This window comes from Arenibacter sp. P308M17 (assembly GCF_003426735.1).
In the GTDB taxonomy this organism is placed as follows: Bacteria; Bacteroidota; Bacteroidia; order Flavobacteriales; family Flavobacteriaceae; genus Arenibacter.
On record NZ_QVON01000006.1, the window covers coordinates 57,672 to 115,342 of the forward strand.

Sequence of the window (57,671 nt, forward strand, 5' to 3'; positions counted from 1 at the left end):
CAGCTCGTTGAACTCCAGAATTCCACTTTTCTCCAAAGGAATGGGGGTATCGGAAGAAAGGGAAAAAGTTTTCATGGCCTCTAGATTACGAAAGAACGGATCCCAGAGTTTTTTGTTCTTCGCCCTGTTAAAATAGAACTGGATCAGAAAGACCAATAGGATGATGAACATATAGGAAAGAATAATGGCAATAAGGATATCCTCTGACTCTACTATTAGGTTGCGCACGGTGATACGGTAATAATTACCGTTAATGCTCTTATATGAGATTAGCTCCCTGAACTCCTCCATTTCATCTTGCGAGGGATCATAAATAATGGTGTCCTTGACTTTTTCGTTACCCAATTGTGCTACCTGTTCGACCTCGAAAACGGGCGGTAACGAATAAGGAGGTTTGTTTATACGCAAGGAGCTTTCGACCCTAGCCCGTGTGGAATACAGTTCTTCTTCTACCTCCCTCTGCATCAACTGCTTAACGTAAAAGTAAAGGGCTACGGTACTAATTACCATTAAAAAGGCACTCGTAAGCAAAAAGCCTTGAGAGGCCTTTCGGATTAATCGTACTTCTTTCGTATTTTTTTTCAATGTTAGTCCGCTATGAATTTATATCCGCTTCCGTAGGCCGTTTTGATATATTTCGCCCCCTGCGCGGTTATCTTTTTTCTCAGGTTGTTGATGTGTACGTAAATAAAGTCAAAATTATCGGCAAGATCACTATTATCACCCCATAAATGTTCAGCAATTATTTCCTTGGACAGCACCCTTCCTTGATTGGTCATAAAAAAGACCAACAGATCGTACTCTTTTCGGGTCAAAGACAATGCCCTTCCTTCAATGTACGCGGTCCTAGATTTGGTATCTACCTTGATCTCGTTGAAGGTAATGGTATCGTCCCCACCATATTTGCCTCGCCGTAGTACGGCCTTGATTCGCGAGTTGAGTTCCGCCAAATGAAAAGGTTTGGTTATGTAATCATCGGCACCGAGATCCAAGCCGTCAAGTTTGTCGTCAAGGGAGTTGTTGGCTGAAATTATTATGACCCCTGTCTCTTTTTTGTCTTTCTTAAGTTGTTTTAGTACATCCAGCCCGCTACCGGTTACCAAATTGATATCCAATAAGATCAAGTCGTAATCGTAGAGATCTACTTTATATGCCGCGTCGCCATAATCAGATGCGACCTCGCACACGTTGCCGTCCCGCTCCAGGTACGTGACTATGGACTGTTGCAAGGCAATCTCGTCTTCAGCTATTAAAATTTTCATTTCTTCGAATTTAGTACCATAAAGATAACCCTGTAATCTAAGTAAATTCTAAAGAAATTATTTTGGTCGATATTTATTTAGATTCCAACTGATCTATAATCTGTAAAAAAGTTTCCTTCCAGTAATTAGGATGATAGGAAGTATCGGTGTTACCAAAGCGAACGATTATAATATTCTTTTCGGGATACAAATAGAGAAACTGGCCGTAAAGACCAACGGCAAAATAGCTGCCATATTTCATGGGACCCAGACCCCAATTGTTATTGTAGTAATGTTTGTTGCCGCCACTGGGATCAGATGTGGTGGAATATGCGATCCACTTTTTGGGAACAATCTGCTGGCCGTTCCAATTTCCGTCATTTAAGTATAGCCGACCGAATTTAGCAAAATCGATCGCGCGTGCCTGAAGGCAACAGAATACTTTTTCCATGGCCTTTTCGTCTTTTCTGTCCAAGCTCCATGAGGCGGGTGCCTCCATACCCAAAGGTTTCCAAAGTTTCGCTTCCAAATATTCGGAGACCGTACCTTCAGTCACCTCCTCGATGATACGGCCCAAAAGTTGCGTATTGACACTGCTGTATTTGAATTTGATATCGGGCGTCGTCTCCAGAGTGGCATTACTTAATTCATCCCTTAGTCCGTTTCCCCAATAGTATTTTGCGTTGTCCGAGGTCAAACTGAATTTCCCGTCCGTGAACTTTATGCCCGAAGTATGGTGCAGGAGGTGGCGGACCTTAATCTTGCCCCATCCGGATCTATTTCGGTATTCGGGCAGATAATCAACGATACGATCTTCCACACTCCTTACTCGTCCTTCTTCAATCGCAATACCGATCAAGGTAGAGATCATGGGTTTTACCATTGAAAAACTGGATAACAGTGCGATATCCGAATAGGGTTCTTGGTAATACTCGTATAAAATGGTGTCATTTCGGATAATCAGAAAGGAAAGGGTTTTATGTAATTGTACGAGGCTATCCAAACTAACATTTGTGGAATTCAAATCCCTGTTGGTCAATCCAATGGTACTTCCGAGCTTATACTCCTTTTCTCCATAGGAAAAACAAAAAGGGGCACCGTTATTGTCTATTTGACGTTGAGCGAAATGCTTATAGTCGTTTTGATTGGGTAAGGCTCCATAACGAACGGATCTATAAATGGTACATGAATATGTACTTCCCAAAACCATTAATAATACTAAAACCCCTACTATAGTACTACTCTTTGGAAAGTAAAAATTGATGCAAAAGTAAGAATTAAACATTTTTTTTGCCGTTAATATCAACGGTAAGGTACTTCGTGAAACTAAAGTAATTCTAAAGAACTCTATCCCTCCAAAAACGTTTCTATAAATTGAGGATCGTGGAGGTCGGATTGTTGAAAACCCTTTTGTCTTATTCGATGAAAAACTTTGATCTATACAAGTATCCGATGATATAATTATCATCCAAAGTGCATAGATTGATTTCGCTTTCGGTTTTTAGCAATTCGTGGGCAATATTCCCAATTGCCAATCGTTAGCATCTTAAAATAGTAGGTTTTTTTGAAACATAATTGTTTGCCTACAAGATTAATTAATTTAAAAATTTTATTCATGAAAACCTCAGATCTATTTAAAACATTCATTGCAGGAGTTATGATGTTGACCGTTGTTTCCTGCAGTAAAGATGATGACCCAACAGCAAGAATCACCGTAAACGGTACCGTTTTGGTCGGTGATGTTTCCGATTTCAATGGTGATATCGATGCGAGTTTCACGGGTAACGGCGGGTCGCTTACGCGATCGTTTGTGTGGAACAACAGTCTCACCACAGCCGATTACAATGCCGATATTACGGCAACTGCAGAAGGTACCTTCCGAATGGTGGTCGAAGATTCTACTGGAGAAGTAGTTTTGGACAGAAGCTTAAACGGTGCCGTTGAGCCGGATTCATATAGTGGAGTCACTTCTAGCGGGGCTTCAGGTGTATGGACGACTACCATTACCGTAACAGATTTCAATGGTGATGGCAGCTTTTCGCTCAGTGAGGGCAACTAGCTCTTAAGTAACTAGAACTTAAAAAATTAGAAAACCCTGCCTGTTGCGGGGTTTCTTTTTTGGACATATTCTTGAATTTTTTAAAGAAAGTAACAAAAGAGGCTAGAGTATGTTCCGGTTCAAAAAGCTACGCTTGTTCTCTGATGGGTTACTTTTATGTTCGAATCTTAAAAGGATATTTATGCAAATGATGATTGTTCCTTTAAAATTTCTTAAGAATTATTTAGTAATTTTAAGTGATGTCAAAAAAACTAAATCAACTAGAAGCCACTGCCGTATGTGGTAACGATATTAGTTCTTCTTGTCTCTACGTTTCAGCTCTTGCCATTGTGTATTCGGGACAATATGCGTGGATAGCTTTACTGATGGTGGCAGGAGTCCTTTTTTTCTTCAGAAGAATTTACGGCGAGGTGGTTGGAGCGTTACCGTTGAACGGGGGAGCGTACAATGCATTATTGAATACAACTAAAAAATCCACCGCTTCGCTTGCGGCATCTTTGACCGTTTTGTCGTATATGGCAACGGCCGTGATTTCTGCAAGTGAAGCTGTGAAATACATGCATAGCATTTGGGTGGTAATACCAATTATACCAATGACAATAGCATTGTTATTGATTTTTATGGGTTTGGTCATTCTGGGAATCGGCGAATCGTCAAAGGTGGCCATTGCCATATTTGTTTTTCATTTGTTTTCCCTTTCGTTATTGTGCGGTTTCAGTATCTATTATTTTGCACATAACGGTTTTGATGTATTAGTTGCGAACTTTAATACCCCGGTCAAAGGTGGAATCATGTCAGCTCTTTTTTTAGGTTTCTCTGCCGCGATGTTGGGCATTAGTGGTTTTGAGAGTTCTGCTAACTACGTAGAGGAACAAAAGGCCGGTGTATTTCCAAAGACTTTGCGTAATATGTGGATTGTGGTAACGGTTTTTAATCCATTAATAGCCTTTTTGGCCTTGGCCATTATTCCCATGCCGACCGTACTTGAAAAACAGGATGCCCTGCTTTCATATTTGGGTAGTACTTCCGGTGGCAATTGGTTATCTCTTTTAATTGGAATTGACGCTGCATTGGTCTTAAGTGGAGCGGTATTGACCTCATTTGTTGGAGTAGGTGGCCTAATGAAACGTATGGCATTGGATAGGATTCTACCCAAAATAATGTTGAAAACAAACCGTCGGGGAAGTTCATACATCATCTTCATTTTATTCTTTGCGCTATGTTCATCCATACTTCTAGTTACTCGAGGTGATTTGGCTAAATTGGCAGGGGTTTATACCATCGCTTTTTTATCCGTTATGATCCTGTTCGGAGTAGGAAATTTATTGTTGAAAATAAATCGATCCCGATTACCACGGCCTGAACGCTCTACGTGGTTAGGCCTCATTATAGCTATTATATCGGTTATTGCTGCTATTTTAGGTAATATCGTTCTGAACCCACAATACTTGGCCATATTTATAGAATATTTGATCCCTACATTACTGGTCGTTTTTTTTATGCTTTATAGGGTTTCGATTTTCAAAATCTTCCTGCTTATTCTTGAGCACCTTTTTCCAGATAAAGGAATCCTTTTTCAAAAACTCAATGCCAAAACAAAATCCTTATTGCATAGGATCAACGATCAGCAATTCGTATACTTTACGAATCATGATGATGTGGCCACGCTAAATAAAGTGATGTTGTACATTAAAGAAAATGAGCCAACAAAGAGGGTAAAGATCGTTGCCGTTCTTGGTAAAAACGAAAGCGTCGCAAAAAACCTTTTAAAAGATGTGGATGTTTTGAACCGTGCCTATCCGAAAATTCAAATGGATTTTATCGAGGAACCGGGAAGTTTTACCCCGGAAAAAATAAGGGAATTATCGCAACGGTGGCGAATACCTACCAATTTTATGTTCATAGGATCGCCCGGGGATAAATTTCCTTATAAGATACAGGAATTGGGAGAAGTAAGATTAATAATTTAAAATAAATAACAGTAATTATGAGTCTGATATCTGAAAATATAATACCAGGAAATCATGGAAAGGTATTTGGCACAGATGCCAAGGAAATTTCCGATTTATTAAAAATTGAAAAAGCTATATTGGGAATTGACGGCATTAAAGATGTTATAATCAACAAAGAAGTCTTTCCTAGAGAGTTTACCATACATACATCAAAACTTATTACCGTAGAATATATCGCAAATGAAGTTAAAAAGCTGGGTTTTCATATTATTCCGAAGGGCATATTTGAACTGTGATCATGGCGAAATCCGATACGATCAAACTAAAGGATGCAGTTGCCATTGGTATAGGCGGCATGGTCGGAGGGGGTATCTTCGCCGTACTGGGACTAGCTGTATCACTAGGTAAAGGTGGAACGCCGATTGCTTTTTTAATGGCCGGGATAATAGCCCTGTTTACCTCCTACTCCTATTCTAGGCTGTCTTTGGCCTACCCGGACCGTGGTGGAACCGTTAGGTTCGTGAACGAAGGTTTTGGAAAAGGGGTTTTTAGCGGAGGCATGAACAATATTCTATGGATCAGTTACGTCATTATGCTTTCGCTCTATGCCAGCGCATTCGGTTCCTATGCCCCAAATCTGATAGCTATCACGGGAGCTAAAACAACGGATGTTCATATTTTTATAAGCGCGGTGATTTTGTTGGCTACCTTAATAAATTATTATAGCCTTAAGGTCGTGGGAAATATAGAAAGTCTAGCGGTAATTATAAAACTGTTTATTCTGTTGGCGTTCGTCGTGTTTGGAACGTATGGTCTGTTCGGAAACCCAAATATATCACAATTGAATCCTACAAATTGGGAAAGCCCCATTAAACTTCTAACGGGAGGCATGGTCATTTTTGTTGCCTATGAAGGTTTTGAACTCATTGCAAACGCTGTCCCCGACATTGAGAACCCTAAGCGTAATGTTCCTAGGGCTTATTTCATTTCCGTTGGTTTTGTTGTTCTTCTGTATATAGCGATTGCCACCATTACCGTTGGTTCCTTAAATTTTGATGTGATCGCAAAAGCGAACGACTATGTCCTTGCGGAAGCAACAAAACCATTGATCGGGCAGTTCGGTTTTTCAATTATGACAGGCGCGGCCCTGATTTCTACTTTTTCAGCTATCAATGCAACAGTTTATGGAGGAAGTCGGGTCAGTTATGAGTTAGCCCAGGATGATGAACTGCCCCACGAGTTTACCTATCAATTGTGGAACAAACCTGTTGGGCTGTTGATTACGGTAATCTTGACGCTGCTTACGGCGAATTTTATCAATCTTGAAAGTATCTCCACTTCAGGTAGCGCAGGTTTTTTGCTCATTTTTTCTACTGTTAATTTGGTCGCTTTCAGAAAAGCCGAAAAAATCAAGGCCAATAAATACATTGCACTAGCAGGTGCTTTATTGTGCTTTGGAGCCTTTATAATTTTGATCATTCAACAATACGCATCAAATAAAAAAGGTATTCTAATTTCACTTGGCATAATTCTAACCTGCTATTTGGTTGAATGGATTTATAAAAATTCGAAAAAATAAAAGCTCTTCCATATGTTTAACAGATTATTTACGGAATTTAGGACCCTTACTTTGATAGCGGTGATTATAGTTATCACTATTTTGATTGTCTTGGTGTTCAACTGGTTCATGAACCGTTTCGTCAAAATAACGCTGGTCAAGCACCATAAAGATTTGACTGGCTATTTATTTATCAAACACATAGCCTCCGCCATTATTTATCTCATCGGGCTTGCTGCAGCTCTTGTGCAGATCCCCGCGCTTAAGGTGGTAGGACATTCGCTTTTGGCAGGGGCAGGCGTATTATCGTTGATTGCCGGTCTCGCTTCCCAACAGGCATTGAGCAATATTATGAGCGGTATTCTAATTGTCATTTTCAAACCATTTCGAATCAATGATAAAATTACTTTGAGGGGAACTTTCACGGGAATTGTGGAAGACATCAATTTACGTCAAGTGGTCATCCGGGATTTTGAGAATAACAGAATTATCATACCCAACTCGGTAATCAGCACTGATCTTATTGTAAACGCCCATCTCGGTGATAATAGATGCTGTAAAATAATAGATATCGGGATAGGCTACTCATCAAATGTCGAACTGGCGTTGGAAATCATGAAAGAGGAAGTAGAACAACATCCCTTGCATATTGACAACAGAACCCAGGAGGATGTCGAAAATGGGGTTCCCGCTGTAGTAGCTAGGGTTACGGCTTTGGGAGATTCATCCGTGAATTTGCGGGTATGGGCATGGGCAAAGGACGCGAGTGACGGATATGTACTTAATTGTGACCTTCTACAAAGTATTAAACGTCGATTTGATGACGTAGACATTGAAATACCATTTCCGCAACGTGCCATAAGCTATACAGATAAAACTAATAAAACTAATCGACATGGAAATTAAAAACACCAATCACCTCTTCAAAAATGACCTAAAACCATCGGAACTTTTTGCCATTTGGATTACCGATAGAATAGGCACCATCGGATTTTTTCTAATAATCTTTATTTGGACGGTCTTATGGCTAGGCTGGAACATGATTGCTCCAAAAGACGTGAGATTTGATCCGTACCCTGCTTTTGTACTATGGCTATTTATTTCCAATATGATTCAAATATTCTTGATGCCTCTGTTGATGGTAGGGCAGAATCTTCAGGCTAAGCGCGCCGAAATACGTGCCGAAAATGATTTTAATGTAAATATTAAAGCAGAAAAGGAAGTAGCTTTATTGATTAAGGAATTATCAGAGTTGAAGAAAATGGTTTCACAACTTTCTTCAAAATGATTGGTATTCCTTTTTTGATCATCTGTTTAATTTACTTTTTATTTCGGACATCCGATCCATGGTGGTCTCGTAACCAATGGCAAATAGCTCGTCGGATTTTTTAAGGTCAAACATACTAAAAGGATAGCTTTTCTCTATTTCCAGGGCAACATTGCACAGCTTAAGTCGGGGCCGAACAGTATTCCAAATGGCGAGCTGAAGGCAGCGCGACCCTATATTCCTCATGCCCTTTAGCTCCATTCGTTCTTCATGGGGACTGACACTGGAACCAAGGATCTTTTCGCATAACGTTAACAATGGTTCAACTGGTAGGTTGTTGAGTAGACCGCCATCCACATAAATATTGCCGTTTATTATTACAGGTTTAAATAAAAGGGGAAGTGCACAGGAAGCTAAAAGGGGTTCAATAAAATTACCGTCCGATATAATTTCAAATCTCCCCGAATTGATGTTGGAAACACAAACGTGTAATTTAATTTTTGGTTGATTAAGACCGTTAAAATCGATATGGCTTTTTAAAAAGTCCCTTAAATACGTTAAATCGGTTAGCCCTTTGTTGAGAAAGCCTATTTTAAAAATCTTTAGGAACGCTTTTTTGTGTGACAATTCCAAAATTTCCTTAGGAGTATATCCATAGCAATATAGGGCGGCTATGATACTTCCCGCGCTTGAACCGGAAACGTGATCGGGATAGATACCGTTTTCGTTCAGGGCATGAAGTACACCGATGTGGGCAATTCCTCTTGCACCTCCTCCTGACATTGCGATTCCTATACTCATTTATAGCATTACATTAGGTTGATTCGTTGCTTCATTTTTGATGAACACCTTATTTTAATGATAAGGTATTTCATAGCCTTGGATAGGCCTTAAATTACCCAGTCATACAGACTGTTGGGTTTCGTGGTCACTTTCATGACCCTACCAATAACGTTGGACAAAACTTGTTGGGGGACGAAACCGATGACCGCTACAATTATACCGGCTACGGCCAATACCTTGGTAGCAATATGCCTTAAACTGGAAAAAACAAAAATGATAAAGCTTAGATCGATTGACCAAATGAATATACTGAATCCCTGGTTGATGCATGGGTAGTTGGTCTCACCAAAATACTCTATGTGCAGCTGATTGTTTATGAATCGGTTAACAAAACGATTGACAAAAATATAGAGTATCAAACTGGCCACCGCCATGACCGCAATGTGAATCAAATTTCCAGTGTCTTTGTTGTAGAAAGATTCGGCATTGTCAATCATTTGATTTCAGGTCTTTTATAGGGTCGGATTATCAATCCCAAAGGACGATCAAAACTGAAGTAGTTGCTTAGCCAATCAACGAAGGTTACCACTTTGTTACGAAATCCGACCAATGACATTATATGGATCAGCATCCAGACCAACCAAGCAAATGTGCCCTGAAATTTAAAGTTGGGAAGATCCACGACGGCCTTTTTTCTACCTACGGTTGCCATGACCCCTTTGTTCCTATAAATAAAGGGTTTTAATGGTTTTTGATTGATCAAGTTCAGTATATTCTTAGCCAATTGCTTTCCTTGCTGTTGCGCAACTGGTGCCAACATAGGAAGTCCTTTTGGGTTTTCTTGCGATGTATGGGCGGCCACATCGCCAATGGCGAATATATTTTTAGTTTGAAATACTTGATTGAACTCGTTAATTGAAATACGGTTACCCCGTATAATGGATTCCTTCGGAAGTCCCTCGATGGGAGAACCTTTGACTCCAGCGGTCCATATCACGGTATCCGTCAACAGTGTGGTGCCATCGGTCAAGGTAATGGCACTGCCATCATAGGAGGCTACTTTGGCGTTCAGATACACATTGATGCCCAGTTCTTTCAAGTACTGCAAACTTTTTGTGGATGCCTTTTCAGACATGACAGCCAGTACTTTTGGTGAAGCTTCATACAAATTGATACTCATTTTGGAAAAATCAAGTCCCGGAAAATCCTTTGGCAGTACATATTTTTTCATTTCGGAAAGTGCTCCCGCTAGTTCAATTCCAGCTGGACCTCCGCCTACGATGGCGATGTTCATAATTTCTTCCAAAGGCTCTTTGGAATTGTCGACCATCGCCCTTTCCAAATTTTGAATTATAAAACTGCGCATGTTCAATGCATCGGGAATAGATTTTAAGGTCAGCAGCTGATCCTTTATATGTTCAAAATTGAAGAAGTTATTCTCGCTACCCGTTGCAATGACCAGATAATCATAAGGGATTTTTCCAACGCTTGTTTCCAATTGATTTTGCACCAAATCCACACGTGAGACCTCCGTCATCCGGAAGGAAACATTTTTATAGTTCCTGAAAATACGACGTACAGGGTAGGCAATACTACCCGCCTCCAAGCCCCCTGTGGCCACTTGATACATCAAAGGCTGAAAATTGTGGTAGTTGTGCTGGTCGATCAGTAATACATCCACTGGCTGGTTACGAAGGGCTTTTGCCAACTCGATGCCGCCAAATCCTGCACCTATTATTACTATTTTAACATTTTTCTTCATTTTAGGCTTTTATAACCTTTAGTACGATTGGTAGTACAATTAATAACAATGGCAGGGCAAAGGTCAAACCTCCGATTACGGCAATGGCCAAAGGCTGATGAAGTTGCGCACCCGCTCCTATTCCCAGCGCCAGAGGAATTAAGGCCATAACTGCCGCAAATGCGGTCATCAGCTTAGGCCTCAATCGCGCCGCAATGGAATATTCAATTTTTTCAATATGCGATAGCGATACATTACATTCCTGATATTGGCGATAGGTGAAAATAGAATTCTCTCCGATGATACCCACGATCATGATGATGCCGGTATAACTACCAACGTTCAATGCCGTACCGGTCAAATATAGGCTCAAAAGGCAACCCGCAACACCCATTATGGCTATAAATATAATGGCCAGTGCGATCTTGATCTTTCTGAACAGGAATAGTATTACCGTAAAAACTAACAATACCGCAGAAATCAAAATCAGCATGAGTTCTTTAAAGGCTTGCTGTTGCTGTTGGTACTCGCCGCCATATTCTATATGATATCCGGGTGGCAGACTTACTTTTTCCTTTAGCAGGGCCTGTATATCCGTAAGGGTCGAACCTAGGTCCCTATTGTTCAGACGTGCCGTGATGACCCCCATTGATTTTTGGTTTTCCCGATTGATTTCGGCAACACCCTTGCCGATTTCTATGGTGGCTACTTTGTTCAAGGGTACAATGGCCCCATTTGGTAAAAGAAGTGTACTGCTCTTTATATCAGAAACGGAATTCGAGTTCGCATTCGGATACATGATCCGTATGTTAACTATTTGCTCTTTGTCTATCATAGTGCTTACTACTGTTCCCTGTATCTGGGTTTCGAGCTGTAACTGAAAATCCATTGGGGTCAGTCCCATTTGGGCGAGTACGGGCACATTGGGTTGTATCAATATTTCGGGACCTGCGACAATAATACCATCATTCACATCCGCGGTACCTTTTACTTGTTCCACTTCTTGAGCTATTGTTCTTGCGAAATTTTCCAGTTTTGCAATATCATCGCCAAATATCTTGATTTCAATGGGTTGTACCGAACTCATCAGATCGCCCAACATATCGCCGATCACTTGCCCGAAATCCACGGTCAAAGGCGGTACCGCCTTTTCGATTCGCCCCCGGATCTCGTCGGAAACCTCGGTCGTTGTCGCCTTGCGTTTGTCCTTTAATTTTATGAGGTAATCTCCGCGGTTGGGTTCAGTAATAAAAAAGCCCATTTGTGTGCCCAAACGTGCAGAATAGGCCTCAACTTCCGGTTGGGTATCCAATATCCCATTGACCACGGTCAACATACGATCCGTTTCTTCTAAGGTGGTTCCAGGTGGACTGTAATAGTCCAAAACAATGCTGCCCTCATCCATTTCGGGCAAGAATCCTGATGCCAATTTGGAAGGGATAATCCATAGTATCACAAGACATACCACAATAAAACCAATGCCGATAATAGGTTTGGTAAGTACCGTGTGGATCCATTTTGTTCTGGGCTCGTGTTTTTTCTTTGACGATTTGTTTCTGGAAAAAAGTATGGACAGAACGGGCACGATCAACCACGTTACCAAAAATGAACACGCCAAGGCGGCGATCATACTAAAAGCCATTACCTTAAAATAGGCCCCTGCCACACCCGTCATCAAAATAAACGGTATGAAAATTACCAATGTACTTAATGAAGAACCGACCATGGCGGGAAAAAGATGTGAAATTGCCTCTTTCGCACACCAAGCAGAACTTTCCGAAGGATGTTCTTCCTGGATTTTATGGATCTGTTCTATAATAATTACGACATCATCAATCATCAAACCAATGGCCGCAGCTATCGCGCCCAAAGTCATAATGTTAAAAGTATAACCTATGGCATCCAATACTATAAGGGTAAGGGACAGGGAAATAGGGATGGTGAACAGCACTACTAAACTGGCAGAAAACGAACGTAGAAATACAATTACCACGACAAGGGCCAATGCCAGACCGATCCAGAGTACGTCCTTGATACTGCTAATACTTGTGTTTACAAAATCGGCCTGCTTATAGTATGGCAGGAGTTTTACCTCTTTAGGCAGTTTGGAGGCCAATTCCGCTACCTTTTTTTCAATATTATCATTAACATCTATTAGGTTCGCATTGGGTTGCTTTATTACAGCTATTAACGGTACATTCTTGCCATTGGCCAATATTTTTACGTATTCTTTGGCCTCGGTCACTTTTACCTCGGCGATATCTTTTAATCTTACCAATCTATTCGGGGAATTGATAATTACCAAATTCTGTAGATCTTCAAGACCGTCTATGGCATTGTCCGTAAGGGTAAGGTACATGCGGTTATAATCGGTGGAGTAACCATTGGATTGCAGAATGTTCGAGTTGACCACGGCATTTTGAATTGTTGCAATGGAAATGCCCATTGTATTGATGACATAGGGTTTAAGCTCAATCTGATATTCCTTGTCCTTACCACCGATAATCGCAATATCCGATACTCCTGGCGTAGCTGCCAAATATGGCTTTATCTGATATTTGGTGATTTTTTTCAGATCTACTTGTGAGAGATCGCCTTCTAGTGAATATCCCATGACCGGAAGGATCGAAGGGTTCATTTTTTCGACCGAGGTTACCGTATTCGGCAATATGCTTCCCTGGGATTGGTTGATAAAGGATTCTATTTGTGATTTTGCTGTATTGATATCCGTGCTCCAGTCCAAAAAAACGGATATCTCGCAACTGCCACGAGAGGTTGTACTTCGAATATATTGCAACCCTTCAGTGCGCCGAATGATATTTTCTAAAGGAATCGTCACCGTCGTCATCATCTTGTCCACGGGTTGTTGTCCCGCATCGGCAATGACCTTGATCTTTGGAAAGGTAATATCGGGGAACAGTCCCGTTTTTAGGTTCCGATACGAAAAAAAACCACCTGCTAAAAGCATAAATGCGATGGCCAATAGTGGATACTTATATTTGGAAAAAAGTGAATTCATTGTTTTTGGATGCTTACAAGCGTGGAATCCTGCATTTGATAACTTCCTTCCGTAACTACCATATCATTCAATTGTAGATTGGCTGATTGAATCTGGACAAGCGAATCGTTTCGCAGAAGGGGCACCACCTTTTCTTTGATGGCCAAAGTATCGTTTACGACTTTCATCACCCAGAAATCTGTAAGTAGCTCGTTGGTCTGTAAAGCCTCATGTGGAACACTGATGGCATTTTTGTTTTCTTTGTAAATTGTACGTACCTGTACGTTCAGGTTTTCTGGAAGGTCTTCATCGGGCAGTGCTATTAGAAAATTCTGCGATTGTGCAATAGGGTTGATAACAGGTAGAATACCGGTAATATTGGCAAAAATTGCTTTTTCGTTCTGTAGAATGATTTCGCAAGGCGTACCGATATCAATATTATCTTCATATTCGTATGGTATATTTACTTGTACCGTTAAGGTTCTGGGTTGTGCTACCGTGGCCAAAACATCCCCTTCTGCTACATAGTCGTTTTTTACTACGTTCAATACCGTAATTACCCCGGTGGCATTACTATAAATCCGAATCGGGGCGGAAAATTTAGCAAGGGAACTATCTATCTTTATCGCTTCTGTCAAAGCATCCTGTTCTTTGGTACGCACCATCGCAAAGGTCTGGCCTGAACGGATGGTGGAGCCCACTTCAAATGGCATCCATGAGATATAGCCCGTAAGGTTGGCCCTTATGTTCTCCTTTTTTTGGAATTGGGTCACACCATTGAAGGTCAGGTATTCCTTTATATCGTTCTTTTGTACTGTTGTTGCCTTTACTTGAATTGGCACAGGAGCCGTGTTGGCCGTTGCCGATGGGTTCTTACAGGAAGAAACACCAATGGAAAACAGAATTATCATCAGATATTTAATGTAGTTTTTTATCATTCTTTTACCAGTTTGTAAAGTTGAATTGACTGTACAACAACCAAAGGTTGGTCTGTGCCTGCATTTTTGTATAGGCCATGAGCCTGTAATTCTGTATTATATTTAGATAGTCGATTATCGAAACTTGGCCTTGGACCAATTTCCCTTTGTAGATTTCCATAAGATTCTCCTGTTTGCCGAGTTGGATTTCCATATCGGCCAAATTTTTCTCCGCAGTCGTTATTTGGTCCCTTATACTTTCAAGATTGTTTTGCAGCTGTATTTCGGTATTACGTTTATAGGCCTCCAAGTTTTCATACATCAGACGGTTTTGCATAGCATTGATTTTTCTTTGTTTGCCATCGTAAATGGGTATGGTCAAGCGAAGGCCTGCACTTAATCCGACCTTTCGTTCGATATTGGCCAGTTCGACCGCATTCAAACCCGAATTTCCGTAGACCTGTACTTGGGGCTTGTATTGATTTTCGAACACCTCTTGGTTGGCGGTCAACTGAAGACTATCATTTATAAAGCGACGTTCAAAAAAGAAGGTGTCCATTTGGGTCTCCAAGGCGATTTTCGGTTCCGGAAGTACCGGAAATTCGATAACTTCTACCCCACTTAGGTTCCCTAATTGGGTATAGGTATTGATGAAATTGTTGTGCAATTGTTTCAACTCCAATCCTCTGTTTTCCAAATCGACCTGAAGTAACAAATAATCGCTTTCCATCAAAATGCCCCGTTTGACCAAAAGTTCCACAACACTTAGTCTTTTCTCAAGATCCTCGATGATATTCTCAGTAAATTTTTCCTGCAATTGGATTTGATAGGCCAGAATATAGGTGTCGGTAATATTCTTTCCCAAATGATTCTTAATCTCTTCGGAAGTCAGTTGAAGAGCCTCGATTCCCATTTTGTTCTGGAAAAGTAGATTGTCGACAATGGCCTTGTTGAATAGATTTCGTGTGACATTTACCTGTGCCGAATAAAGCCCCCCATTGGTTATGCCCACATCGTAACCGATCGCATTGGCCGAGGGCATGGTGGTGATGTCCAACAACTTGCCATTGTTGTTAAAATAGGGCGCGATCAGAATATCTGAGCTGGCGCCTACCTGAAAGGCATTGTTCTGGGCACGTATCATATCATTTTGAAGCGCTCCTATTTTTTGGAGGTTCTCGTTCTCGAGTAAAATCGGCACATTCTCCTCGGCCTTCGCAATAAAGTATGCCAAATCATTTTCTTGGGCATGCAATGAATTGGCCAGAATAAAAAAAAGTATCCAGAAAGCTAAGTGCCTCATTGATTGAAATTTGATTAAAAGATAGCGAAAATAATCCTCAAATCTAAAGAAGGTCTAAAGCTATTGCACGGTAAAGAAATAGTGCCTGACAAGGGAAGGGGTGCCAGTTAATCAACGAACATGTCATCTACTTTCTCTCTCAGGGCTTAAAAGTATTCTCCTTAAGCTTAAAGATGGGATAAATGTATTGGGCAATTCTAAAGTTGGGTTCAAGAAAATAATGAAAGAAGTGAAAACGATTTTATCTTAAATGAATCAAAAAACTAATTTAGATGGTGGCAAAGATATCCATATTAAGAGGAAAACCGATACCAAGAAATATAATGAAAGGTATCCATAACTTGAACATAGTTTTTGACCATGGTCTTTTTTATTCTTATTAATATCCAGTAGAAAATTCATGGCAGAGTTAGTTGTGATTAAATTCACAGCTAGAGATATAAGATTCATTCCATCTTCTATTTTTGATTTGTTTCTAACTCTGATGCTGTAACTTTCAGAAATTTCATAACAATTTTGTTAACTGCCTTTGAAGTACATTGTTTGCTAATTTGTTAGAATAACACGTAATTAAAACAGATACCATGACGCTTAATACGACGCCTATAAAAACCATTAAAACATCATATGAATTCATATAATCTATTTTGATTTTGACATTGATATTTAGTGCATGTGTATGATTAGACTATAGGTATTAGTTGCCTTTTGTTTTATATGATTGGGGATGAATTGGGCTCGTGAAATAATCATATGTATATAGCTATCTCCACCCAAATTTGTCATCCACTTCATTTCTATATACACCTTGGAATCTATTGACAGTATAAACGAAATTATAAAACTCTAGTATTTGTTCATCATTATATTGGTTCAAGAAATATTCTATTCGAAATTTTCAATATCTTCAAATTTGTGTTTGGAAGAATAAAATATATTCCGGTAATTAAGCCATAGTTCCGTCTAATTCCTAAGTTTTAGGCAATAGGTAAGCTCTTTTATAATAAAGTTTCATTTACCCATGAAACACATATGTAAATTAAAAATTTAACTTCGTTTATTTCATAAATTATATTTACCATTATGTTGTGAAAATCGACTTCCATTATCAATTATTTTAGATTTAATTTAAACATTAATAGGAATTAATATAATGATTGACCAACTTTTTTTGAGATGATATAAATTTTATTTAGACAGTGTTAAGACTTTCATTTACGATTATTTAATAAGAAGATCTATGTAGAAAATGGTAGCTCGCAATGTTTATGAGTTTGGTGGTAGAGTTAAATAGAAATACCTTTAATAGTATTAGGTGAAAAATTTCGCAATGTCTTAAATTTTGATTACCTAAGTTTTGTCGCCATATCCCTATGCCCATTCAACTCTTCCAGTTTCACCATAAGCCTTTCATGGGCTCCCAACGTAAATTTAGGATAAACACATACAAATTGCACCTGCTCTCCTTTTGGAACCACTGTTGGCCTTTGAAACTGATAGACAGGGGAGAGAAGCAATTCCTGATAGGATGACTTACGTTTATTGTTGCCGTTCACTTTGTAAAGGTCTAGGGAATTGATCTCGAAATCAATTTGGGAACCGTTTTCAATTTTGAAGACCACATAGACCTCGTTAAGATAATAGATACTTTTCGCTATCCGAATCGTAACTCCGTCCTTATATTTTATCTGATCAAAAGGCCTGGGATTTCTAAGCAATTGCGCGCAGAGTTTTGGATAGTCCAAAGCTTTATACGAGTTTGGGATGGTGTCAGAATCTGCCAAGGACAATTTTACTTGGGGGACAATTGAGGGACCGGTCCTTTCATGGCCAATACTGTCGGAGTTATCAATGAAATAATTCAGCTTTTCAAGCTTTTGGGAATACCGTAGCAAATAGGAATAGACCCCGCCATTCTGGGTTACCACTAAAAGATTACTATCCTCTCCTGGTGTTGCCTGCAGTAGCCCGAAGTATTGTGCTCTTTCCCTATTGAAGCTAAATGCGTAATTGGAGGACCCTGTAACCCCTTGCCGAATGGGATCGGGAAAGAACAACGATACCGTCATTTGTTCGTTGGCAAATATAGTGTCGATGGCCATAGTAATTTGCGCCTTCCCGGAGGAAATTATGGCCAATAGACCGAACAAGGATATGTATTTTTTCATAGGTGTATGGATTTATGGCCCCTCGGGCGACTTTAATATGAGTTTGTAATTGTTGAGTACGGCTACTTTTGTTCTTCGATTGTTCCGTTGAAATACTTTTTTTATACCGCTTACCTGGGGTACCCCGGCGATATTGATATCGTCCAGGACATCGTCGACCACCTCGTTGGCCACTTCGCCCCGAAAACTGTTCTCCACATAGATGCCTTCCAATCCATCCTGAAGATCGAAGGCCTTCAGTTTTACGGGAATGTGGTCTATATTATCAATTTTTAGGAGTGTACGGTTGGGCCCAAAACTGACGATGCCATATATCATGGTGTTTTTGGGGATCTTTGTTTTGCCCAATTGAATTTCCTGAAGTAGACGCAACTGTAACCGGCTGTTTGTCCTCACCACTTGGTTGCCATCCACTTCTACTTTAACAACCGGGGGATCGGGAACAAAGGGAACTTGGTCGGGTATTGGATCGGCAGCAAAAAATAGTTGGTGTTCCAATGCCAGTTCCTTGGTGGAAATGGGCTGCACATCTTCCTCTACAATAGTATCGATTTCTACGGGTGCAACCTCCTTGGGTCTTGGGGGTTGTACATTCCGGTAGCTCTTTTGGGAATAATCGATCCGGCCCTGGCTGTATATGCTGTCCACGATCCTCTGTTTATCCCTGTCCATAAAATCGGGATCATATAATCCTGTGGAATCCAACAACCTTTCATCGTAAATACTGGGTGCATTTTTGACCCGTTCTTCGGGAATATTGTCCACCGCCTCCAGTTTGGAGCGGTACTCCTTTTGCTGCTCTTCCAATTCCGGCACTTCGGTCTTATCCAGTGATTCTCCCGAGTCACCCCCCTTGTCCATGACCAACATGGCATATCCTACAATGAACAGCACAATGACCAGAATTACCGAACCGAATACGATCTTGTTCCTTTCAATTTTCATCCTGTACCTTTTTTAAAGAGTTCTCGAAATAGTCGGTGATCAAAAGTCCATGGGTGTTCTTGGGAAAGTTCCTGTCCACATGGATCAAATTACCGGAGGTTACCAGTTCATAGGTGTCGGTTACCTGGCCCCGATTGATCTGGAACAGGGTAGTGGTACGAAAAGTATAGGGCTCTTGGGAGATCTCTATCTCGGATTCGATCCGGAGTACCTTCTGCACCAGGGAATACTGTAATAAACGGTTATAGACCCCGTCCGATTTTTTCTGTCTGTACAGGGCATCCACCGAGCTGTTGCCCAACCAAAGCGCCTTTTCCAAGTTCTTTTCGTAGTTGCTCGGGTCAATGTTGTAGAAGTAAGTGTGGAACAGTTCCAAATGGGACAGGACTTCCACCCCCAGATTTTCTTTTTGGGAAACCAGTTTTAAGGGTATCACGTCCCCATCCGTGTTCACCATAAAGACTTTGTCGACGGTTTCCCTGTGCAGTTTTAGCATGGACAAGATGGCTACGACACAGGTCACCGTCGTACCAATGACCATTGACCAAACGATGAACCGATTTTGGTCAAGGACTTTGTAGATATTTTTATAAGGTGTTTTCATTATTGCGTTTTAATGGTTTTTAGTGAAGGCCTATATACCGCTGAACAGTTTCAAAGTAAAAGAGATGGCACGCCGGTACAGTTTGAATTTCAGGAACACTATAAATCCTATGGACCCCAATTGTATCAAGGGAGCAAAGAATAGGCTCCCCCAGTCCGTTCCGAACAGGTCGGACCAAAAGTTGGTGTTCACTTCGGTATATAGCAGGTTTATAAATACATTGACCAGGAAAAAGGCAGGGACCACCATATATACCCCCGCATAGAGTTTGAAAAAGTTATAGGCCATGGACCTGAACTTTTCAAACACGGCCAGACTGATGATCAATGGAAAAAAGGCCTGCATGATCCCCAACAGAAAGAAACGTTCCGCCAAGAACAAGGGATAGATGAAAAGGTCCATCAACCATAGGAAAAGGCCGATAATGAAGGCCAATATCTTTAGGCCGAACAAAGGGGTGACCAAAGCCTCGTACAATAGGGCCATGGCCTTTTTGGCGGCCTCGATCGCTCCCACATCTTGTTCAATATCTATTTCCTGCATCTGCAAGGGAAGTAGGGCAGGGGCCGTGTCCCTATATTGAGCCTCAACGGCCACCAAAATAGCGTCGAAAACCCCCAGGACTTGAGTTGAAAAAATGACTATGATCACTACCGCAAAATTCTTGGCCAGCTCGGCTGGGGTCAGTCCCCAGGTATAGCCTTCATTATTGGCCACACCTTCATTGTACTTTTTTAGGATATTGATCAGAAAGAACAGTACCGCAAGGGTCTTCATTCCGGTAATGGTGTACTGGGAGAAATCACTGTTCTTGATGGTCTGAAAAACAGTGTCCACATATTCCAATCCTATGCTCAAGGCCACTCCTGACATAGATCAATATTGGGCCTTCCTGCCGTTGATAACTGCCTGCATTTCCCTAAAAGCGATGATTTCCCGGTAGCGCCGAGTCTTGGATTCTATCTCTGCCACCATTTCCTTGGACTGCACTTCCTTTTCCTTGAGTATCGCTGCCCGTTCGGCATCGGTCATCCTAAGGTTGTCACTGGACAGCACTTCCTCTATGTAATCCATGCCCGTCAAGGAGTTTTCGATAATGTCGTTGAACGAATCCGAGATACGGGCAACTTCATCGGGTCTGATATAGGGAGAACTGAAGATCTCCCTAAGATCGTCCTGTACGATATCGAACAGGCGCTGGTTGCTATCGGCCAGTTCCTTAACGGCCTTTAGCTGTTTGATGACATCGTTGACCTTGTCCACGTTCTCTTTTTGTTCCTTTAGAAATTTGACGGTCTTCAACAATTGGGAGGTCTGTTTGCCGGATTCCAACAAAGATTTCATAAAGGAGATGAAATTGGTGTTGTCGTATACCGGCATTCCCTGGCAGGCAGCGCCTGCAGGCAATAAAAGGGCGAAGGCCAGTGCAATGCCCAATGTTCTGATTTTCTTTTTCATAATATTACTTTTTTAGTTTTATAAATTCAGTGATTGCTTTCTCCATATCATTGGTCTTTTCATAAAGGGCCATTATGGCCTCGTTTTCTTCGCCATCCGTTAGATAGGCGGCATAGACTTCAGGGGGCACTTCCAGCCGGAATATGTTGCTTTCCTTCCCTATCTTGATGAACATTTCGGTGTACTTGCTTGGTCCCGAAAGATTGTTCTTGATGGATTTCAATTGATTTAGGTCGTGGTTGGAGAGGTTAAGCCGGTTCTTAAGTTCCCCATATCCCTTTTCGTTGTTCAGGCTATAGATTACCTGGGTGTTTTCCAATATGCTGGCCGAAGTGGAATTGTTGGGCAATTGGTTGATGGATTGCAGGATGATCCCTATGGCCCCGTTCTGTTTTCGAATGGCCTGATAGTAGAATTCCACACTCTCCAGTACATTGTCGAACTTGAGCTGTTTGGCAAACTCGTCGAACAAAATGATACCCTTTTCAGCTCGATTTTTCCAGATGGTTCTTTGGATGGCGGACTTGATCAGTTTGAGCATCACCGAAAGGATTTCCTTATTGTCCTTCACCTCGTCCAGCTCAAAAACGATCAATCTCTTGTCCTCGATCTTAAAGGTCTGGTCCTCGCTGACCTCGAACAGGAAGCTGTACAGCCCATTGCCGACATATTCGGACATGATGTGAAGGAAGCCGGGGATATTGAAGTAATCGACCTGTATCTTAAGTTCGTCCAACAACCCCTTTTGATTTACTTCTATGAAACGATAGAAGCTGTCCAGGGAATGGTTCTTTTTGACCATCTGATAATAGTGCAACAGTATCTTTTTAATGGAGACGGACTGGGCCTTGGTGGCCTTTAGCTCGGAGGCCAACAGTTCAAAAAGAAATACGGACAGATCTTCCAAACGTTCGGGGGTAAGATCTTCAGGATTGTGAACGTAAAACGGATTGATGCCCAGGTTCTTACCGCTCTCATATCTCAATACGGTATATTGTTCGGGATAAAGCTTTGCGAACTTAGTGTAGGACCCTCCAAGGTCTATGATGACTAGCCGGACGCCGGCCTCGAAGTATTGACGTAGTATATTATTGGCTAGGAAAGACTTGCCCTCACCCGTTGGGGCGAAAATGGCAAAATTCCGTGCCTTTATGCGCTTTTTCCTCTCATCCCAGACATCCTTAAGGACTGGGATGTTGTGTTCCCGGTCGTTGAAGATGATCCCTGTAGCATCCGATTTGTAGTTGCTGTGGTTGATATACAGGCACAGGGCATGTTTCAGGTCGGTCACATAAAGATCTTCGTCCGAAAAATTGGGGGAGAAACAGAAATAACTATTAAGGATATAATTTTTTCGTTCCTCCCCCCTGGGGTAGTAGGGGACCATATCGAGTTCCTTGAATTCTGTCCTTATTTTTGAGCCTATTTTCGCAAGGCCCTTGGCTTCTAAATCCCAAAAGATGACATTGAGATGGCCACGAATGATTCGAGAGCTGTCATCGCTATTGATCTGGTCAAGGATCTGTTGGACCTTTGCAAGCGTTACCTTGTTCTGGGAACCGAAATTGGAACTTTTCTTAAGCTCCTCGATCTTCTTGTCCAATAACTTGCGCCATTTGTGCTTGTCGTCCAGGTAGATGATCTGGTTTACGATATGGTTCTCGTCCAATGCGAGGCCTGTTCCATCGATGAACCCTTGATGAAACACAAAATCGTCGGAGGTAAACCGTTCATTGGTCTTGCTGCTCTGGACATTTTCCCCAAAGCAGAGTTCACTGTTTATGGCCAGAACATCAAAGTGATTTTCCCCAATAGAAATCTTGGACCTGTCCAAAAGGATGTCGGTATCAAAGCCTTCATTGAATCCATTAAAATAGTTGTCGGTTATGGAAAGGATTTCCTTTTCGGCCAAAGGAACGAACTGCATTTTGCGACTGTTGTTGATAAAGGAGACGGAGTCGTTTACGGAGTCCATAAAACGTTTAATCTGATCGTCCAGTTCTAGGGGAATCCCTTGGGGCACTTTTCGGAACGGGTTCACATATTTGGTATTGTTCAAGGCTTTGTTCTTGGTAAGAATGAAAAATAGAAAGCATCTATGTTCAATGTACTCCCGACCCTTGAAATGCTGATATGTGGCCTTGGCCAAAAAGGTGGTATTGGGTAATTGTTCAGAAGTGTATTGCTTCTTTAAATAAACATCCTGTTTGTGTATCACACACCCGATAGGCAATGATTTGATAGCTTGAAACCAGCTGCCATGGATATCCTCAAAATCCTTCTCCGAAAGGGAATAGATCTCAGGTAAGGAGCCTTCATAACACTGGATAACATTGCCATTATTGGCGAAGACGATATTTTCCTGTATATACGCAATGGGATGGTTTGACGATATGTTAATCTTGTCCATAAGTAAGTAATGACGATTTTTTATTGCTGATGATTTTTGGAAATACCCTCCAAAAGATAATTGGCTGGGGGTTGTTTGTAATCCTGATCAAGGCTATATAAAGAGCCGCATTGAATACCAATACACCCATGATCATCGCAAGACTGAACGAGAAAATGATGACCATTAAAGAACCGACCACACAGATCATCTGCAGTGCAAAAAAGGAAATGGACAGGCCAAATATCATGGCCTGCTTTCTGATGTTGCGATATACTTCGAATCTTTTCATCTGTTGATATTTATTTGTTTTTTATAGGTCAGACCTGCCCGACTTCTTCATTCCTGTCCGTACCGGAACGGGCGGACAGGCGGGTGCAATTCGCCATTAAACATCTCGATTACTGCCAAGATTTGTTTGGCTCATTTCATTAGACCACTATTCCTATTAAGTAAGTAAAGATGCCCACCACGGCACCTGCTATAAGAACAAAGACTAGAACCCGAGTGATTCCTTTTTTAAGATCTGAATTTTCGCCAAAGAAATGGCCGGCGTTGAATAGGAAACCAATAAGGAAAATGACACCTAGGATAATAGGGAAGATTGTTCTGATGGTATCCGATACATCATTAACAGAGTCTTCGATTCCCCCGATTTGTGCAAAAGTTGACCCCGTCGTCATAAGTAAGAGTAAGAGCGTTTTAATTGGTTTTTTCATGACTGTTCGTTTTTTAGGTTCTCCTAATAATATTGGAAAGACCGGTTGATGAATTTTTCATTATGAAATTTCCAAAGGATGGTAGAAATCGATAGTAATCGAATAAATTTTAACAGTCGAAAGCGTTAAAATTTTGTGGAATGGGAACGATTTAGGGTAAAAGATGAAAATTGTGCAACACGCACTTTAAAATTCGCACAGTATGAAGCATTTTTGGAAAGTTTGCCTGTGGATAGGTTTTGCCCTGATTTGTATTCCCATACATTCTCAAGAGCATAAAAAGCCAATTGTAGTCCTCGACCCCGGCCATGGAGGAGTGGATTCCGGAGCGATTGGAATTAATGGAATAAAGGAGAAGGATATCGTTCTTGAGGTTGCGAAGGAAGCGATACTTTTGAACAGGAAACTTTTCGGAAATACCTTGGATATCTACTTGACCAGATATAACGATACTTTAATTTCCTTGGGAGATAGGACCAAGTTAGTAAAGGCCTTAAATCCAGATTTTATTATTTCTATTCATTGTAACCAGGCTGATAGGAGGGAAGCCCAGGGAATTGAAGTCTATGTGCAGCAACCAAATTCTAAGATGAATTCATACCTTCGATCTAAATCCGAAAACTTAGGGGAATCATTATTGTCTGAATTCGATAAAGCTTTGGGGTTTAAAATTAGGGGATTGAAATATGCAAATTTTCAGGTATTACGTGATACCCAAGACATTTGTCCGGGAGTGTTATTGGAATTGGGTTTTTTGTCCAATTGGGAGGAGGCGGAGCATAGTAGGAGGAGGGAGAGTGTTATGGGGTATGGGATTGTTATACTACAAGTAATTTTAAAAACTTAGGAGTCAATGTAGAACCGATAGAATTATTACGAACAGTACAAGAATTTCATAAGATTAATGAAACACCACCTTAAATCAAGATTGGCGCGCTGAAAAGGTATTCCTTTAAATTGTCGATTGTCCATTTTTTGGGTAGTGTCCCGAAAAAGAGTCTTTCAGTGACATCTTGTGAATAGCTTTCAATAATTCTATATATAAACGATCATCCCTTATGATGTTTTCTTTCGTTAAGGCTGGTTTATTGGTTTTCTAATAGCGTCCTGTATTTAATTTTAAGCTGTTGGTATTTCTCCATATAATCCTTGGAATGATTTCCGAATTCGTCTCAATTATCATTTTTAATGTTATTAGCCCATAGAAATATAAGGATTCTTTCAAATTCATCCGTGGAGCCTTATATTTCAATTCTTGCCATATAATAATTGTGGATTTGGAGATTGATTTTAGCCAAGGTCTTTATTAGGTTTTCGCATTTATCGCTTTATGAAATAGCTAATTAGTGTAAGGTCTGAACTGCCTGATTCATCCTTGATGACTTTAAACCGTTAATTTTAATTTCCAATCAATATATTTATAGGTTAAAGTTCTGAGAACAAATCCTTGATTCCAAATAAGGTCAAATTTATGAGATTCAATTTCCATTTCATCCGTAGCAATACGCCCCAATCACAATCTGAAAGATGACAAGCACCCTACATTTGGACATAAAATCGATTATTTTCATAACGAATATTAAATTTCATAATGGATTCTATTTTCTCATCTTCGTTCATCCATAAGCCGCTAAAGACGTCATTTACAGGTTCTTTCAATACCGAATTTTTGGAAATTGTTGGTATTGCCACTTTGTTGACAAAGTAATTCTTCATCTAAACTTTTCACCACATTATTATCTTTGTTTGTTGTCTTGTTTTTGTAACTCGAAACCGTAATAAAAATAAAGATTATGTAAAAGATTGTTTTCATGGTTGTTGAATTTGCTCTTTTTATGTATAAAACCTATCTTAAATCTATAATAGAAGTAAATTGCCCCGACACCGAGATGGTGGTCCACGATATTTCTTCCCAATTGATCCTAGTCGTAGCCCATCCCGTTTGGGAAGCGATTGGATTTGGATTGCATTAATATAAATGTTGAGACAATGGCCGAGGCGCATAAGATAATTAACTTGGCCTTGAATTCATAGGCCTCCTTGGTGACCCTATCCATGAGCTTAACTCCTTTTGCCCCTTTCGTATCTGGATCTTACATTATCTCATGTAGGATGGAACCGGGTCTCAACGACATATTTGCGGTACGTTCGGCAGCAGGCAAGTTAGATGAACTACTGCTAAATTACGCCCCGGACGGGCTACCCCGAATGCATCGGTTTCGGAACAGGCAATGTTGCCGCCCTTCGAATTTTTTGGTTGCCGGATCTTGACGACCTTTCCTGCCGTGTCCACACTGCCATCAAAATTCTCGCCCACCTTTTCCCGAAATCGTTGTTCGACACAATTAAGGGCCATCATCGGTAGTAACTGGCCATCGGGTAATTATTCCAACCCTAGATTTTCTCCCTACACTCCAATGTAGGTCTCTGTTTTATCTTACCAAGGGGCGATATCCTTATATCTAACGGGCTAATCCACTGGGATTCCCTCTCGCTGGTTGGCGGTAAAATTGATATCGCTCCAACAGTAACTATGTCGTCCCCACATGATAGAACGCCCACCCACATGGTAGCCACGCATCCAGTCAAAACGTTTGATTTCGTTATAGGGGTGTTCCAAATCGTTCGCGAACCACAGGGCACTCGCCGTATTGGTCGTGTACCCGGTCCTAATTTGCTTTGGTTGATTTTTAAATCTTCTTGGGTAGGTTGTCCCTCCGTTTGGTAGGTCTCATGGATCTTTATAGGCAATCGGATAGTCCTAGATATGGCGTACCATCTTTTCCCGCTCCAGAACCAAGGTCTGAAGACCGTTCTCACAAAGTTCCTTGGCGACCCAGCCACCGCTGATGCTGGTTCCCACAACAATTGCATCATAGGATTGCTCTTCTTCGTTGTTATAGAATTTTTTCATCGTCAAATCTTTTAAAAAGCCGTTCATTCTTTCGCTATCTTAAAATGTATTAATGACTTTGTGTGCACATTTTTATCATCTTTGAGCATTTGGTTTTCTAATCGGACACCATAGTTCATATAACCATTTGTCAATAATCTACACCCTGTAGTCTTTCAGAAACCTTAAATGGGGAAGAAAGGTGAGTAAAAGCATTGTTGTGCGTACCATTTGATAGGAAACCCAATTAGCCAACCTATTAAATATACCTGCTCTTTGTCTAAGACGCTCCTTTGTAATTTCGCTACACTCGTTGATAACCTTTTCAAAGTCGGTGCGAAGGTTTTCGGCAAATTCTACGGAGTGAATTTCCACGTTCATTTCAATACTACCGTAGCAACTAAGACTGTTCAGGTTAAATGAGCCTACAGTGGACCATTTTTTGTCTACCACGGAAGCTTTACCATGCACCACGGATCTGTTCCACTCATATATCCTCATATGGTGGTTTAAAAAAGAGGAATACAAATGTTGGGTTGCCCTACATACCAACGGCACATCACTAATGCCTGCTAAGATTACCGTTGTTTTTATTCCTCTTTTACAGGCTTTTTTCAATGCCTTTGTTATTATGCTGCCAGGTAAAAAATACGAACCTACGATTACTATCTCTTTTTCGGCATGGAGAATGGCATTGGTATAGGCATCGCAGACTTCCGTTTTGTTTTTAAGCCAGTCGTTCTGTAAGATTCCTACCCTTGCTTTGTCCATTAAATGCATTACGGGCTTTATTTTTTTTGAACTTCCCTGTTTAAAAAAATAGTCAGCGCATAGTCTTTGTAAATGGGTTGCTGCGGGGCAATCCAACTGCACGGCATAATCAAGCCAAGGTTCCGATTCAGGTGTGCCATGGTATTTATCGGCAATATTGATGCCGCCTATCAGTGCTGTTTTTTCATCAGCTACGACTATCTTATGATGCATACGCCTACCGAGATAAAAATTGTTCCAAGAGAACAGAGGGGAGAAAAACCGTAGTGAAATGCCATATTGTACCAAATCGTTTACATAACTATCGGGAAGTGCAGCACTGCCATAGGCATCCAGTAAAACATACACTTTGACTTTTCGTTGGGCGGCTTCCTTCAGAAGGGCAGCTATCCGATTTCCCGTACTATCGTTTTCAAAAATGTAGGTTTGTAGATGGATTTCCTTTTTGGCATTTTCAATTATTTTTCCCAACCTATAGAAATAATCTTCGCCCGAATGGACCAACTCGATATATTCTTCTTCATGATGCATTTCACCCATTATTTTTCTGATATTTTTCTTTTGTTTATTTATAATTTTCCCATCTTTTTCCAATATAACGACGGACCTTACATCGGTAGGGGCCGAATTGCTTCTATCAATAGCGACGCGGATATTTTCAATTAATCTAAAGACATTTCTATAGAATCATCTTCGAATATGAAATCATTTCCTGCTATTGCCTTAAATAATACACCAATCCTATTACAATTAAAACGACCGATCCTGCAATTATAAAGGGATAATAAAACCCACCGGCGAGTAACCAAGTTCCCAATACGGGGCCTAAAATCTGTCCGATACTGTTCGTAGAACTTTGTATGGAAATATTTCTGCCCGTATCTTCCTTGGATATCAAAGATACCGACGAAAGCAGATTGGGAGTGACCATGGCACCTCCGCTGGCAAAGAGAATTATCAGGCCATATACAGATAGTTCATTTCGCAAAAAAGGAAACACTACGAGCGATATCCCTGTTATCAATAAGCCTACCGTGATTTGCTGTTTCGTGGTCATGATTTTTTCCCCATAAGTTGCAAAAACGGGCTGTAAGGCTGCCATCACAGAACCGCAAAGCATAAAGCCAATACCGACTTGACTACTATTGAACTCTAATTCATTCTTACCATAAATTGAAAATACGGTTTCAAAGAGGGTCACAACAAATTGCATAACGAAAGACAGCGTTAATAGCACTATAAAATAGCGACTAAAGGAGACACTGAGCTTAGTCTCTTTTTTCCTAATCTTGGCTACTATGGCTGTGCTATTTAGCCATTTTATTATAATGAACAATACGATTAAACCTAATACTGCAGCAAAAAGAAAAGGAACCGAAAAACGGTCTAAATGAAATAACCCAAATGAGTACTTCAAATGGACATTGGTCTGTGATAAAAGACCACCCAACACTGGGCCGAAGATAAGACCGGAACTAATGGCAACCCCGGACCATGCCATTATCTTGGTCCTCCGTTTCTCCGAAGTTATGTCACTAAGATAGGCATTGCTTACAGGGATTACGGATGAAGTGAATACTCCCCCTAAGATGCGGGCGACATACAACATCGTAAGCGAAGTGGCCAGGCCGGTCAGCAAGTTCATTGTTATAAAACCGATAAGTCCGACTAAAATTATGGACTTACGACCATATTTATCGGAAAGTCTACCCCATACAATCACAAAAATGAGCTGGAAAAGTGGGTAAATGCTGGTCAACATTCCGATATGGAAATTTATCAGGTCGGGATCTAGATCATCCTTTAGTGCCAATCTTTCCGTATAATATGGAAGAATGGGCAATAGGATACCATACCCTAACATTACCACAAATAGGCTCAACAGAATCAAAAATATCCTGTTGAGCTTTTCTTTCTTGTCCATTATTTTTTTCCGATTCTTCTCTTTAATAATTGTGCGTTGATAGCCACAATGATGGTAGACAAGCTCATGAATACCGCACCTACGGCAGGACCCAGAACAAATCCTGACGAATACAAAACTCCAGCTGCTAATGGAATAGCCACTACATTATAACCGGTAGCCCAGATCAGGTTCTGGATCATCTTGTTATAGGTGGCTTTCCCGAATAAAATCAGGTTGGCGATGTCCTTCGGATTGCTGTTGACAAGAATAATATCGGCGGTCTCAGCGGCAACATCGGTACCGGATCCAACGGCAATACCGACATTGGCCTTGGCCAATGCGGGGGCATCGTTCACACCGTCGCCCGTCATAGCTACGAATTCTCCTTTGTTTTGTAATTCATTTACGATTTCAACTTTTTGGTGAGGCAATACTTCTGCATAGTAGCCATCCAACCCTAGTTTTTCACTAACAGCCTTAGCTGTTTTTTCGTTATCGCCAGTTGCCATCAGAACTTTAATGTTATTCTTTTTAAATATTTTGATTGCCTCGGCAGATTCTGGTCTAATTTCATCTGCAAGTGCTATGTAACCCGCCAGTTTTCCATCAATTAAAACGAACACAACGGTTTCGGCAGCATCGCTGTAGGCGTCTTCTGGGATGTCTATTTTTTCATCTCTCAAATAACCAGGACTTACTACCTTAACTTGTTTACCTTCAACATTTGCCTCTACACCTTTACCAGTAATCGCATTAAAGTTTTCTGGATTTGGAATCGTAACTTTGTTTTCCTTAACTTTTTTAATGATACCAACGGCAATAGGATGTTCCGAGCTTTGTTCCAAGGCACTTGAAAGTCGTAAAATTTCCTCTGATGAATAAGCCTCGTTAACAGACTCGATTCGAGTGACACCAAAATCACCTTTGGTCAGTGTTCCTGTTTTATCAAAAAGCAAAGCTGAAATTTTCCTGGACTCTTCAAACGCGGTCCTATTTCGGATAAGTAATCCATTTTGAGCAGATACTGCGGTGGAAATCGCAACCACCAATGGAATGGCAAGCCCTAATGCGTGTGGACAAGCAATGACCATAACAGTAACCATTCTTTCTAAAGCATACACAAATGGAAATCCTAAAATCAACCATACTGCCAATGTTCCAAAACCAATAGCCAAAGCGATATAGGTTAGCCATTTTGCAGCCCTATCTGAAAGGTTTTGCATCTTGGATTTGGTTTTTTGTGCTTCCTCTACCATTTTAATAACCTTGTTGAGATAGCTGTCTTTTCCAGTATGCTCAACTTTTACCTTTAAGGTGCTATTGCCATTTACCGAACCACCAATAACCTTATCGTTTTCATCTTTTTTTACAGGTTTAGATTCGCCGGTAAGCATAGATTCATTTAGGTAACTGGAGCCCTCTGTAATAATCCCATCAGCAGGAACTTTTTCACCTGGTTTTACCAAAATCACATCATCCTTTAGTAAATCTTCCAGAGGAATGTCTTCTATGGTGTCGCCTTTTACCCTGTGCGCTTCCGCAGGCATCATACTTACCAGTAACTGTAAGGCTTTTGAAGCACCTAACACACTTTTCATTTCTATCCAATGGCCAAGCAACATTATGGCTATAAGTGTTGATAGTTCCCAGAAAAAGTCTTCACCTCTTAAGCCAAATACAGTAGCTGTACTATAAAAATAAGCTACAGAAATTGCCATAGAAATCAAGGTCATCATTCCCGGCGCACCCTTTTTTATCTCAGAAACAAGACCCTTTAGAAAAGGCCAGCCTCCATAGAAATATACTACGGTAGAAAGGGCGAAAAGTATGTATGGGTTTCCAGGAAGAAGAAAACTATATCCAAAGAATTCCTGAATCATCGGAGAAAAGAATAGTATGGGTACGGTTAATACCAACGTGACCCAAAACCTTTTTCTAAAGTCGGCAATCATCATTTTATGGTGGTCGTGGCCTGCCATACCCATGGGGATGCTGTCATGATCACCATGTTTCATCTTACTATGATCCATTTTTGAATGATCCATTTTACTGTGGTCCATCTTACTATGGTCGGTCGATTTTGGGTCTTCCATTTTTGAATGATCCATTTTTGAGTGGTCCATCTTCGAATGGTCCATTTTTTTGTCCTTGTGATTTTTGTTATCGTCCATATTGTTTTATTTAAGGGTTAACGTAATTTTTTTCGCATTTGTTCTGAAATATTCTCGGCATATACTCCGTAGGCATCAACCAAGGTTCCCTTGATTCCATTTTTAGAAGAGATGGCATACAGGATACTGTTGTCATCCGTACTGCTCATACCTTCAAAACGATGCATCTCGTCAACATAAAAATCTTCTGGATGTATTTCCAGTTTTAGGGAAACACATTCCAAACAATGGGGTTTGAGATTGAAATCATTGCCATAGCCCCTTCTTTGAAGGTCTTGTATCGCTTCGGACAGTGTATCGTAACTTTTCATTGTTTCTTATTTATAGGTCATTGTAAAATAACTACCGTCTTTTTCTGTAAATTTCTGGGAGGACAGTAATCCCTTATCGTTCAACGTTTCATTTACAACATAGTCAAGCTGTTTGAATCGTATACCAATTGCATAGGCCTTAATATTGATCTTTGATTTAATGTTCCTACTGTTTCCATTAGGTTCTACAATCCGATCATAAATTTTAATCTTGCTTTTGGAACCAAAGAAGTCCAGTAATCCAGAATCGAAACTCATTTCCAGTTCAATATCTTCCAAATTATCCAAATCGTACAGCTCCTTGAAATTCTTGGAGTTGGTGTTGATTTCGGTTTCCTTTGCCTTTGGATTGGAAAAGGGAAACGCCATTACCATTATACTCGATTCTTCGGGCCGACATCGATAGTTGATGGTATATGTATCGTTTAGTTTTTTGTTTTCATCAAAAAGCTCGGTCAAGACCTCAATTTCATAGTACCCGTTCAATTCTTTTAGCATTCCTGATTTAAAAGTTTGCTTGTTCAAAAAAACACCGTTTTTATCAAAGTTTTCCCGAACGACCGATCTATTGACCAATTGGCCGATAAGCATTTCTTTCTGGGCGCGTACAGAAAGGGATACCAATAGAACGGTCAATATGTAAATGGTTCTTTTCATGTATGGTGCATCAGTTCTGTTACTTCTTTGGCAATGATATCACTCAGGTCAATGCCGTTGGATTGATGTGGAATTGTATTACATGTAATGATATTCTCTACATAGGCATCCCAAAGGTCTTGATACGCATTTCCGGAAAAAACGGCATGTATACCTATGCATATAGCTGGTTTCATCCCGGCATTTTTCAAATGCTCCGTAGTTTCGATCATAGTCCGGGCCGTAGATATAATATCATCCACCAAGACCGGGGTGGATTCTTTATATTTCTCCACATCGGGTACGGAAACTTCAACATCACGGTCGCCGTGACGAACCTTTTGCAATACGGTAAACGGAACCCCTGCTTTTTTTGCCACATCGGAGACCCATTGCTCGCTTTCGGAATCAGGCCCAATCAGTACCGGATTGTGTATATTTTCCTTGATGTATTTGGAGATGGCATCCGCGGCGTGGATAACCCTGTTCGGAATATCGTATACCTCGCCCAAAGAACTTATTCTATGCAAATGCGGGTCAATGGTAGTGATGCTATCCGCAAATCCTGAAATCAATTTTCCGAAGAACGTCGAGGTAACCCCTTCCCCTTCATGAAACACTTTGTCTTGACGCATATATGCCAAATAGGGTGCCACCAAACAGGTGCACATTGCGCCCAAGGATTTGGCCGTATGGCTTAAAAAGTAGAGGGGTAACAACTTTTCATCGGGTTCGTGAAGGGTACATACCATTACCACACATTTTCCTTTTACATCAGAGAGTATACGGGTATAGGATTCGCCGTCGGGAAATTTGCGCAATTTGCACTCCCCGATTTCGGCGTTCATTTTTTTAGCTAGTTGTGCCGTAAGTTCCTGGTTTCCCGGAAGGCTGAACAGTATCGTTTTCATAAGTTTTTTTATTGGATTGTAATTATATCATCATGATTCTCATAATAGGCCAAGGCATAGTTCAATTCCCCATTTGTTTCGGCATGAAGTTTATAGAGCAATTCGCCTTTTTCTATCACATCGCCCAAGCATACATTCATTGAAATACCTGCCAACTTGGATTGTGGTGCTCCCGACAATTTTGCGAGTTTTGCAATCTTTCGATTGTTTATTTTTTTGACGGCACCGCATCTAGGGGCATGCACTTCAAATTGGTAAGGGGCAATATAGGTTTTTGAAAATCTTCCTTGGGCCTTGCATATTGCCTCGAATTTTTGGTAGGCCTTTCCGCTTTCCAGTAATTCCTTCGCTGTTTCATGGCCTTTTTTGGGCTTCACTTTTTCCGATAGTTCCAAAAGATGCCCGGCTAACAATAATGCCCGTTCTTTTAGGTCTTGTGGTGCATCCTCCCTATTTTGCAAAACACTTAGCACATCAACCGCCTCTAAATTGGGGCCGATACCCCTTCCCACAGGCTGGCTGCCATCGGTAATGACCACCTTTATTTTAAGCCCTACTGAATCCCCTACAACTTCCATATGTTCCTTGAGTTTTTTCGCGGCCTTTTCGCTGCGCACCTTGGCTGTTTCCCCAACAGGAATATCGATGACCACATGGGTAGCTCCTGCGGCCGCTTTTTTGGACAGTACGGAGGCGATTAGCTGACCTTCGCTATCGATATCGAGTGCTTTCTCGACCTTGATAAGAATATCGTCCGCCGGGCTTAATTCCGCAGTGCCGCCCCATACCAAACAGCCGCCTTCCTTTTCTACTACCTGTTTGATTTCTTCCCCGTTGAGCGTAACATTGGTTAATACTTCCATAGTATCCGCCGTACCCGCTGGAGAAGTAATGGCCCGTGAGGACGTTTTGGGCATGGTAAGCCCGTAAGCGGCGGCAATGGCAACAACGATAGGTGTAGTTCTATTGCCTGGCAACCCTCCGATACAGTGTTTGTCAACCACTATTTCCTTCTTCCAATCCAGTTGTTTTCCCGAAGTTATCATTGCCTTGGTAAGGTCCGAGATTTCATCGATATCCATTCGGTCGCCAGCACAGGCCGTAATAAATGCCGATAGGTGGATGTTTGAATAATCCCCTTCGATGATATCCGTTATGATGTCTTTGTAGGCTTTGTAATCGAGTCTTTGATTATAAATTTTTGACCTTACAAAACTTAATGATTCTATGGGTTCCAAATGGGAAACGTATAACGTTTCGCCGTCCGATACTTTGAGTTTTTTTGCCGCTATTTGTGACAACCCCATTTCGCCCGGCCTAAGTACATCTGAAGTAATGATATGAAGGCTTGCAATTATCGAGGTGCTATTGTTCGATACCCTTATTCGGGTCAATGCTTCGAAACCTTCCGAAATGCAGACATGACAATCTTCTCGCATGTACACAACGTTTTCATTTTGCGTGTAAATGCCTAGAGGTTTGTATTTGAGAATGTTTGATTTTTCTTCCATTTCCATGTTATTCTTTTGTATTTTTCTTACCTATTTTATCTCTTCGATACCATAGAGTTGGGGAATTTCACTCTCCCAACCATAGGTTTCCTTGATTCCCTGTTTTAAGGCCTCGGCCCCTTCTTTTTCGCCATGAACGATAAATAATTTCTCTGGCGGTTCTTTTACATCACTCAACCAATCTAGCAGTTCGGCATGGTCTGCATGGGCCGAAAGCCCCTCTATCTCGGCCAATTGCATTTTGAAGGTTACGGTCTTTCCGTACACTTTTAATTCCTTTTCTCCTTCCAATAATTTTCTTCCACGGGTCCCTTCTGCCTGATACCCAACTAAAAGCAAGGTGTTATTTGGGTTTTGTGCCTGTGTTTCAAGATAGTTTAGCATTCTTCCTCCTGTGAGCATTCCGCTTCCTGCAATCACGATTTTTGGTTTGTTATCTGTTCTTAATTCCATTGTTTCACGATAACTGCTAACAACTGTAAAGTGTGAGCACATTTCGTCACATTCGTTGTCTTCCAATCTGTGCCAATCACGCGTTCTATGAAACAGTTCCAATACGTTGGCACCCATTGGGCTGTCCATAATCATTTGTACTTTGGGAATTTTGTTCTCTTTGAGTAACCTCCAGAAAATAAGCATCATCAATTGGGCACGTTCTACCGAAAAACTTGGAATAAATAAACTGCCTCCTTTGTCAATAGTTTCATTAACCAATTTTTCTATTTGCGGAATGGCTTCTGCTTCTTCAGGATGAAATCTGCCACCATAGGTTGATTCCATGAAAAGGACATCTGCTTTTTTTGGTTTTAAGGGTGGATATAACAGCAAATCGTTTGTTCTGCCAATGTCTCCAGAAAAGACAAAGCGTTTTCCATGTACATCCAATTCAATGAAAGTTGCACCAAGAATATGCCCATTATATTGAAATCGAGCTTTGATACCATCGAACAATGGAATCCATTGGGATTGGGGAATTGCTTTAAAATGTGGGATGGTTTGTTCTACATCTTTTAAATCGTAAAGCGGTTCAGCAGGACTGTGCTTTGAATACCCTTCCTTATTGGCTCGTTGGGCCTCCTGTTCCTGTATTTTTGCACTATCGTTCAATATAATCTTGGCGATGTCCAAAGTGGGGTAGGTGCCATAAATTGGCCCTTTGAAACCTTGTTTTACCAACCTTGGAAGATAGCCCGTATGGTCCATGTGGCCATGGGTAAGCAATATCACATCAATGTCGTTGACGTTCACAGGTGGGTATTCCCAATTTTTTAAGCGTAGTTCCTTGAGCCCCTGAAATAGACCGCAATCCACAAGTATTTTTCTATCCCCAGTATCCAAAAGATATTTGGAGCCGGTAACGCTTCCCGCCGCTCCTAAAAAATGAATTTTTATTGTATCTGTTTCCATTACATTATTCGTTAATGCCGGCTGCACAATTTTGGCAAATCTCTAAATTCCTTTTACCGCTTGTCTGCAAACCCAACGTCATATTGTATTATTACCAATTTTAATCATCACCTAATTCACTACCTCGCACCTTAGCACGGATATAGACCTGTTGAATGGGTACTTCCAGTTGTTGAGGTCTTTAATTTACCTATTACTAGAGTCCTCCACAGCAGGAAGGTGTGTTTCCTTTGTCTTGGTTCGATTTGCATAACGTTTCTATTTCCTTATACAAATCGTGAAAGTCCTCTTTGATAAGAAGGGCTAGTTTCTTAGCGGATTTAGGTTCTGAGTTGACCATTTCCAATAGTATTTCGAAGGCTTCTTCCAGCAACATTGGCTCGTCTTCCATTGCTTGGTAAAACGGCTCTAACTCTATGCTCTTCTGTTTTTGTAATTCTTTTGTTTTCATCTGTATTATTTTTTAGGATTACTAATTGTTTAATTATTTTAATGTGCTGTACATAATTCCCTTGAATCTTCGAGAATGTTTTTTTGTCTTTGTTTAGGGATACCTATTTGCTCCAATAGTGATGGGTTTTCGTTAATTTCCTTGCAGAGTACAATACCTTTATCTAGTAATTTGGATTTTTCAGCTTTAGTCAATGTGGTCAAAGAGGTTAAAGGATGTAGTCCAAGTCTGTCTATTCGTTCCTTTAGACCGTGCCCTTTAGGATAATCCCAACTCGTCAGCATCAAACCTGCACAGGTGCCATATTGGATGGCATCACTAGTAAAGCGGGTATTGGTACAAACACCACCTTGATGGAATTTGGTTTTATGGCCTTGTTGTTTTTCCCATTGCTTTTGTACATCCAAAAATCTAGATTGGATGTAGAGCGGAATCTTTACATTGCAAAATCGGCCTTGATCGCTATGGTATTTACATTCGATCATATAATGTTTATGATCTTTCTGGGCAATCACATCCACTTCATGCTGTACACAGTTGCCTTGTACGATTACCCCCACTCTTGTGTCAAAACCTTCATGGTCAAACACCTTGCCTACAAATTTTTCAAATGGATAGCCCGAAGGCCCTAACTCCATAAGGGCTTTTTTGAGCTTGTATTTTGAAGCGCTAGCCCTAGATTTTCTCTTTAATAAGTTAAAGGCCATTTGATATATCTTTTTGGTAGTCATTCCGTCGTGAACCTCCTTGTTAATATCTTGAACTATCTCTTTGATCAACAATTTATCGGCACCCGCCCGTTCTAATGAATTTATCACTTTTTCTATCTCAAAAAGTGCTTTCTCGCCGCTAGCCTTTATAATGTATATCTTATCCATTGATGTGTATTTTTTTAATATTGGCCAAGGCGAAGACGATCAAGAAAAAACTTAAGAATATTTCGAGCATAACAACGAACCTGGCTACATCGGATGTTGGAATTATATCGCCGTAGCCTACCGTTGAAAAAGTTATTACACTGAAGTAGAAAAAGTGGTACAAATTGTACAAGTACGAATTTGAATAATCGGGTACACCTACAAATGTTGAATTGTTGAATTGAAAAAGGCAGGCATAATCAGTCGCAAAAGAAAAAACACTTATGATGATTATCAAACCAAAAACCCATAGCAATCGCTCCAATAAATGACAGATTTTTATCAATTTTGATAACCGTTTTAAAGTGGTCATCGTAATCACGATGGTCTTGCCCAATGCAGCTGTAACAATGATAATGTGGAATGGCAACGATTTATGATCTACCATAGACATTAAAACAGCATATAAGGTGCCAATGCCCAAAATGGTAACAAGGGGCAAGGTCGTTCTTCCCAACAATAATTTGTAAAAGGGTTTTTCTCGTATTTGATTTAAGCTTCCCGACATCTTAATATGATTTATTTAAATTTTAATCGTCATAACCGGAAGTGTGGAATGATTGGCTACGCCCTCTGCAATACTTTTGGAAAACAAACTTAAAAAGCCGGTATTTCCATGCGTGCACATTGCAATTAAATCAGCCGGTTCATAGGTTAAGAAAGTATTGATACCAGTTTCTACTGAAGGTTCATTATTGACGTACATTGAATAATTTTTCAGCTCTGGGAACTTATCAACAAATGTTTTGATGGGATTTAGTCCCGCTTCAATGCTATTGGTATCCGTTTTTGTATTGACGCGCAAAAGACGGGTATGTGCATTGCATTTTTTTGCTATGGAGATTACATGCTTAAAAGCTTCACTTATATCCTCGTCAAAGTCTGAAACAAAAACAATATTTTTAAATGGAAAGGAAACCTCTTCCTCTTTGACCACGATTACCGGAACATCCGATTTTCGTACTATTTGTTCAACGTTGCTGCCAAATAATTCCCTAACCGCCCCTTTGGTTCCACTGCTCCCCGTGATGATAAAATCATGGTGAAAATGATCGGAATGTTTGAGAATTTTAGTAGTCTCCACCTGATATTCCAAAAAGGTCCGACATTCTAAACCTTCCTTTTCCGCCCTTTTTTCCAATTCCCTCAATGCGGATTTCGCAGCCCCGATTTGTCTAAGGGTTTCGGGATATCTTTTTTCCTTTAGCTTATCCAATTTAACCCAGTCCACAGGGGTATGTATCAAATGATAGAAATGGACTTCCGCATTATAGAGTTTGGCCATTTTAATGCCCAACTCGGCTGCCTTATTACAGTTTTCGGAGAAATCGGTGGGTACAAGTATATTTTTCATTGTGATATAGTTTTTAAGTTCATATTTGTTTTAATGCATATTTGGAGGACTTTTAATAGGTATTTCATTTTCAGATGCTATACCTTTCTCAAAACAATCCAAATTGTAGATTGTAGTATCGGCAATATTGGTCAATGCCGTGTCGGTCAAAAAAGCCTGGTGGCTGGTTATCAGAACATTGCTAAAAGTCATCAAACGCGCTATTACATCGTCTTGCAAAATCTCATCAGAATGGTCTTCGAAGAATAGCCCTTCTTCTTCTTCATAGACATCGATTCCGAAGTATCCTATTTTTCCTGATTTTAGTCCATTTATGACTGCTTTGGTATCTACCAGTGCGCCCCTGCTGGTATTGATGAGCATAACCCCTTTTTTCATGACTCTGATATGCTCGGCATCGATGATATGCTTTGTTTCAGGAGTAAAGGGAACGTGAAGACTGATTATGTCTGCCTTACTACAGAGTGTTAGGCAATCTGTGAAACGAACGCCATACTTTTCTTTTAATTCTTCAACTTCCTCTAGGTCGTAGGCTAGTATTTTACAGCCAAAGCCATGGAGGATTTTGATGAGTACTTTCCCGATTTTCCCAGTTCCCATTACACCAACAGTCTTTCCGTTCATATCAAAACCAGTTAGGCCATTTAAGGAGAAATTCATGTCGCGTACCCTATTGTGCGACCTAATAAGTTTTCGGTTCAAGGCCAATATCAGTGCCACCGTATGTTCGGCTATGGCATAAGGGGAGTAGGCCGGGACACGGGAAACTGTAATGCCCAATTCTTTCGCCTTTTCAATGGCTACATTGTTGTAACCTGCCGTACGAAGCGCAATGTATTTTACCCCTAGGGCACTTAACTTTTCAAGTACTCCCTCCGAGGCATCATCACTCGTAAACAGACTGATGGCCTCTGACCCGTCTCCCAAGGGTGCCGTGTTTTCAGTTAACCGTACTTCGAGCAGTTTGAGTTCATGCGTATCGTTGTTCGCAGATTCCAAATACGGTTTTTCAAATTGATGGGTGCTGAATACGGTCGTTTTCATCTTTTATGTGTTCAAAGTTTTCAATAATCCATATAGCTCTTCATTTAGCTGATGCTGCTTTACTACGCTGTCAAATGGGGTAAATTTTAGTTGATTGTCGAGAATACCCGCCATTACATTTCTTTCACCATTCATGAGGGCGTTAACGGAAGCTGCCCCGAGCCGTATGCCCAACATCCTATCAAAGGCAGAGGGATTGCCTCCACGCTGTACGTGCCCCAATTTTGTAATACGCAGATCTACTTCGGGGTTCAATTCCTTAATTTTTGATGCCACTAGTTCTGCTCCCAATTCATCTCCTTCCGAAACGACTACGATAAACCCATCTTCACTTCTATAGTCCTTGACCTTTTTAAGCAACTGGAGAAAATCTTCACCGCTCTCCGGTATCAATATGGCATCGGCACCCACGCCCAATCCGGAATGAATGGCAATATAGCCGCTATCCCGGCCCATTACTTCAACGATAAATACCCGATTGTGGGATTCGGCAGTATCTTTAATTTTATCGATACTTTCAATGGCCGTGTTTACCGCGGAATCAAAACCCAATGTAAAGTCGGTGCCGGCAAGGTCGTTATCGATGGTTCCCGGAATACCTATAAACGGAATTTTACATATTTCCGAAAAGGCAATCAGGCCCTTAAAAGTACCGTCACCACCAATGGCTACCACAGCATCGATATCATTATCCTGAAGACTTTTAAAAGCAAGTTGCCTTCCGTCCACGGCCATAAAGCGCTCGCTTCTGGCGGTTTTCAAGACCGTACCACCACGGTGTACCGTTTTTTGGAGCTGTTGGCTTTCCAAAGGGATAAAATGCCCATCTATCATGCCTTCGTACCCCTTTAGGATGCCGCTTACCCTGATGCCATGCTGCTCAGCTACCTTTACTGTTCCGTAGAGCGCAGCGTTCATTCCCGGAGAATCGCCCCCTGAAGTGAATACACCAATATGTTTTATTTTACCATTGTCCATTTTCCTTTTTCTAGAAACTATTATTATTATTATTATTATTATTATTATTATTATTATTATTATTATTTAAAAGAGCTTTGCTATCACATTAGTCTTGCCCGTTCCACTTCCAATTTCTGACCTCGGGTATATCCAACCCATTTTTTCGGATGTAGTATTTGTGTTCGATCAGCTTGTCTTGCATCTCCTGTTTCAGGTAAGCTACTTCGTCACCAAGGTTCGGCAACCTGTCCAAGACATCCTGTACCAAATGAAATCGATCTATATCATTCAATACCGTCATATCAAAAGCGGTCGTTATCGTGCCTTCTTCCTTATAGCCCCTTACATGGATATTGGCATGGTTCGTACGATTGTAGGTCAATCTATGTATAAGCCATGGGTAGCCATGAAAAGCGAAAATGACAGGCTTGTCTTTAGTGAACAACATATCAAAATCGGAATCCTTTAATCCATGTGGATGTGCCGTCTCGGTCTGGAGCTTCATCAGATCGACCACGTTTACGACCCGTATTTTCAGATTTGGCAATTTTTCGCGAAGTATGGATACGGCAGCTAAGGTTTCAAGGGTAGGCACGTCGCCCGCGCAGGCCATAACGACATCGGGTTCCGCATCTATATCATTACTGGCCCATGCCCAGATACCGATGCCTTTGGCACAATGTATGATCGCCTCCTCCATAGGGAGCCATTGCGGTGCGGGATGTTTACCGGCGACGACAACATTCACATAATGCTTGCTCCGAAAACAATGGTCCATGACGGATAAAAGACAATTGGCATCGGGCGGCAAATAAACACGGACTATTTCGGCTTTTTTATTAACCACATGATCAATAAAGCCAGGATCTTGGTGGGTGAACCCATTGTGGTCCTGTCGCCATACATGGGACGCCAAAAGTATGTTCAGGGAAGCGATCTTTCTGCGCCAAGGCAGCTCTGAGGTTACTTTTAGCCACTTGGCGTGTTGGTTGAACATGGAATCGATAATATGGATGAACGCCTCGTAACAATTGAACAGACCATGTCGTCCGGTCAAGAGATACCCTTCCAGCCAGCCCTCGCATTGGTGCTCGCTCAACATTTCCACCACGCGCCCGTCTTTTTTAAGGAGTTCATCGGTAGGCATGGTTTCGGCTTCCCATTGGCGATCAGTAGCCTCGAAAACTGAATTTAAACGATTGGAAAGCGTTTCATCGGGGCCGAAAATCCTAAAGTTTCGTTGTGCTTCGTTCAATTTTATGATATCCCTGGCAAATTCGCCTAGAACGCGGGTGTCGCCATTACCCATTTTTCCCCGTTCCGAAACATCCAATGCATAATTCCTAAAGTCGGGCATATGTAAATCCTTTAATAAAATTCCTCCGTTGGCATGCGGATTAGCCCCCATTCGCCGTTCGCCTTTAGGTGCCAGGTCGGCCAATTCTGATAAAAATCGTCCCTGTTCATCAAAAAGCGCTTCAGGTTTGTAGCTTTTAAACCAATCTTCCAACTGCTTTAGGTGCTTCGGATTATTTACCACATCCGATAAGGGTACCTGATGCGATCTGAAATGATTTTCCACAGGTTGTCCATCTACGAACTTAGGTCCCGTCCACCCTTTGGGGGATTTTAGAATGATCATTGGCCAATGGGTACGTTCCACATTGTCATCTTGGGCGGCATTTTCCTTTATCACTTTAATTTCTTCGATTACCTGATCCAATAGTTGCGCCATTTTTTGGTGCATAGACTTTGGGTCATCCCCTTCGATCCAATAGGGTTTCCATCCGTACCCTAAAAAAAGTTGTTCCAATTCTTCATTCCCGATACGGGCCAAAATGGAGGGATTGGCAATCTTATACCCATTGAGATGTAAAATGGGAAGCACCACACCGTCGGTCACCGGATTTAGGAATTTGTTGGAGTGCCATGCCGTAGCCAACGGACCGGTTTCCGCTTCCCCGTCACCCACTACACAGGACACGATGAGATCGGGATTGTCAAAGGCCGCACCGAATGCATGGCTCAGGGAATAGCCCAGTTCACCGCCTTCGTGTATGGAACCAGGACATTCGGGGGAGACATGGCTGGGGATTCCGCCCGGAAAGGAAAACTGTGTAAACAGTTTTTTTAATCCTTCTTCATCCTGACTTATGTGAGGATACACTTCACTATACGTTCCTTCAAGGTAGGTACTGCCAACAAGTGCCGGTCCGCCGTGGCCTGGTCCCGATACGTATATCATGTTCAGGTCATATTTTTTGATGATACGGTTCAGATGCACATATATGAAATTTTGGCCGGGCGTAGTACCCCAATGCCCTAATAACATGGGTTTGATATGTTCCGGTTTCAGTGGTTCCCGCATCAGGGGGTTGTCACGCAAATATATTTGCCCTACGGACAGATAATTGGAGGCCCTCCAATAGGCATCTATTCTCTCTAGATGTTCGTTGGATAATTCCTCTTTTCCTATTTTATTATCTTGCTTTTCCATGTCTTACTTACTTTTGAACCGTTGTTCTTTATTTTTGATTGAATATAGAGGTCTGTCGTACATTTCGCGATCATGAGCTCTTCATTGGTAGGTATTACCAATACTTTTACTTTGCCACCCTTTATCGAAATTTCGGATTGATTTTGATTGTTTCGGTCCTCGTCCAATTCGATTCCTGCAAAACGAAGGCCTTCGCAAACCCTTGATCGTATTATGGGTGCGTTCTCCCCGATGCCGCCAGAAAAAATCAAGGTATCCAGGCCTTCCAATATGGTCATAAATGAGCCGATCCATTTTTTTACTTGATAGCAAAATAAGGCCACCGCTTCTGCAGCCCTTACATCCGAACTTTCCATTTTCAGAAGGTCTTGCATGTCGGCACTCGTTTCCGAAACCCCTAAAAGACCGGCTTCATGATTGATCAAATGATTGAACTGTTTGATGTCCATTCGCTCGTTGTTCATCATGTACCAAGCAACTCCCGGATCTAAATCCCCACTCCTTGTGCCCATTATACATCCACCTGCGGGCGTGAAGCCCATACTGGTATCCATACTCTTGCCGTCTTTCAAAGCAGCCAAACTGGCCCCGTTCCCAAGATGGGCCAGAATGATGCGTCCGTTTGCTTCATCGGCCCCCGCTATTTCCTTTAGCTTTTCCATAAGAAAAGCATACGATAATCCATGAAAGCCATATTTATGAACACCGGCCCGATCAAATCGCCTTGGTATGGGCAATATTTTTGCTATGCGTGGCATTGTTGTATGAAAGGCAGTATCGAAACAGGCTACCTGTAATACCCTTGGACATCTATTTTTAAAAAGTTCGATGATTTCGATCTCAGCAGGTAAATGTTCCGGGTCAAAATCCCTTATTCGCTTTAATTCCTTTATTAAAGTTGCATCTATCACTTCGGAACGGGAATATTCCATGCCATGGACGACACGATGGCCGATACATTTGACCTTATCATAACTGTTTTGTCTTTTTAGCCATAAGATCAAAAATATGGCGCCCTCGTAAAAACCGGGACAGTATACATCATAGCTCATCTTTTCATCCCGATCAACGTAGGCAACATTGAAGCTTGTATTTTTCAATCCAATGCGGTTTATACTCCCGGAAAATATAGGCTTCGGAGTTTTGGCCATTTCGTACATAGCGAATTTGATGCTGGACGAACCACCATTTATGGTAAATATGTTTGAATTTTCCGGGTACATTATTTGTATTAGATTAAAATTTATGGCTTTTAGTAATGAAGATTCAACCCATTATGCCGATTGACCCATTTCTTTCGTTTATCAATAATCATTTATTTGGCAAGGCACAATCCTTGTCCTTCATATAAAAAGCGGCAATCTTTTCATATTTTGGCCCCAGTTCCCTCCCACACCACGCTAACAGGGCGGGCTGTTCCGAACAGGTGGTATTCCTTATCGCCTTTTCCAATTCCTTCTTTAAAAGTTCATCATTAAAACTCACCTTCTTCAGTACAACTTCGTGGTATTCATGTATTTTCATTACTTATTTATTTTGAATTTTTTATGACCAGTTAATGTTGCCACAGGATCATCTTATCCTCCAATGGCACGGCAACGCCTTCGTAATCGGGTCGAATACGAACGGTATAGTGATTGGAGGGCCGGGGAGTATTGACCTGGGCAAAAAAATTATGTTCCCCTTGTTCTCCCATTCGGTCAAATTTCATTTTGATTCTTTCCGGTGGTTTGCCGTTCATACCCTCAGCAAAAAGCTCTAGGATAATATTTTTAGGATTTATTTCATTCAGCCGAACCGGGACTTTAAAATGATGCTTGTGGCGCTCACTCTCAATATTAACTTCTCCGAATTTTATGGCCTCCCATTTATGCCCAAGATCATGCGCAGTATCCAAAACCCTTTTTCCTGCGGCTCCTTTTCTTGCAGCCCGTTTTTTATATCTTGCCGCCGCGGGAAGGTAAAATTGTTCAGTGTACTCCCGTACGGTGCGATTGGCAGAAAATTGGGGAGTAAGGGTCGCCATGCTTTTTCTCATCCGTGCTACCCATTGTTCGGGTACGTTTTTGTTATTGCGCGCATAAAATTCGGGCACGACTTGCTGTTCCAATAGGTCATATAAAGCTGTAGCCTCGGCGACATCCCAAGCGGGGTCATCACCATGTTCTTGACCGTCTCCCAAGGCCCAACCTACCTCCGGGGTATAGGCCTCGGCCCACCAACCATCCAGTTCGGATAAATTGATAGCCCCGTTGACGAGTACCTTCATGCCACTCGTTCCGCTAGCTTCCCACGGGCGTCTTGGGGTATTCAGCCATACATCTACACCCTGTACCAAATTCTCGGTCAACCTCATGTCATAGTCGCTCAAAAAAAGCACGTGCCTGTGCAAATTATTTTGTTGGATAAATTGCACCCATTTTCGTATCAATGCTTTCCCTGATTCATCGAATGGCGGTGCCTTACCGGCGAGTACCAATTGAACGGGATGCTCCGAGTTGGTAAGGATACGGATAAAACGTTCCGGATCGTGCAACAGAAGGTCTGGTCTCTTGTACGGTACAAATCGCCTAGCAAAGCCCAAAGTCAATGTGTTGGAATCAAACACTTTTTTTGCGGCAGCAATTGTATCGGAGGAAAGACCGGAAACCATAGCTTGACTTTCAAATCTTTCCCTGATAAAACTAACGAGCCGATTTCTCGATTGGTTCCTGAATTGCCACAATTTTTCATCGGAAATCTTCGAAATATGCGCTTCATGGTCCGTAAGCTCCCCTCTCCAACGATCTTTTCCACAGGCCTCCGTCCAAAGTTCATCGGCATATTTGGAATCCCAACACGGCATATGGACCCCATTGGTCACATGGCTTATGGGAATTTCGGCTATAGGCCAACGTGGAAAAAGCTTGCTAAAGAGATTTCTGCTCACCTCGCCATGCAAGCGGCTAACACCGTTCACGGCACCACTACCACGAACGGCGAGATAGGCCATATTAAAACTCTCCCATCGATTATTGGCATCTGCCCGACCTAGGGCCATTAAGTCGTTGAGATCGATACCCAGTTCTTCCTTGGCATACCCGCCAAGAAATTGCTCCATAAGCGATGGGCTAAAGTGGTCAAAACCGGCGGGGACCGCTGTGTGCGTAGTAAATAGGTTGCCTGCCCGGGTTACGGCAAGGGCCTCTTCGAACGAAGTTCTGTTCGTTTTCATAAAATCGTTGGCGCGTTCCAGCACCAGAAAGGCGGCATGGCCCTCGTTCATATGACAGACTTCAGGCATAATGTCCAAGGCCCTGAGCAATTTGTAGCCCCCGATGCCCAGAACAATTTCCTGTTTTATACGATGATCTGGCCCACCGCCATACAGTTCATCGGTTATGCCTCGGTGGACGGGTAAATTGGCCGCATCGTTACTATCCAATAAATAGAGCCAGCACCTTCCTACTTTTACCTGCCAGGCACGTAGCCATACCGGGTGGCCAGGTAAAGATACCTTTAACCGAAACCATTCCCCATTGGGCAGACGTAAGGGCGTAATGGGCAACTGACCGGGGTCATTGTAAGGGAACAGGGCATTTTGAGTGCCGTGTTTGTCTATTTCCTGGCGGAAGTAGCCTTTATCGTAAAGCAGCCCCACTGCAACGACGGGGACGCCCAAATCACTTGCCGATTTTAGTTGATCGCCAGCTACATTGCCCAAGCCACCGGCATATATGGGAAGGGCCTCGTTCAGCATATATTCCATACTGAAATAGGCAACGGTGCGCAACTGCGTCTTTGGATGCTTTTGCTGGAACCAAGAGGGAGCGGAAAGGGCTTCGTCGTTCAACTTTAAAAGACCATCCAGTGTTGACCGAAAATCGGGATCGGACAAATGCTGCTCCAGCCTATCCCGTGAAACGGTCTGTAATATGACCCATGGATTCCTTGTAAATTCCCACAGTTCCGGGTCTAATTGTTGCCATAGTCCGTCCGACGCATGGTTCCATGACCATCGTATATTGAGGGCAAGTTCTATGAGGTTTTCTACTCCCTCGATGTCGGTGTGCATCGATCCGTAGAGTTGATACGGAGTGTTATTTGTTTTTTTCATCTTCATTTTTATTTTCCAGTTCTTATTTTATTCCATTTTTACTGCCGATCAACCGAAAAAATCCGTGACTGCTTTCCAGACGATGTTCGGGTCTTTCAAAAAAAGTTGATGGTCGCCACCATTGACGGTCAGAAATTCGGCATTTGAAACGGTATTGGCCAATTTTACCGCATTAACCAGTGGAGCCGTGGTATCTTGATCGCCATGGATAAAAACAACTTTTTTGTTTCCGATGTTTCTGGCGATGGCATATAGGTCAGTGTCCAGGATTATTTCGTTTAACGAATTGTAATAGCTCTGCCAAGTGTGTTTATTAGCATCTGCAAATACTTCATCCGACAGGTTATCGGGCTTGAATATCCTGGTCATAAAAATGGGATGTAGCAAACAGAGGTATTTGGAATATTTGTTTGCCGTTAGCCTGTCAAAAAGAGAATGTTCTGACATTATATCATTAAATTCTTCCATATCCTTATAGACCGGAGTACCTATCGTTATTGCACCCTTGAACCAATCGGGATGCTTTTCAAGAAGCGCCAACGCGATGACAGTGCCCATGGAGTGCGCTACAAGCACGGTTCTGCCCCCATCAAAACCTTCCCTTGATATAGTTGCCTCCAAAGCACCCACCTGCATCTCAAGGCTATAATCACTATTGGGCTTTGGGGAGTCGCCAAAACCGAGCAGGTCGACCAACAGAAGTTTATGTGTGCCTGAAATGGCATCCAAATCCCGTTTCCAATAGTTTTTGGATCCCGTTAGGCCATGGATAAAAACAAGATCTTTATCCCCTGAGCCCACTATTTCCAAATTCAAGGGCATGCTCGCAGGGGTATAGGGAGCAGCCAGTGTAACCCTAAGATACTGACAACTGGTAATTATCGTTACCGAGAACACAACTATTGTTAAGATGCCCAATGCTGTCATTCTGAATATTTTATAGCTTCGTTTACGTGTATTCATATTTTTATAGAGTTTCTTCTATTTTACCGCACTTCAACATTTTATCCCCATAATACGGGTTACGTATTTCTTTATCTTCAGAAATCCAATAGGCACCCTTGCCATCTAGCGCCATGGGACAAAAAGTCGCGTAAAGCTCCAGCCCATCTTTCAGGTCAAAACTTTTAATGGTACAGTAGATCACTTCGGAAATATGGCTGAAGTAGGAACGTTTTTCCTCTAGACCCTTAATATGGCGCAGTTCCTTTAGTTTTTCGCAGTACAGCTTACTATGTTGATCCCAAGCCGCCAATCCGTACTCCTGAAGGATACTTGTCCCTACGGCAGCCACCCTTTGTTCCATTTCGGCCGAGGCATCGTCAATTTTTTTAAGGTCACCGTTGACAAAGGCATCCTTAAGAAGGAGATAGGCCTGTACAACTTCTTGCAAATCGTTCTTGGTATTTTTCTCCAGCTGAAATGGATTTTCCAGAATAATTATGTCCTGATGGGCAAAATTGTCCCTTAACGATTCATGTTGTGCATGCCTGCCCTCGGCAGTATCGGTGTTGCCTTTTAAGCCTTCCTGTGATGCTCGGTCTATTTTACTTTCCATCTCCATTTCCTCATGGCTTACTGTGGTAGGGGTTGAATTACTATTTGTCTTATTTTCAGTTTTGCACGCTACGAATATGGAGAAAAGTAGCAATGCCGATAGGATAAAAATTGTTTTTATTGTGTTCATTTGTTCTTGTTTAACTGTTCTTGAATATCAAAAACTCCATCGGTTTTACTTTTAACTTGATATAAAGTCGGCTGTCTTGCCGATCTAATTTTTTTTGCACTTTTACTTTGGTTTTACCTCCATAAATACATTTCATATGGCCACCTGCGTTGTTAATAGTAGCGTCGATTAGGACATACTCTACTTTCACATCTTTTGGGGAGGAATTATATACCACCAAAATCTCCCCGTTGTGAAGTACCCTGGAAAAGGTCAAAAGGCATTCTTCACAATTGGGATAGTGAAAATCGACCGTGTTCTTTGAAGTTTTCCTAAAATACATCCTACCGAATTTCAGGATAGGTTCTGTTTGCCTAAGTTTTGCCAAATCCGCAATTTTCCCGTATATCCATGAATTCCGGTTCAATAAATTGGTCTCGGTATCATTGGGGTCGAACATGCCTTCCCTGATATATCGGTCATCTATCCCATTTCCATCCAGGCCCTGTTCGGTTCCATAATAGATACACGGTGCACCAAGGGCACAGAGCAAAAAGCCCATGCCCGCTACGATCTGTTCAGGAGTGGCGTTATAGCCAAAGCGATGTTTGAAATTTGTGCCCACTTGGTCGTGGTCATCGATATAGGTCACCAAGAAATCCCCATATTCACCCCGGCTGAGCGCATTCCGTTGTAAAGAAGCATACCGTTCCAATAGTCTTTCAGGTGAGGAAACACCCTTAATGACTCCTGCCAGAACACTGTGCAGCGGATGGTCCAAAACGGAATCCAACCCGTAATACACGTTCTGGTCCTCCGGCAACATTTTCGGCCCGATATACGAATTACCCGTCTCATCATTTCCGATAATCTCACCGAACAAAAAGAAGTTTCTCTTGCCCAAGGAGTAGGCATATTCGCGAATGGAGGAACAAAAACGGCTAATATCCTGTCCCTTCATATGTTTGACGGCATCCAACCGAAAACCGTCAACGTCGGTCTCGCGTATCCAGTAACAATGTATGGCGGCCAACAGTTTCCCTAACTTCTCGCTTTCGGGGGAACCATCGTTACGAAATGTTTTTAGGGTCAAAAAATCGCCTTCTTGGGTCTCGGGATATTTATCGAAATTCCTTATTTGTCCTTTTCGGTTGTAAAGCTCCGGGTCTCTCAGTTCTATCGGTAGCGGCCTATCTTTCTCGCGCCAATCTCCCAACGGGAACCGTTCTCCGTTCGCATAGTAATAGTCATAATCGAAAGGATAGGACCAATTGTCACCGGAATGGTGCAGAACGACATCCAAGAAAACCCGTATATCCAATTTATGTGCTTTGTCAACGAGCCTTTCCAAATCTTTTTTGGTGCCCCAGCGTTGGTCCACATCCAAATAGTTCTGGATGGCATAGCCATGATAGGAGTGAGGGTTGTTTTCAAATACTGGACTCAGCCAGATTGCGGTACAGCCCAAATTTTTGATGTAATCGATATTGTCGATGATTCCCTTGATCGTGCCCCCAAAGGGTTTTTGCAATTCGTCTTCATTGCCAAAACCCGAATGTCGAACATCGAAGTCCAAAGAGCTCCGTTTATTGCTGTCGTGAAACCGGTCTACCATAAGAAAGTAGATGATTTCCTCTCGCCATTCCCTATGGCAGTTTATCCAATATTCTTTGTTCGGTTTTGGAGAAAGATCTATATCGTTGATTGACTTCATCATTTTTTAAATTTTTAAACCGTGGAATACTCCTTTTTTGTTTTTGAAATACTTTTTGGGCTTATGGCGGGCTTATTTCCATAGAAGCGGTTGAACACCATACAGGCAGTAAGGTCGCCTGTAACATTAACTGCGGTGCGAAACATCCCCAGTAGCCGTTCCACCCCTATAATGATGATAATTCCTTCGGCAGGTATTCCAACACTGGACAGTACTGAGGCCAAAATCACTACGCCTCCTCCCGGTATTGCCGGTGTACCAATGGAAGCCGCGACGATAGTAATCACTACCAAGATGACATTCAAAAGGCCCATTTCCAATCCGTAGGCCTGAGATATAAATAAGGTCGTTATGGTCTGATATAGTGCCGTACCGTCCATATTCACGGTAGCTCCTATAGGAATAATGAAATTACTAATGGCAGGATCCACTTCCAGTTCTTCTTCCGCCGTTTCAAGGGATAATGGCATTACTGCTGCAGAACTAGTGGTTGAGAATGCCAGTAATTGCACATCCCTGATCTTACGTAAAAACTGAAAAGGATTGCTCTTGCCCAAAATGCTAACAACCAATAAGTAAATTCCGATTAGAATCAACAACCCAATCAACACAACAACGACATAAAACCCTAGACCCGAAAGGGAGTTCAGACCAACGCTGGAGGTAAGTTGTGCCATTAACCCGAATACGGCGACCGGAACCAACAACATGGCCCATTTGACTACGGTCATGCAGATTTCCTGAATGGCACCCAACAATAATTTTACGGGTCTTAACAAATCTTCGGGTAGGGATAATACCGCTACCCCAATGATGATGGTAAAAATGACAATACTCAACATTTCCCCACTTACCATCGAAGCCAATGGATTGTCTGGCAGCAAATTTGTTATGGCGTTGGGAATATCATTTATTCCAAATGACAATTCCGTGCTTTCGACAGTATTGGTCAAAGCTTGTTCATGATCGACAACTGCCTGTTGGTGCAGATACTTTCCAGGGCTAAATATCAAGGCAAGTACAGTACCTATGGTAACCGAAATAATTGTTGTGGATAAAAAATACAGGAGCACCCCACCACCCAGTTTTTTCAAATTCTCCTTGTCGTTACTTGCTATTCCGGTTATGATCGATGCTACGATCAAAGGAATCATGATCATTTGCACCAATTTAAGAAAGAGCATTCCGGGAAGGGCCAACCAATTGCCAAGAACTTCGGCCGTGCTTTTGGTTATCCAACCATTTTGCGGACTTAATAAAAGCCCCAGACCGACCCCAAGGAACAAAGCAATGATAACCTTTAACCATAGCCTATTCTCTACCAATTTTTGTAGGTAGTGATTAAGGGATTTTAATGATTTTATGTCCGTATCAAACATTCTTTATGGTCTATTATGCAATCGTTATTTTCTTTTCTAGATAAACACCCTGTACGGCATGTAGCAGTTCCACGCCCTCTTTGAACGGCCGCTGAAATGCCTTTCTTCCCAGGATTAGACCGGAGCCTCCTGCCCGTTTATTGACGATGGCCGTAGTAATCGCTTCTGTCAGGTCGGATTCCCCTTTGGAGCCACCCCCCGAATTGATCAACCCAATCTTGCCCATATAGCAATTCGCGACCTGCAACCTGCATAGGTCGATGGGGTGCTCTGTAGTCAAGGTTTCATACATGGCATCATCATACTTGCCGAATTGAATGTTTTTAAAACCGTAATTGTTCATAGGCAATTTTTGCTTGATAACATCCGCCTGTATGGTAACCCCAAGATGATTTGCCTGTGATGTTAAGTCGGTCGATGAATGATAGTCTTCCTTAGCGGTTTTAAAGGCTTCATTACGGGTATAGCACCATAGAATGGTAGCCATTCCAAGACTATGTGCTTCGGCAAAGGCTTCTGCGATTTCTTTTAACTGCCGGTTACTTTCCTTTGATCCGAAGTATATGGTCGCACCGATTGCCACCGCACCCATATTCCAAGCCTCCTTGACCGTTCCGAACAAAGTTTGGTCATACGTATTCGGATAGGACAAAAGCTCGTTGTGGTTTATTTTTACGATAAATGGAATTTTGTGTGCATATTTCCGTGCATAAAGACCCAAACCTCCAAAGGTGGAGGCCACTCCATTGCAACCGGCTTCAATAGCCAGTTTTATAATGTTCTCAGGGTCAAAATAATCGGGGTTCTTATAAAAGGAAAAAGCGGCACTATGTTCAATGCCTTGATCGACCGGAAGAATACTCAAGTATCCCGTACCTGCGAGGTTGCCGTGATCGTATAGTTGAGATAGGCTTCCGAGTACCCGCGTACTACGGTCACTATTCACGAATACCTTATCCACCACATTTTTTTCGGGCAACTGCAATTCATCCTTGGTTATTTTTTCGCTAACGTGGTCCAGATAGTAGGATGCCTTATCACCCAGACGCTCCACGACATCTTCGTATGTTTTCATGGTTTTTATTTTAATTGATTCCCAAACTTTTGTTGGTTTTGGCAATGGATGTATGACCATCCCTTTCGATGCCCGTTAATGCCCGTATGGCATCAATGGTCTCGGGTATTACGATAGCCTGATTATCCACGACATAGGCATAAAACAGTTCGTCGCCTACCACTTTTAACATATCTTCCCAAAGGGCTACCTCGTACATATCTCCCCAAGGCCGCCCCATATCCAGATACATTTCCTTAATGGTGTTGTTGGAAACCAGTCCTTGGTCATAGTGTATCAGATTAATCCGGCTTGAGGTCTTAAAGGCATCGAGCACTTCTTCCTTGGTGGCTTTTTTCTTTAACTTTACGTTCCAATAATGCATATGGCTCAAAGTTTCGGGCACTTTTACCGCTGATGTGATTACATCGAGATCGGGATCTACACTTTGCGCATCCGGACCTTGATGGCTGGGGATATCCCTTTCTGGTACCATTGTGTTCATAATGCCGCCCAAATGGCTTTCCCAAGGGTCGGTGGCACGTCTTAACAAAGTGCCCCTAGCATAGTCCAAAAGGTTGGCCCTTTTTAGCGCGGTCAGCGTTCTTAAAATGGATGTAGTGTTGCAGGAAACCACCCTTGTGGCATCCAAATCTATCGCAGATTCGTAATTGTTTTCGGCACTAAAGGAATGACCGGTCGTTTCATGTTTTTCACCACCTTGGACTATGAATTTAAGTCCTTGTTTCTTATAGGTTTCAACATTCCCTGCGGCTATGTTCTTTGGGGTACAATCAACTACAAGGTCCACTTTATTTAGAAGGTCTTGAAATGAGCCAGCTACCTGGATGTCCGCCGATCTCATTTTTTCCTTGGCTTCCGCAGTTGCAGCGAATATGGTATACCCTTTTTTTACAGCGGTCTGTATGCGCCAATCGCTAATGACATCGCATACACCGAAAAGGTTCATGTCTTCCTGTAGATTAATGGCATCCGCCACTCTTTTGCCAATAACTCCGTATCCTACTACTGCTATATTTTTCATATCGTATTTATTTAATTGTTATTAATTTTTTACTGTTTTTATGTAATAGTATGGCACCTACTATTCCTGAAATTAGAGAGGCAAATAGGATACTTACTTTTGCGGCGAAAATCAAAGATTCATCTGAGAAGGCCAGTTCATTTATAAACAGTGACATGGTAAAACCGATGCCCCCCAAAAAGGCGGTACCATAAATCATATTCCAACTCACGTTTTCAGGGAGTTTGGCAAGTTTAAGTGCCACAAGTATCCTCGAAAAGGCTGCAATACCAATGAATTTTCCGAAAATCAGCCCCAAACCGATCCCTAGGCCAACAGGGCCGGTCAGTACCTTCAGCAAATCCCCATGAAGATGTATCCCCGCATTTGCCAAGGCGAACAAAGGAAGAATGATGAAGCTTACCAGAGGGTGTAAAGCCCTTTCTAGTTTTTGTAGCGGAGTTTCGGCTTCTGAACTTGTGGTTTTAATATCCTCCAATATTTCCAACTGTTGGTTGGATATAAGGGTGCCTTTGATCGACTTTGATTCCTGAAATCTTTTATGGAGTGCGTCCAAACGTTTTAGAAAGGTTCCCTCTTTAATTTTTACCCGACCCGGAATTGCTACAGCGGTAAGAATTCCTGCAATTGTAGGGTGCACTCCTGAAAAAAAGAAGGCCAGCCACACGCCTCCTATTCCTATAATAGCATAAAACCAAGTACTTCTTACCCCGGCAAAATTTCCTATTATGAGAAGTCCGAAGAAGAGTAGCCCGTGGAGCAAATCCATTCCCGAAATACCGGAAGTATAAAATAGGGCGATGACCAGAACACCGCCCAAATCGTCCACGATTGCCAATGTGACCAAAAATACCCTTAGAGCGGTGGGCAATCTTTTCCCCACAAGTGCCAGGACCCCCAACGAAAAGGCAATATCGGTGGCCATTGGAATGCCCCATCCTTGGGAAGCCTCCCCGGAACCGTTGAACAAATAGTAAATGAAGGCGGGGATCAACATTCCCCCTATTGCCGCTCCTATGGGTAATACAGCATTCTTAGGGGATGAAAGTTTGCCTCCCAATATTTCCCGTTTAAGCTCTAACCCGACCTGCAAAAAGAACAGTGCCATCAACCCATCATTGATCCACAAAAGCAAAGGTTCCGATAACCGAAAATCCGCAATGTAAAAACCGATGTCCGTTTGCATAAGACCCGTATAAAATTCTTTCCAAGGGGAATTTGCCCAGACCATTGCAACAACTACGGTTACAAAGAGAACAACCCCACTATTGTTTAGGCCCTTGGCATAATGGCCAAAGAATTTTCGAATGCCTATGTTATTTCGGTTTTTAAGCATCGATTTTTGTGTTTTGCTTATTTTCGGACTTTTTCAATGTCCCAAATTGTTTATCCGATGGGGAGTCTATATGGGAACTTTGTTTGAAGTTCCTAATGATGACCCTATTGCTCTTTTCATAGGTAAAATAACTTATGACCCAATTAAAGCCTACCAACAGTTTGTTTCTAAACCCACTGATGGACATCAAATGCACCACGGACCATAATAACCAGGCAAAATATCCCCCAAACTTCAGCTTGCCCAAATCGGCTACCGCTTTTCGTTTACCAACGGTGGCAAGTGATCCCTTATCCTTATATTTAAACTGTTTTGATGGTTTGTCATCGATTAGATCGGTCAGCATTTCGGCAAGATATTTTCCATGTTGAATGGCTGTCTGTGCTACTTGTGGATGTCCTTTCGGCGTTGCTTCAGAAATAAATGCGGCAATGTCTCCAATGGCGTAGATGTTCTTATGGCCGTCCACCTGTAAAAATCCGTTTGTTTTTAAGCGATTCCCTTTTACTATGGACTCTTTGCTGATTCCCTTCGGAAATTGTCCCTTGACCCCTGCTGTCCAGACGAGGTTTCTTGCCAATAGCATTTTACCGCTCTTGGTCTGTACTACTTTGCCATCATAATCACTGACCGCTTCGTTCAATAGAACTTCAACATCAAGATTTTTAAGGTACTCCAATGTTTTTTCCGAGGCCTTGTCGGACATAGCTCCCAGTAGTTCGTCCATGGCTTCCACCAAATAGATCTTCATAATTGAAGAGGGATATTCGGGATAGTCCTTTGGAAGGATGTACCTGCAAAACTCTGCCAAGGCCCCTGCCATTTCAACGCCGGCAGGACCACCGCCCACGATTACAAAATTGGTAAGGGCATCGCGTTCTTCATCATTGCAAGTAATCGCCGCTTGTTCCAGATTTTGCAGCATCATGTGACGGATGTTCAGGGAATCACGGATATCCTTCATCCCCAGACTATTTTTTTCCACATTATCCATCCCGAAAAAATTGGTAGTGGTTCCCGTAGCCAAAACCAGATAATCATAACTCAATTTTCCCTTATTGGTAAACAGCATATTTTGCGATGGTTCTATTCTTTCGACATCCGCCAGGCGAAATTGAACATTCTTGTAACCGCTGATCTGTTTTCTGAAAGGGAATACGATGCTGTCGGGTTCCAAGGCACTAGTCGCCACCTGATAAAAGAGGGGTTGGAATTGATGGAAATTGTTCTTATCCATCAATACTACCTGCACGTTTTTCTTTTTTAGCCCCTCTACCAAAGCAAGGCCTGCAAAGCCCCCACCTACCACCACCACCCGGGGCAGTTTCGTGTCCGGTAAGCAAATCAAATCGATAACTTTACAAGCATTTTCCATAATAGTGTTCAACGTAGCTGTATTTTTCAAATCAACTCTTCCTTCAATGTTTTTCGCTGAGGTTGAAGCGAATTACCTTTTCTCTTCTGTATTGGGCCTCCGAACTATTAATACCGAGCAGTCGGCGTGAACTGAGACGGACTGTGAAACCGAGCCCAGTAGGA

The 57,671-nt window shown here is 41.8% G+C and carries 54 protein-coding genes (2 of these 54 cut by a window edge); 8 read left to right on the forward strand and 46 right to left on the reverse strand.

Going from position 1 to position 57,671, the window contains the following annotated elements:
* The 3 genes from D0S24_RS14660 to D0S24_RS14670 all read right to left on the reverse strand — a co-directional run.
* Window positions 1-585, reverse strand: the 5' end (the start) of a protein-coding gene (locus tag D0S24_RS14660) for a cell wall metabolism sensor histidine kinase WalK (RefSeq protein WP_251795799.1). 672 nt of this gene lie to the left of the window's left edge; only the first 585 of its 1,257 coding nucleotides appear in the window; the start codon lies at window positions 583-585; its stop codon lies beyond the left edge, outside the window.
* A 2-nt stretch (window positions 586-587) separates the two neighbouring features.
* Window positions 588-1,262, reverse strand: a complete 675-nt coding sequence (locus D0S24_RS14665; RefSeq protein ID WP_069858015.1) for a response regulator transcription factor — start codon at window positions 1,260-1,262, stop codon at window positions 588-590.
* Window positions 1,263-1,335: 73 nt separating this feature from the next.
* Window positions 1,336-2,445, reverse strand: coding sequence for a serine hydrolase (locus tag D0S24_RS14670; RefSeq protein WP_181938112.1), 1,110 nt, complete (start codon window positions 2,443-2,445; stop codon window positions 1,336-1,338).
* Window positions 2,446-2,856: 411 nt separating this feature from the next.
* Between D0S24_RS14670 and D0S24_RS14675 the strand changes: the two genes are divergently transcribed.
* The 6 genes from D0S24_RS14675 to D0S24_RS14700 all read left to right on the forward strand — a co-directional run bounded on the left by D0S24_RS14675 (window position 2,857) and on the right by D0S24_RS14700 (window position 8,098).
* Window positions 2,857-3,300, forward strand: coding sequence for a hypothetical protein (locus tag D0S24_RS14675; protein ID WP_069858010.1), 444 nt, complete (start codon window positions 2,857-2,859; stop codon window positions 3,298-3,300).
* A 239-nt stretch (window positions 3,301-3,539) separates the two neighbouring features.
* Window positions 3,540-5,270: an APC family permease gene (locus D0S24_RS14680; protein WP_117020626.1), complete on the forward strand. Its 1,731-nt coding sequence runs from the start codon at window positions 3,540-3,542 to the stop codon at window positions 5,268-5,270.
* 17 nt (window positions 5,271-5,287) lie between these two features.
* On the forward strand, window positions 5,288-5,548 hold the full coding sequence (locus tag D0S24_RS14685) for a heavy-metal-associated domain-containing protein (RefSeq protein ID WP_069858006.1): 261 nt from the start codon (window positions 5,288-5,290) through the stop codon (window positions 5,546-5,548).
* Between the two features lie 2 nt (window positions 5,549-5,550).
* Window positions 5,551-6,831: an APC family permease gene (locus D0S24_RS14690; RefSeq protein ID WP_117020627.1), complete on the forward strand. Its 1,281-nt coding sequence runs from the start codon at window positions 5,551-5,553 to the stop codon at window positions 6,829-6,831.
* A gap of 12 nt (window positions 6,832-6,843) precedes the next feature.
* Entirely contained in the window at window positions 6,844-7,716 is an 873-nt protein-coding gene (locus D0S24_RS14695; RefSeq protein WP_069858002.1) for a mechanosensitive ion channel family protein, read from the forward strand.
* Window positions 7,706-8,098, forward strand: a complete 393-nt coding sequence (locus D0S24_RS14700; RefSeq protein WP_069858000.1) for a DUF1003 domain-containing protein — start codon at window positions 7,706-7,708, stop codon at window positions 8,096-8,098. The genes D0S24_RS14695 and D0S24_RS14700 overlap by 11 nt, the downstream gene beginning before the upstream one ends.
* A gap of 18 nt (window positions 8,099-8,116) precedes the next feature.
* Here the strand turns inward: D0S24_RS14700 and D0S24_RS14705 are convergent, their stop codons facing one another.
* From D0S24_RS14705 to D0S24_RS14770, 14 genes are all read right to left on the reverse strand, one after another.
* The gene (locus D0S24_RS14705) at window positions 8,117-8,878 is read right to left on the reverse strand and encodes a patatin-like phospholipase family protein (RefSeq protein WP_117020628.1); all 762 of its coding nucleotides are present in this window, start codon (window positions 8,876-8,878) and stop codon (window positions 8,117-8,119) included.
* An 89-nt stretch (window positions 8,879-8,967) separates the two neighbouring features.
* On the reverse strand, window positions 8,968-9,357 hold the full coding sequence (locus D0S24_RS14710) for a mechanosensitive ion channel family protein (RefSeq protein WP_069857998.1): 390 nt from the start codon (window positions 9,355-9,357) through the stop codon (window positions 8,968-8,970).
* Window positions 9,354-10,622 carry an NAD(P)/FAD-dependent oxidoreductase gene (locus tag D0S24_RS14715; protein ID WP_117020629.1) on the reverse strand — a complete coding sequence of 423 codons (1,269 nt, stop codon included), beginning with the start codon at window positions 10,620-10,622 and terminating at the stop codon, window positions 9,354-9,356. The genes D0S24_RS14710 and D0S24_RS14715 overlap by 4 nt, the downstream gene beginning before the upstream one ends.
* Window position 10,623: 1 nt before the next feature.
* On the reverse strand, window positions 10,624-13,620 hold the full coding sequence (locus D0S24_RS14720; protein ID WP_117020630.1) for an efflux RND transporter permease subunit: 2,997 nt from the start codon (window positions 13,618-13,620) through the stop codon (window positions 10,624-10,626).
* On the reverse strand, window positions 13,617-14,537 hold the full coding sequence (locus D0S24_RS14725; RefSeq protein ID WP_117020631.1) for an efflux RND transporter periplasmic adaptor subunit: 921 nt from the start codon (window positions 14,535-14,537) through the stop codon (window positions 13,617-13,619). The genes D0S24_RS14720 and D0S24_RS14725 overlap by 4 nt, the downstream gene beginning before the upstream one ends.
* A gap of 4 nt (window positions 14,538-14,541) precedes the next feature.
* Complete coding sequence (locus D0S24_RS14730) at window positions 14,542-15,819, reverse strand: TolC family protein (RefSeq protein WP_117020632.1); 1,278 nt, start codon at window positions 15,817-15,819, stop codon at window positions 14,542-14,544.
* A gap of 1,346 nt (window positions 15,820-17,165) precedes the next feature.
* Window positions 17,166-17,987, reverse strand: coding sequence for a DUF4138 domain-containing protein (locus D0S24_RS14735; protein WP_117020633.1), 822 nt, complete (start codon window positions 17,985-17,987; stop codon window positions 17,166-17,168).
* Between the two features lie 12 nt (window positions 17,988-17,999).
* Window positions 18,000-18,932 (reverse strand): conjugative transposon protein TraM, encoded by a 933-nt coding sequence (gene traM, locus D0S24_RS14740; RefSeq protein WP_117020634.1) that lies wholly within the window; start codon window positions 18,930-18,932, stop codon window positions 18,000-18,002.
* Window positions 18,922-19,536, reverse strand: coding sequence for a conjugal transfer protein TraK (locus D0S24_RS14745; RefSeq protein ID WP_117020635.1), 615 nt, complete (start codon window positions 19,534-19,536; stop codon window positions 18,922-18,924). The genes traM and D0S24_RS14745 overlap by 11 nt, the downstream gene beginning before the upstream one ends.
* A 30-nt stretch (window positions 19,537-19,566) precedes the next feature.
* On the reverse strand, window positions 19,567-20,409 hold the full coding sequence (locus D0S24_RS14750) for a hypothetical protein (protein WP_117020636.1): 843 nt from the start codon (window positions 20,407-20,409) through the stop codon (window positions 19,567-19,569).
* Window positions 20,410-20,412: 3 nt separating this feature from the next.
* Window positions 20,413-20,994: a conjugal transfer protein gene (locus tag D0S24_RS14755; RefSeq protein ID WP_117020637.1), complete on the reverse strand. Its 582-nt coding sequence runs from the start codon at window positions 20,992-20,994 to the stop codon at window positions 20,413-20,415.
* A 4-nt stretch (window positions 20,995-20,998) separates the two neighbouring features.
* The gene (locus D0S24_RS14760; RefSeq protein ID WP_117020638.1) at window positions 20,999-23,404 is read right to left on the reverse strand and encodes a TraG family conjugative transposon ATPase; all 2,406 of its coding nucleotides are present in this window, start codon (window positions 23,402-23,404) and stop codon (window positions 20,999-21,001) included.
* Window positions 23,391-23,675 carry a hypothetical protein gene (locus D0S24_RS14765; protein ID WP_117020639.1) on the reverse strand — a complete coding sequence of 95 codons (285 nt, stop codon included), beginning with the start codon at window positions 23,673-23,675 and terminating at the stop codon, window positions 23,391-23,393. Before D0S24_RS14765 ends, D0S24_RS14760 begins: the two co-directional genes overlap by 14 nt.
* A 139-nt stretch (window positions 23,676-23,814) precedes the next feature.
* Window positions 23,815-24,102: a hypothetical protein gene (locus tag D0S24_RS14770; RefSeq protein ID WP_117020640.1), complete on the reverse strand. Its 288-nt coding sequence runs from the start codon at window positions 24,100-24,102 to the stop codon at window positions 23,815-23,817.
* Window positions 24,103-24,304: 202 nt separating this feature from the next.
* Between D0S24_RS14770 and D0S24_RS14775 the strand changes: the two genes are divergently transcribed.
* Entirely contained in the window at window positions 24,305-24,949 is a 645-nt protein-coding gene (locus tag D0S24_RS14775) for an N-acetylmuramoyl-L-alanine amidase (RefSeq protein ID WP_117020641.1), read from the forward strand.
* Window positions 24,950-25,641: 692 nt separating this feature from the next.
* On the opposite strand, the gene D0S24_RS21150 is transcribed toward D0S24_RS14775, so the two are convergent.
* Window positions 25,642-25,818, reverse strand: a complete 177-nt coding sequence (locus D0S24_RS21150) for a hypothetical protein (RefSeq protein ID WP_181938113.1) — start codon at window positions 25,816-25,818, stop codon at window positions 25,642-25,644.
* A gap of 95 nt (window positions 25,819-25,913) precedes the next feature.
* Between D0S24_RS21150 and D0S24_RS21155 the strand changes: the two genes are divergently transcribed.
* Entirely contained in the window at window positions 25,914-26,075 is a 162-nt protein-coding gene (locus D0S24_RS21155) for a hypothetical protein (protein ID WP_157730777.1), read from the forward strand.
* A gap of 788 nt (window positions 26,076-26,863) precedes the next feature.
* Here D0S24_RS21155 and D0S24_RS21460 read toward each other — a convergent pair.
* The 28 genes from D0S24_RS21460 to D0S24_RS14920 form a co-directional block, all read right to left on the reverse strand.
* A complete protein-coding gene (locus D0S24_RS21460) occupies window positions 26,864-27,043 on the reverse strand; it encodes a hypothetical protein (protein WP_093978427.1) in 180 nt (59 codons plus the stop codon).
* Between the two features lie 111 nt (window positions 27,044-27,154).
* Window positions 27,155-28,297, reverse strand: a complete 1,143-nt coding sequence (locus tag D0S24_RS14790; protein ID WP_181938114.1) for a phosphatidylserine/phosphatidylglycerophosphate/cardiolipin synthase family protein — start codon at window positions 28,295-28,297, stop codon at window positions 27,155-27,157.
* Window positions 28,298-28,481: 184 nt separating this feature from the next.
* Window positions 28,482-29,690 carry an MFS transporter gene (locus tag D0S24_RS14795; protein ID WP_117020643.1) on the reverse strand — a complete coding sequence of 403 codons (1,209 nt, stop codon included), beginning with the start codon at window positions 29,688-29,690 and terminating at the stop codon, window positions 28,482-28,484.
* A complete protein-coding gene (locus tag D0S24_RS14800) occupies window positions 29,690-31,843 on the reverse strand; it encodes a copper-translocating P-type ATPase (protein ID WP_093978430.1) in 2,154 nt (717 codons plus the stop codon). Before D0S24_RS14800 ends, D0S24_RS14795 begins: the two co-directional genes overlap by 1 nt.
* Window positions 31,844-31,860: 17 nt before the next feature.
* Window positions 31,861-32,154: a phosphoribosylpyrophosphate synthetase gene (locus D0S24_RS14805; RefSeq protein ID WP_093978431.1), complete on the reverse strand. Its 294-nt coding sequence runs from the start codon at window positions 32,152-32,154 to the stop codon at window positions 31,861-31,863.
* A gap of 6 nt (window positions 32,155-32,160) precedes the next feature.
* Window positions 32,161-32,811, reverse strand: a complete 651-nt coding sequence (locus tag D0S24_RS14810; protein ID WP_117020644.1) for a hypothetical protein — start codon at window positions 32,809-32,811, stop codon at window positions 32,161-32,163.
* A complete protein-coding gene (locus tag D0S24_RS14815; RefSeq protein WP_093978433.1) occupies window positions 32,808-33,701 on the reverse strand; it encodes a ribose-phosphate pyrophosphokinase in 894 nt (297 codons plus the stop codon). The genes D0S24_RS14810 and D0S24_RS14815 overlap by 4 nt, the downstream gene beginning before the upstream one ends.
* A gap of 8 nt (window positions 33,702-33,709) precedes the next feature.
* Entirely contained in the window at window positions 33,710-35,212 is a 1,503-nt protein-coding gene (locus D0S24_RS14820; RefSeq protein WP_093980561.1) for a thymidine phosphorylase family protein, read from the reverse strand.
* Window positions 35,213-35,242: 30 nt separating this feature from the next.
* The gene (locus D0S24_RS14825; protein WP_093978434.1) at window positions 35,243-36,619 is read right to left on the reverse strand and encodes an MBL fold metallo-hydrolase RNA specificity domain-containing protein; all 1,377 of its coding nucleotides are present in this window, start codon (window positions 36,617-36,619) and stop codon (window positions 35,243-35,245) included.
* 196 nt (window positions 36,620-36,815) lie between these two features.
* The gene (locus D0S24_RS14830; protein ID WP_093978435.1) at window positions 36,816-37,070 is read right to left on the reverse strand and encodes a hypothetical protein; all 255 of its coding nucleotides are present in this window, start codon (window positions 37,068-37,070) and stop codon (window positions 36,816-36,818) included.
* A gap of 38 nt (window positions 37,071-37,108) precedes the next feature.
* The gene (locus D0S24_RS14835; RefSeq protein ID WP_093978436.1) at window positions 37,109-37,948 is read right to left on the reverse strand and encodes a restriction endonuclease; all 840 of its coding nucleotides are present in this window, start codon (window positions 37,946-37,948) and stop codon (window positions 37,109-37,111) included.
* On the reverse strand, window positions 37,941-38,495 hold the full coding sequence (locus D0S24_RS14840) for a potassium channel family protein (protein ID WP_117020645.1): 555 nt from the start codon (window positions 38,493-38,495) through the stop codon (window positions 37,941-37,943). The genes D0S24_RS14835 and D0S24_RS14840 overlap by 8 nt, the downstream gene beginning before the upstream one ends.
* A gap of 15 nt (window positions 38,496-38,510) precedes the next feature.
* Window positions 38,511-39,341, reverse strand: coding sequence for a universal stress protein (locus D0S24_RS14845; RefSeq protein WP_117020646.1), 831 nt, complete (start codon window positions 39,339-39,341; stop codon window positions 38,511-38,513).
* A gap of 30 nt (window positions 39,342-39,371) precedes the next feature.
* Window positions 39,372-40,385, reverse strand: coding sequence for a 2-hydroxyacid dehydrogenase (locus D0S24_RS14850; RefSeq protein ID WP_117020647.1), 1,014 nt, complete (start codon window positions 40,383-40,385; stop codon window positions 39,372-39,374).
* 3 nt (window positions 40,386-40,388) lie between these two features.
* Window positions 40,389-41,363, reverse strand: coding sequence for a 6-phosphofructokinase (locus tag D0S24_RS14855; protein WP_117020648.1), 975 nt, complete (start codon window positions 41,361-41,363; stop codon window positions 40,389-40,391).
* A gap of 88 nt (window positions 41,364-41,451) precedes the next feature.
* Complete coding sequence (locus D0S24_RS14860; protein WP_093978441.1) at window positions 41,452-43,842, reverse strand: phosphoketolase; 2,391 nt, start codon at window positions 43,840-43,842, stop codon at window positions 41,452-41,454.
* Entirely contained in the window at window positions 43,818-45,065 is a 1,248-nt protein-coding gene (locus D0S24_RS14865; RefSeq protein WP_093978442.1) for an acetate/propionate family kinase, read from the reverse strand. The genes D0S24_RS14860 and D0S24_RS14865 overlap by 25 nt, the downstream gene beginning before the upstream one ends.
* Window positions 45,066-45,153: 88 nt before the next feature.
* On the reverse strand, window positions 45,154-45,366 hold the full coding sequence (locus D0S24_RS14870) for a hypothetical protein (RefSeq protein ID WP_093978443.1): 213 nt from the start codon (window positions 45,364-45,366) through the stop codon (window positions 45,154-45,156).
* 31 nt (window positions 45,367-45,397) lie between these two features.
* Window positions 45,398-47,938, reverse strand: a complete 2,541-nt coding sequence (gene glgP, locus D0S24_RS14875; RefSeq protein ID WP_220377772.1) for an alpha-glucan family phosphorylase — start codon at window positions 47,936-47,938, stop codon at window positions 45,398-45,400.
* A gap of 48 nt (window positions 47,939-47,986) precedes the next feature.
* Window positions 47,987-48,901, reverse strand: coding sequence for an alpha/beta fold hydrolase (locus tag D0S24_RS14880; protein WP_117020650.1), 915 nt, complete (start codon window positions 48,899-48,901; stop codon window positions 47,987-47,989).
* 4 nt (window positions 48,902-48,905) lie between these two features.
* Window positions 48,906-49,625, reverse strand: a complete 720-nt coding sequence (locus D0S24_RS14885; protein WP_093978446.1) for a DUF3347 domain-containing protein — start codon at window positions 49,623-49,625, stop codon at window positions 48,906-48,908.
* Between the two features lie 10 nt (window positions 49,626-49,635).
* The gene (locus D0S24_RS14890; protein ID WP_117020651.1) at window positions 49,636-51,321 is read right to left on the reverse strand and encodes an alpha-amylase family glycosyl hydrolase; all 1,686 of its coding nucleotides are present in this window, start codon (window positions 51,319-51,321) and stop codon (window positions 49,636-49,638) included.
* Window positions 51,322-51,332: 11 nt separating this feature from the next.
* A complete protein-coding gene (locus D0S24_RS14895) occupies window positions 51,333-52,697 on the reverse strand; it encodes a dicarboxylate/amino acid:cation symporter (RefSeq protein ID WP_117020652.1) in 1,365 nt (454 codons plus the stop codon).
* A gap of 13 nt (window positions 52,698-52,710) precedes the next feature.
* The gene (locus D0S24_RS14900; protein ID WP_117020653.1) at window positions 52,711-53,772 is read right to left on the reverse strand and encodes a class I fructose-bisphosphate aldolase; all 1,062 of its coding nucleotides are present in this window, start codon (window positions 53,770-53,772) and stop codon (window positions 52,711-52,713) included.
* 10 nt (window positions 53,773-53,782) lie between these two features.
* Entirely contained in the window at window positions 53,783-54,796 is a 1,014-nt protein-coding gene (locus D0S24_RS14905; protein WP_117020654.1) for a type II glyceraldehyde-3-phosphate dehydrogenase, read from the reverse strand.
* A 7-nt stretch (window positions 54,797-54,803) separates the two neighbouring features.
* Window positions 54,804-56,132: a Na+/H+ antiporter NhaA gene (nhaA, locus tag D0S24_RS14910; RefSeq protein ID WP_117020655.1), complete on the reverse strand. Its 1,329-nt coding sequence runs from the start codon at window positions 56,130-56,132 to the stop codon at window positions 54,804-54,806.
* Window positions 56,125-57,507, reverse strand: coding sequence for an NAD(P)/FAD-dependent oxidoreductase (locus D0S24_RS14915; protein WP_117020656.1), 1,383 nt, complete (start codon window positions 57,505-57,507; stop codon window positions 56,125-56,127). The genes nhaA and D0S24_RS14915 overlap by 8 nt, the downstream gene beginning before the upstream one ends.
* Before the next feature lie 72 nt (window positions 57,508-57,579).
* Window positions 57,580-57,671, reverse strand: partial view of a universal stress protein gene (locus tag D0S24_RS14920; protein ID WP_093978453.1) — the end only. The gene runs 379 nt beyond the window's last position; 92 of the gene's 471 nt are visible here — the last part of the coding sequence; its start codon lies off the right edge, out of view; the stop codon is at window positions 57,580-57,582.

What these genes read in the sequence shown, in the direction of transcription:
- D0S24_RS14895 (WP_117020652.1), bottom strand. Translation starts at nt 52,697, where the DNA reads ATGTTTGATACGGACATAAAATCATTAAAATCCCTTAATCACTACCTA.
- D0S24_RS21460 (WP_093978427.1), bottom strand. Translation starts at nt 27,043, where the DNA reads ATGAACGGCTTTTTAAAAGATTTGACGATGAAAAAATTCTATAACAAC.
- D0S24_RS14765 (WP_117020639.1), bottom strand. Translation starts at nt 23,675, where the DNA reads ATGAAAAGATTCGAAGTATATCGCAACATCAGAAAGCAGGCCATGATA.
- D0S24_RS14880 (WP_117020650.1), bottom strand. Translation starts at nt 48,901, where the DNA reads ATGAATACACGTAAACGAAGCTATAAAATATTCAGAATGACAGCATTG.
- traM (WP_117020634.1), bottom strand. Translation starts at nt 18,932, where the DNA reads ATGAAAATTGAAAGGAACAAGATCGTATTCGGTTCGGTAATTCTGGTC.
- D0S24_RS14805 (WP_093978431.1), bottom strand. Translation starts at nt 32,154, where the DNA reads ATGAAAAGTTACGATACACTGTCCGAAGCGATACAAGACCTTCAAAGA.
- D0S24_RS14730 (WP_117020632.1), bottom strand. Translation starts at nt 15,819, where the DNA reads ATGAGGCACTTAGCTTTCTGGATACTTTTTTTTATTCTGGCCAATTCA.
- D0S24_RS14710 (WP_069857998.1), bottom strand. Translation starts at nt 9,357, where the DNA reads ATGATTGACAATGCCGAATCTTTCTACAACAAAGACACTGGAAATTTG.
- D0S24_RS14890 (WP_117020651.1), bottom strand. Translation starts at nt 51,321, where the DNA reads ATGATGAAGTCAATCAACGATATAGATCTTTCTCCAAAACCGAACAAA.
- D0S24_RS14800 (WP_093978430.1), bottom strand. Translation starts at nt 31,843, where the DNA reads ATGGACGATAACAAAAATCACAAGGACAAAAAAATGGACCATTCGAAG.
- D0S24_RS14840 (WP_117020645.1), bottom strand. Translation starts at nt 38,495, where the DNA reads ATGTCGGGAAGCTTAAATCAAATACGAGAAAAACCCTTTTACAAATTA.
- D0S24_RS14905 (WP_117020654.1), bottom strand. Translation starts at nt 54,796, where the DNA reads ATGAAAAATATAGCAGTAGTAGGATACGGAGTTATTGGCAAAAGAGTG.
- D0S24_RS14825 (WP_093978434.1), bottom strand. Translation starts at nt 36,619, where the DNA reads ATGGAAACAGATACAATAAAAATTCATTTTTTAGGAGCGGCGGGAAGC.
- D0S24_RS14770 (WP_117020640.1), bottom strand. Translation starts at nt 24,102, where the DNA reads ATGAAAAAACCAATTAAAACGCTCTTACTCTTACTTATGACGACGGGG.
- D0S24_RS14735 (WP_117020633.1), bottom strand. Translation starts at nt 17,987, where the DNA reads ATGAAAAAATACATATCCTTGTTCGGTCTATTGGCCATAATTTCCTCC.
- D0S24_RS14750 (WP_117020636.1), bottom strand. Translation starts at nt 20,409, where the DNA reads ATGTCAGGAGTGGCCTTGAGCATAGGATTGGAATATGTGGACACTGTT.
- D0S24_RS14685 (WP_069858006.1), top strand. Translation starts at nt 5,288, where the DNA reads ATGAGTCTGATATCTGAAAATATAATACCAGGAAATCATGGAAAGGTA.
- D0S24_RS14680 (WP_117020626.1), top strand. Translation starts at nt 3,540, where the DNA reads ATGTCAAAAAAACTAAATCAACTAGAAGCCACTGCCGTATGTGGTAAC.
- D0S24_RS14870 (WP_093978443.1), bottom strand. Translation starts at nt 45,366, where the DNA reads ATGAAAATACATGAATACCACGAAGTTGTACTGAAGAAGGTGAGTTTT.
- D0S24_RS14900 (WP_117020653.1), bottom strand. Translation starts at nt 53,772, where the DNA reads ATGAAAACATACGAAGATGTCGTGGAGCGTCTGGGTGATAAGGCATCC.
- D0S24_RS14725 (WP_117020631.1), bottom strand. Translation starts at nt 14,537, where the DNA reads ATGATAAAAAACTACATTAAATATCTGATGATAATTCTGTTTTCCATT.
- nhaA (WP_117020655.1), bottom strand. Translation starts at nt 56,132, where the DNA reads ATGCTTAAAAACCGAAATAACATAGGCATTCGAAAATTCTTTGGCCAT.
- D0S24_RS21155 (WP_157730777.1), top strand. Translation starts at nt 25,914, where the DNA reads ATGGTTGTTGAATTTGCTCTTTTTATGTATAAAACCTATCTTAAATCT.
- D0S24_RS14865 (WP_093978442.1), bottom strand. Translation starts at nt 45,065, where the DNA reads ATGTACCCGGAAAATTCAAACATATTTACCATAAATGGTGGTTCGTCC.
- D0S24_RS14690 (WP_117020627.1), top strand. Translation starts at nt 5,551, where the DNA reads ATGGCGAAATCCGATACGATCAAACTAAAGGATGCAGTTGCCATTGGT.
- D0S24_RS14915 (WP_117020656.1), bottom strand. Translation starts at nt 57,507, where the DNA reads ATGGAAAATGCTTGTAAAGTTATCGATTTGATTTGCTTACCGGACACG.
- D0S24_RS14855 (WP_117020648.1), bottom strand. Translation starts at nt 41,363, where the DNA reads ATGGACAATGGTAAAATAAAACATATTGGTGTATTCACTTCAGGGGGC.
- D0S24_RS14715 (WP_117020629.1), bottom strand. Translation starts at nt 10,622, where the DNA reads ATGAAGAAAAATGTTAAAATAGTAATAATAGGTGCAGGATTTGGCGGC.
- D0S24_RS14675 (WP_069858010.1), top strand. Translation starts at nt 2,857, where the DNA reads ATGAAAACCTCAGATCTATTTAAAACATTCATTGCAGGAGTTATGATG.
- D0S24_RS14665 (WP_069858015.1), bottom strand. Translation starts at nt 1,262, where the DNA reads ATGAAAATTTTAATAGCTGAAGACGAGATTGCCTTGCAACAGTCCATA.
- D0S24_RS14775 (WP_117020641.1), top strand. Translation starts at nt 24,305, where the DNA reads ATGAAGCATTTTTGGAAAGTTTGCCTGTGGATAGGTTTTGCCCTGATT.
- D0S24_RS14745 (WP_117020635.1), bottom strand. Translation starts at nt 19,536, where the DNA reads ATGAAAACACCTTATAAAAATATCTACAAAGTCCTTGACCAAAATCGG.
- D0S24_RS14860 (WP_093978441.1), bottom strand. Translation starts at nt 43,842, where the DNA reads ATGGAAAAGCAAGATAATAAAATAGGAAAAGAGGAATTATCCAACGAA.
- D0S24_RS14830 (WP_093978435.1), bottom strand. Translation starts at nt 37,070, where the DNA reads ATGAAAACAAAAGAATTACAAAAACAGAAGAGCATAGAGTTAGAGCCG.
- D0S24_RS14815 (WP_093978433.1), bottom strand. Translation starts at nt 33,701, where the DNA reads ATGAAAACGATACTGTTCAGCCTTCCGGGAAACCAGGAACTTACGGCA.
- D0S24_RS14720 (WP_117020630.1), bottom strand. Translation starts at nt 13,620, where the DNA reads ATGAATTCACTTTTTTCCAAATATAAGTATCCACTATTGGCCATCGCA.
- D0S24_RS14790 (WP_181938114.1), bottom strand. Translation starts at nt 28,297, where the DNA reads ATGCATCATGAAGAAGAATATATCGAGTTGGTCCATTCGGGCGAAGAT.
- D0S24_RS21150 (WP_181938113.1), bottom strand. Translation starts at nt 25,818, where the DNA reads ATGAAGAATTACTTTGTCAACAAAGTGGCAATACCAACAATTTCCAAA.
- D0S24_RS14695 (WP_069858002.1), top strand. Translation starts at nt 6,844, where the DNA reads ATGTTTAACAGATTATTTACGGAATTTAGGACCCTTACTTTGATAGCG.
- D0S24_RS14810 (WP_117020644.1), bottom strand. Translation starts at nt 32,811, where the DNA reads ATGAAAAGAACCATTTACATATTGACCGTTCTATTGGTATCCCTTTCT.
- D0S24_RS14700 (WP_069858000.1), top strand. Translation starts at nt 7,706, where the DNA reads ATGGAAATTAAAAACACCAATCACCTCTTCAAAAATGACCTAAAACCA.
- D0S24_RS14850 (WP_117020647.1), bottom strand. Translation starts at nt 40,385, where the DNA reads ATGAAAACGACCGTATTCAGCACCCATCAATTTGAAAAACCGTATTTG.
- D0S24_RS14835 (WP_093978436.1), bottom strand. Translation starts at nt 37,948, where the DNA reads ATGGATAAGATATACATTATAAAGGCTAGCGGCGAGAAAGCACTTTTT.
- D0S24_RS14845 (WP_117020646.1), bottom strand. Translation starts at nt 39,341, where the DNA reads ATGAAAAATATACTTGTACCCACCGATTTCTCCGAAAACTGTAATAAG.
- glgP (WP_220377772.1), bottom strand. Translation starts at nt 47,938, where the DNA reads ATGAAAAAAACAAATAACACTCCGTATCAACTCTACGGATCGATGCAC.
- D0S24_RS14760 (WP_117020638.1), bottom strand. Translation starts at nt 23,404, where the DNA reads ATGGACAAGATTAACATATCGTCAAACCATCCCATTGCGTATATACAG.
- D0S24_RS14755 (WP_117020637.1), bottom strand. Translation starts at nt 20,994, where the DNA reads ATGAAAAAGAAAATCAGAACATTGGGCATTGCACTGGCCTTCGCCCTT.
- D0S24_RS14705 (WP_117020628.1), bottom strand. Translation starts at nt 8,878, where the DNA reads ATGAGTATAGGAATCGCAATGTCAGGAGGAGGTGCAAGAGGAATTGCC.
- D0S24_RS14795 (WP_117020643.1), bottom strand. Translation starts at nt 29,690, where the DNA reads ATGGACAAGAAAGAAAAGCTCAACAGGATATTTTTGATTCTGTTGAGC.
- D0S24_RS14885 (WP_093978446.1), bottom strand. Translation starts at nt 49,625, where the DNA reads ATGAACACAATAAAAACAATTTTTATCCTATCGGCATTGCTACTTTTC.
- D0S24_RS14820 (WP_093980561.1), bottom strand. Translation starts at nt 35,212, where the DNA reads ATGGAAGAAAAATCAAACATTCTCAAATACAAACCTCTAGGCATTTAC.